Source organism: Halomonas sp. DQ26W, assembly GCF_003339685.1.
GTDB lineage: Bacteria > Pseudomonadota > Gammaproteobacteria > Pseudomonadales > Halomonadaceae > Halomonas.
In genome coordinates this window covers 1-56,700 of record NZ_QPKI01000028.1, presented here as the reverse complement: position 1 = coordinate 56,700, position 56,700 = coordinate 1, and the positions used below count along the sequence as shown (strand labels likewise).

49 protein-coding genes, 1 tRNA gene and 1 pseudogene are annotated in these 56,700 nt (G+C 63.2%); 19 read left to right on the top strand and 32 right to left on the bottom strand.

Features of this window, described 5'->3' with window-relative positions; translation table 11 throughout:
* Positions 1-194 precede the first annotated feature (194 nt).
* Both DU490_RS14045 and DU490_RS14040 read left to right on the top strand, forming a co-directional pair.
* A complete protein-coding gene (locus DU490_RS14045; protein ID WP_114574906.1) occupies positions 195-977 on the top strand; it encodes a 3-hydroxybutyrate dehydrogenase in 783 nt (260 codons plus the stop codon).
* Between the two features lie 146 nt (positions 978-1,123).
* Positions 1,124-1,858, top strand: coding sequence for a phosphatase PAP2 family protein (locus DU490_RS14040; protein ID WP_258801671.1), 735 nt, complete (start codon positions 1,124-1,126; stop codon positions 1,856-1,858).
* A 49-nt stretch (positions 1,859-1,907) separates the two neighbouring features.
* On the opposite strand, the gene DU490_RS14035 is transcribed toward DU490_RS14040, so the two are convergent.
* The 3 genes from DU490_RS14035 to DU490_RS14025 all read right to left on the bottom strand — a co-directional run bounded on the left by DU490_RS14035 (position 1,908) and on the right by DU490_RS14025 (position 3,525).
* Positions 1,908-2,369 (bottom strand): META domain-containing protein, encoded by a 462-nt coding sequence (locus DU490_RS14035; RefSeq protein ID WP_114574904.1) that lies wholly within the window; start codon positions 2,367-2,369, stop codon positions 1,908-1,910.
* Between the two features lie 184 nt (positions 2,370-2,553).
* Entirely contained in the window at positions 2,554-2,994 is a 441-nt protein-coding gene (locus DU490_RS14030) for a VOC family protein (RefSeq protein ID WP_114574903.1), read from the bottom strand.
* Between the two features lie 36 nt (positions 2,995-3,030).
* On the bottom strand, positions 3,031-3,525 hold the full coding sequence (locus DU490_RS14025) for a DUF411 domain-containing protein (RefSeq protein ID WP_114574902.1): 495 nt from the start codon (positions 3,523-3,525) through the stop codon (positions 3,031-3,033).
* A gap of 91 nt (positions 3,526-3,616) precedes the next feature.
* On the opposite strand from DU490_RS14025, the gene DU490_RS14020 reads away from it, so the two are divergent.
* Positions 3,617-4,153 (top strand): DNA-3-methyladenine glycosylase I, encoded by a 537-nt coding sequence (locus DU490_RS14020; RefSeq protein WP_114574901.1) that lies wholly within the window; start codon positions 3,617-3,619, stop codon positions 4,151-4,153.
* 10 nt (positions 4,154-4,163) lie between these two features.
* Here DU490_RS14020 and DU490_RS14015 read toward each other — a convergent pair whose 3' ends face one another.
* Positions 4,164-4,775 carry an FMN-dependent NADH-azoreductase gene (locus tag DU490_RS14015; RefSeq protein ID WP_114574900.1) on the bottom strand — a complete coding sequence of 204 codons (612 nt, stop codon included), beginning with the start codon at positions 4,773-4,775 and terminating at the stop codon, positions 4,164-4,166.
* A 227-nt stretch (positions 4,776-5,002) separates the two neighbouring features.
* On the bottom strand, positions 5,003-5,581 hold the full coding sequence (locus tag DU490_RS14010; RefSeq protein ID WP_114574908.1) for a superoxide dismutase: 579 nt from the start codon (positions 5,579-5,581) through the stop codon (positions 5,003-5,005).
* 110 nt (positions 5,582-5,691) lie between these two features.
* On the opposite strand from DU490_RS14010, the gene DU490_RS14005 reads away from it, so the two are divergent.
* Positions 5,692-6,342 (top strand): metalloregulator ArsR/SmtB family transcription factor, encoded by a 651-nt coding sequence (locus tag DU490_RS14005; protein ID WP_114574899.1) that lies wholly within the window; start codon positions 5,692-5,694, stop codon positions 6,340-6,342.
* A 13-nt stretch (positions 6,343-6,355) separates the two neighbouring features.
* Here DU490_RS14005 and DU490_RS14000 read toward each other — a convergent pair whose 3' ends face one another.
* On the bottom strand, positions 6,356-7,084 hold the full coding sequence (locus DU490_RS14000; protein ID WP_114574898.1) for an MliC family protein: 729 nt from the start codon (positions 7,082-7,084) through the stop codon (positions 6,356-6,358).
* A gap of 103 nt (positions 7,085-7,187) precedes the next feature.
* Positions 7,188-7,373: a hypothetical protein gene (locus DU490_RS17020; protein ID WP_147270468.1), complete on the bottom strand. Its 186-nt coding sequence runs from the start codon at positions 7,371-7,373 to the stop codon at positions 7,188-7,190.
* Positions 7,374-7,470: 97 nt separating this feature from the next.
* Between DU490_RS17020 and DU490_RS13995 the strand changes: the two genes are divergently transcribed.
* Complete coding sequence (locus tag DU490_RS13995) at positions 7,471-8,385, top strand: LysR family transcriptional regulator (RefSeq protein WP_114574897.1); 915 nt, start codon at positions 7,471-7,473, stop codon at positions 8,383-8,385.
* Here DU490_RS13995 and DU490_RS13990 read toward each other — a convergent pair.
* Both DU490_RS13990 and DU490_RS13985 read right to left on the bottom strand, forming a co-directional pair.
* Positions 8,372-10,006, bottom strand: coding sequence for an ATP-binding protein (locus tag DU490_RS13990; protein WP_114574896.1), 1,635 nt, complete (start codon positions 10,004-10,006; stop codon positions 8,372-8,374). The genes DU490_RS13995 and DU490_RS13990 overlap by 14 nt on opposite strands.
* Before the next feature lie 3 nt (positions 10,007-10,009).
* Positions 10,010-10,723: a response regulator gene (locus tag DU490_RS13985; RefSeq protein ID WP_114574895.1), complete on the bottom strand. Its 714-nt coding sequence runs from the start codon at positions 10,721-10,723 to the stop codon at positions 10,010-10,012.
* A 487-nt stretch (positions 10,724-11,210) separates the two neighbouring features.
* On the opposite strand from DU490_RS13985, the gene DU490_RS13980 reads away from it, so the two are divergent.
* From DU490_RS13980 to DU490_RS13965, 4 genes are all read left to right on the top strand, one after another.
* Complete coding sequence (locus DU490_RS13980; RefSeq protein ID WP_114574894.1) at positions 11,211-14,117, top strand: ribonucleoside-diphosphate reductase subunit alpha; 2,907 nt, start codon at positions 11,211-11,213, stop codon at positions 14,115-14,117.
* A 248-nt stretch (positions 14,118-14,365) separates the two neighbouring features.
* Entirely contained in the window at positions 14,366-15,616 is a 1,251-nt protein-coding gene (locus DU490_RS13975; protein ID WP_114574893.1) for a ribonucleotide-diphosphate reductase subunit beta, read from the top strand.
* A 191-nt stretch (positions 15,617-15,807) separates the two neighbouring features.
* Positions 15,808-16,116: a hypothetical protein gene (locus DU490_RS13970; RefSeq protein WP_114574892.1), complete on the top strand. Its 309-nt coding sequence runs from the start codon at positions 15,808-15,810 to the stop codon at positions 16,114-16,116.
* A 209-nt stretch (positions 16,117-16,325) separates the two neighbouring features.
* The gene (locus DU490_RS13965; protein ID WP_114574891.1) at positions 16,326-17,972 is read left to right on the top strand and encodes an alpha/beta-hydrolase family protein; all 1,647 of its coding nucleotides are present in this window, start codon (positions 16,326-16,328) and stop codon (positions 17,970-17,972) included.
* Between the two features lie 150 nt (positions 17,973-18,122).
* Here the strand turns inward: DU490_RS13965 and DU490_RS13960 are convergent, their stop codons facing one another.
* From DU490_RS13960 to rplU, 16 genes are all read right to left on the bottom strand, one after another.
* Complete coding sequence (locus tag DU490_RS13960) at positions 18,123-19,250, bottom strand: PilX N-terminal domain-containing pilus assembly protein (protein WP_114574890.1); 1,128 nt, start codon at positions 19,248-19,250, stop codon at positions 18,123-18,125.
* 30 nt (positions 19,251-19,280) lie between these two features.
* Positions 19,281-19,856: a PilW family protein gene (locus DU490_RS13955; protein WP_114574889.1), complete on the bottom strand. Its 576-nt coding sequence runs from the start codon at positions 19,854-19,856 to the stop codon at positions 19,281-19,283.
* Positions 19,853-20,257 (bottom strand): type IV pilus modification protein PilV, encoded by a 405-nt coding sequence (gene pilV / locus DU490_RS13950; RefSeq protein WP_114574888.1) that lies wholly within the window; start codon positions 20,255-20,257, stop codon positions 19,853-19,855. Before pilV ends, DU490_RS13955 begins: the two co-directional genes overlap by 4 nt.
* A gap of 8 nt (positions 20,258-20,265) precedes the next feature.
* Positions 20,266-20,703 (bottom strand): GspH/FimT family pseudopilin, encoded by a 438-nt coding sequence (locus DU490_RS13945; RefSeq protein ID WP_114574887.1) that lies wholly within the window; start codon positions 20,701-20,703, stop codon positions 20,266-20,268.
* 2 nt (positions 20,704-20,705) lie between these two features.
* The gene (locus DU490_RS13940; protein WP_309485745.1) at positions 20,706-21,170 is read right to left on the bottom strand and encodes a type IV pilin protein; all 465 of its coding nucleotides are present in this window, start codon (positions 21,168-21,170) and stop codon (positions 20,706-20,708) included.
* Positions 21,171-21,288: 118 nt separating this feature from the next.
* Complete coding sequence (gene ispH, locus DU490_RS13935) at positions 21,289-22,263, bottom strand: 4-hydroxy-3-methylbut-2-enyl diphosphate reductase (RefSeq protein ID WP_114574885.1); 975 nt, start codon at positions 22,261-22,263, stop codon at positions 21,289-21,291.
* A gap of 269 nt (positions 22,264-22,532) precedes the next feature.
* Positions 22,533-22,979, bottom strand: coding sequence for an FKBP-type peptidyl-prolyl cis-trans isomerase (gene fkpB, locus DU490_RS13930; protein ID WP_114574884.1), 447 nt, complete (start codon positions 22,977-22,979; stop codon positions 22,533-22,535).
* A gap of 43 nt (positions 22,980-23,022) precedes the next feature.
* Positions 23,023-23,511, bottom strand: coding sequence for a signal peptidase II (gene lspA, locus DU490_RS13925; protein WP_114574883.1), 489 nt, complete (start codon positions 23,509-23,511; stop codon positions 23,023-23,025).
* A 19-nt stretch (positions 23,512-23,530) separates the two neighbouring features.
* A complete protein-coding gene (ileS, locus tag DU490_RS13920) occupies positions 23,531-26,365 on the bottom strand; it encodes an isoleucine--tRNA ligase (RefSeq protein ID WP_114574882.1) in 2,835 nt (944 codons plus the stop codon).
* 10 nt (positions 26,366-26,375) lie between these two features.
* On the bottom strand, positions 26,376-27,434 hold the full coding sequence (gene ribF, locus DU490_RS13915) for a bifunctional riboflavin kinase/FAD synthetase (RefSeq protein WP_114574881.1): 1,059 nt from the start codon (positions 27,432-27,434) through the stop codon (positions 26,376-26,378).
* A gap of 240 nt (positions 27,435-27,674) precedes the next feature.
* Complete coding sequence (gene murJ / locus DU490_RS13910) at positions 27,675-29,198, bottom strand: murein biosynthesis integral membrane protein MurJ (protein ID WP_114574907.1); 1,524 nt, start codon at positions 29,196-29,198, stop codon at positions 27,675-27,677.
* A gap of 263 nt (positions 29,199-29,461) precedes the next feature.
* The gene (gene rpsT / locus DU490_RS13905) at positions 29,462-29,728 is read right to left on the bottom strand and encodes a 30S ribosomal protein S20 (protein WP_114574880.1); all 267 of its coding nucleotides are present in this window, start codon (positions 29,726-29,728) and stop codon (positions 29,462-29,464) included.
* A 206-nt stretch (positions 29,729-29,934) separates the two neighbouring features.
* Positions 29,935-31,071 (bottom strand): glutamate 5-kinase, encoded by a 1,137-nt coding sequence (gene proB / locus DU490_RS13900; RefSeq protein WP_114574879.1) that lies wholly within the window; start codon positions 31,069-31,071, stop codon positions 29,935-29,937.
* A gap of 347 nt (positions 31,072-31,418) precedes the next feature.
* A complete protein-coding gene (cgtA, locus tag DU490_RS13895; RefSeq protein WP_114574878.1) occupies positions 31,419-32,606 on the bottom strand; it encodes an Obg family GTPase CgtA in 1,188 nt (395 codons plus the stop codon).
* A gap of 84 nt (positions 32,607-32,690) precedes the next feature.
* Entirely contained in the window at positions 32,691-32,948 is a 258-nt protein-coding gene (gene rpmA / locus DU490_RS13890) for a 50S ribosomal protein L27 (RefSeq protein ID WP_114574877.1), read from the bottom strand.
* A gap of 33 nt (positions 32,949-32,981) precedes the next feature.
* Positions 32,982-33,293 carry a 50S ribosomal protein L21 gene (gene rplU / locus DU490_RS13885; RefSeq protein ID WP_066443749.1) on the bottom strand — a complete coding sequence of 104 codons (312 nt, stop codon included), beginning with the start codon at positions 33,291-33,293 and terminating at the stop codon, positions 32,982-32,984.
* A 284-nt stretch (positions 33,294-33,577) separates the two neighbouring features.
* On the opposite strand from rplU, the gene ispB reads away from it, so the two are divergent.
* Both ispB and DU490_RS13875 read left to right on the top strand, forming a co-directional pair.
* The gene (gene ispB, locus DU490_RS13880; protein WP_114574876.1) at positions 33,578-34,585 is read left to right on the top strand and encodes an octaprenyl diphosphate synthase; all 1,008 of its coding nucleotides are present in this window, start codon (positions 33,578-33,580) and stop codon (positions 34,583-34,585) included.
* Positions 34,586-34,687: 102 nt separating this feature from the next.
* Positions 34,688-34,764, top strand: a tRNA-Pro gene (locus DU490_RS13875).
* A 2,669-nt stretch (positions 34,765-37,433) separates the two neighbouring features.
* Here the strand turns inward: DU490_RS13875 and DU490_RS13865 are convergent.
* Positions 37,434-37,673, bottom strand: coding sequence for a hypothetical protein (locus DU490_RS13865; protein ID WP_114574874.1), 240 nt, complete (start codon positions 37,671-37,673; stop codon positions 37,434-37,436).
* 133 nt (positions 37,674-37,806) lie between these two features.
* Between DU490_RS13865 and DU490_RS13860 the strand changes: the two genes are divergently transcribed.
* The gene (locus DU490_RS13860) at positions 37,807-38,607 is read left to right on the top strand and encodes a TlpA disulfide reductase family protein (RefSeq protein WP_114574873.1); all 801 of its coding nucleotides are present in this window, start codon (positions 37,807-37,809) and stop codon (positions 38,605-38,607) included.
* Positions 38,608-38,752: 145 nt separating this feature from the next.
* Complete coding sequence (gene rapA / locus DU490_RS13855; protein WP_114574872.1) at positions 38,753-41,713, top strand: RNA polymerase-associated protein RapA; 2,961 nt, start codon at positions 38,753-38,755, stop codon at positions 41,711-41,713.
* Between the two features lie 16 nt (positions 41,714-41,729).
* Here rapA and DU490_RS13850 read toward each other — a convergent pair whose 3' ends face one another.
* Entirely contained in the window at positions 41,730-42,641 is a 912-nt protein-coding gene (locus tag DU490_RS13850; protein WP_114574871.1) for a TIGR01777 family oxidoreductase, read from the bottom strand.
* A 146-nt stretch (positions 42,642-42,787) separates the two neighbouring features.
* Between DU490_RS13850 and DU490_RS13845 the strand changes: the two are divergent.
* From DU490_RS13845 to DU490_RS13835, 3 genes and pseudogenes are all read left to right on the top strand, one after another.
* Positions 42,788-42,964, top strand: a pseudogene (locus DU490_RS13845) (amine oxidase); the annotation flags it as partial.
* Positions 42,965-43,203: 239 nt separating this feature from the next.
* Positions 43,204-44,118 carry a MerR family transcriptional regulator gene (locus DU490_RS13840; protein WP_114574869.1) on the top strand — a complete coding sequence of 305 codons (915 nt, stop codon included), beginning with the start codon at positions 43,204-43,206 and terminating at the stop codon, positions 44,116-44,118.
* Between the two features lie 23 nt (positions 44,119-44,141).
* Positions 44,142-45,557 (top strand): deoxyribodipyrimidine photo-lyase, encoded by a 1,416-nt coding sequence (locus DU490_RS13835; RefSeq protein WP_114574868.1) that lies wholly within the window; start codon positions 44,142-44,144, stop codon positions 45,555-45,557.
* An 83-nt stretch (positions 45,558-45,640) separates the two neighbouring features.
* Here the strand turns inward: DU490_RS13835 and DU490_RS13830 are convergent, their stop codons facing one another.
* Positions 45,641-47,503: a bifunctional diguanylate cyclase/phosphodiesterase gene (locus DU490_RS13830; protein ID WP_114574867.1), complete on the bottom strand. Its 1,863-nt coding sequence runs from the start codon at positions 47,501-47,503 to the stop codon at positions 45,641-45,643.
* A gap of 253 nt (positions 47,504-47,756) precedes the next feature.
* On the opposite strand from DU490_RS13830, the gene fabA reads away from it, so the two are divergent.
* Both fabA and fabB read left to right on the top strand, forming a co-directional pair.
* Entirely contained in the window at positions 47,757-48,272 is a 516-nt protein-coding gene (fabA, locus tag DU490_RS13825; RefSeq protein ID WP_114574866.1) for a 3-hydroxyacyl-[acyl-carrier-protein] dehydratase FabA, read from the top strand.
* 13 nt (positions 48,273-48,285) lie between these two features.
* Entirely contained in the window at positions 48,286-49,503 is a 1,218-nt protein-coding gene (fabB, locus tag DU490_RS13820; RefSeq protein WP_114574865.1) for a beta-ketoacyl-ACP synthase I, read from the top strand.
* A gap of 112 nt (positions 49,504-49,615) precedes the next feature.
* Here fabB and DU490_RS13815 read toward each other — a convergent pair whose 3' ends face one another.
* The 4 genes from DU490_RS13815 to DU490_RS13800 form a co-directional block, all read right to left on the bottom strand.
* Entirely contained in the window at positions 49,616-50,377 is a 762-nt protein-coding gene (locus DU490_RS13815) for a 1-acyl-sn-glycerol-3-phosphate acyltransferase (protein ID WP_114574864.1), read from the bottom strand.
* Positions 50,374-51,258 (bottom strand): sugar nucleotide-binding protein, encoded by an 885-nt coding sequence (locus DU490_RS13810; protein ID WP_114574863.1) that lies wholly within the window; start codon positions 51,256-51,258, stop codon positions 50,374-50,376. Before DU490_RS13810 ends, DU490_RS13815 begins: the two co-directional genes overlap by 4 nt.
* Before the next feature lie 31 nt (positions 51,259-51,289).
* Positions 51,290-51,916 carry a single-stranded DNA-binding protein gene (locus DU490_RS13805; protein ID WP_114574862.1) on the bottom strand — a complete coding sequence of 209 codons (627 nt, stop codon included), beginning with the start codon at positions 51,914-51,916 and terminating at the stop codon, positions 51,290-51,292.
* 78 nt (positions 51,917-51,994) lie between these two features.
* Positions 51,995-53,386 carry an MFS transporter gene (locus tag DU490_RS13800; protein ID WP_114574861.1) on the bottom strand — a complete coding sequence of 464 codons (1,392 nt, stop codon included), beginning with the start codon at positions 53,384-53,386 and terminating at the stop codon, positions 51,995-51,997.
* A 162-nt stretch (positions 53,387-53,548) separates the two neighbouring features.
* Between DU490_RS13800 and uvrA the strand changes: the two genes are divergently transcribed.
* Complete coding sequence (uvrA, locus tag DU490_RS13795) at positions 53,549-56,410, top strand: excinuclease ABC subunit UvrA (RefSeq protein ID WP_114574860.1); 2,862 nt, start codon at positions 53,549-53,551, stop codon at positions 56,408-56,410.
* Positions 56,411-56,700 lie beyond the last annotated feature (290 nt).

The following is a 56,700-nucleotide window of genomic DNA, read 5'->3' as shown; positions in this document are numbered from 1 at the left end:
TGGGCTTCGCACTGTTCTACATCAAGGGGGTCTGTCCGCCGGGCATCACCACCGTCGACATCTACAAGGGCGTGGCGCCTTTCGTGGCCATACAGCTACTGGGGCTGGCGCTGGTGTTCTTTTTTGAGCCCCTGGCCACCTGGCTGCCCGCACAGGTGTATAGCGGTAACTGACCCTGAACTGGAGATACGACCATGCAACTGACTGACAAGACAGCTCTAATCACCGGCGCCGCCGGTGGTATTGGACGCGCCATCGCCGAACGCTACGCCCGCGAGGGCGCCCGGGTCGCGATTGCCGACCTGAACCGCGAAGCCGCCGATGCCGTGGTACACGCCATTCACGAGCAGGGCGGCGTGGCCATGGCCGTGACCATGGATGTAACCGACGAAGCCGCCGTGGAGGCCGGTGTAACGCAGGTCGTACAGGAGTGGGGCCGCCTGGACATCGCCATCGCCAATGCCGGGATTCAGCATATCGAACCGCTGCATACCTTGAGCTTCGCCGACTGGCGCAAGGTGGTCTCGGTGCACCTGGACGGTGCCTTCCTGCTGACGAGTGCCGCCCTGCGCCAAATGTACCGACAGGAGAGTGGCGGCTGCCTGCTTTACATGGGCTCGGTGCACAGCAAGCTCGCTTCGCCGCTCAAGGCGCCCTATGTAGCGGCCAAGCATGCCTTGCTCGGGCTATGCCGCACAGTGGCCAAGGAGGGCGCGGCGCACCGGGTGCGCACCAATGTCATCTGTCCCGGCTTCGTGCGTACGCCGCTGGTCGACAAGCAGATTCCCGAACAGGCGGCCGCACTGGGAATCTCCGAGGAGGCAGTGATACGCGATGTCATGCTCAAAGACACCGTGGACCGGGAGTTCACCACCCTGGACGATATCGCCGAGGTGGCACTTCACCTCGCCGCCTTCCCTACGGCAGCGCTCACCGGCCAGTCGATCGTGGCCAGCCACGGCTGGCACATGCAGTAGCGCGACCTCGCCAGGCATCCATCTGCAAGGCTGCCTGGCAATATTAACCGTCGGTACCAGGCTGCCATGGCATTAAGGAACACTGTTCCGCTACCGAGGTTTCGCCTAGAATGGGCGGACACTTCCTACGACTCGTGCCGCCGCCCATGCCCCAGATAAAAACCAACTTCGCGCTTGGACGTATTCTGCTTTTCAATCTCCTGGGTGCCATCCTGGTGTGGTCCTGGATGTCCCCGGGGCAGATGTTCTGGACGCAGATCGATGATGCCGTCTTCTTTGCTACCAATGCCTGGCTCAGCGAAGAGAACGAAGCCTGGGTGCTGTTCGTGGCGGCAACCAACAACCGCCTGTTCGATGTCTTCAGCTTATTGATCCTGCTGGCGATCTATCTCTGGGCCATCGGTCGCGATGCCAACCCGCATCACCGAATGCTTCGCTGGGGCGGCATCGGTATCACCATGCTGCTCTCGGCCGTTTTCATCGCCCAGGGAGTTCGTCTGGTGGTGCCCTATACCCACCCCAGCCCCACCCTGGTCTACGACAACATCAACCTGATCACCGAGATGGTCGACTTCTCGACCAAGGACAGCTCCGGCAGCAGCTTTCCCGGCGACCACGGCGTGAACCTGGTGCTATTCACCGCCTTCATGTGGCGCTTTGCAGGGCTCAAGGTGATGCTGACCAGCGCCCTGTTCGCCGTACTGCTCAGCGCACCGCGCATCCTCAGCGGCGCCCACTGGTTCAGCGACGTCTACTTCGCGGCCATCGCCATCAACCTGGTCGTCGCCCCCTGGATCCTGCTTACGCCGCTGGCACCGGCACTGTCGCGAGCCCTTACCGCCGGGATGATTTGGGTACGCAACGCCCTGCCGGGCCGTTAGGGAAATCGGATGTTGAAAAGCGCGGCCATGGCCGCGCTTTTTGCTTGCTTCAGTTGGCCTTGCGCCAGCCTCCTAACACCCGTTGATCCGGGCCGAAGAACACCAGCCGGTCATGATCGATAAGGTAGCGGTAGGCCGTTTCCATCATGCCGGTGACACGACGGGCATCGTCGAGCTGCGGGCAGCCCATTCGCGTGCTGGTTAACTCGCCGAACTGGATGCGATTGCCGTCGTCCAGCTGCACCCTGCCATTGATCGCATTGCAGCCGTCGTGACCGGTGACGCGGCCATTCGGTACAATCACGAAATGCGGCGTGGTGGGCATGGAGAGGCGCTGGTCGGTACCGACCAGCAGCAGATTCCAGCGCTGTCCTACCACCGGCCCATCCAGCTTGCCCCCTGACGATTCGACACCTCGCCTGTCGATATCAGAGGGTTTGCTGCTGCAGGCCGCCAGCGTCAGCGCCAGGAGCCCCATCAGCAGGCTCCGGCTCAGGAAACTCCGTTTCATTATTGGTTAATCCTTAATTCGTGCATTCTTAGGGGGGTGAGTAGAAATATCACGTGCGACGGCCAGGCAAGGCGAAATAAGCCGAAAAAGTGGAGTTTACGAGGTTGTAAGTGAGCATTTTGATCGGACTCGCGCACGAGGCTGATTTCAACGACGCATGGCCTAGGAGCCTGTAGACACCCTCTTACCAGGTGCCGGTGTTTTCCATGGAAGCCCAGGGCTCGCTGGGCGGCAGGGCCTCGCCCCGCTGCAGCAGCTCGACGGAGATGCCGTCGGGACTGCGCACAAAGGCCATATGGCCGTCGCGCGGAGGCCGATTGATGGTCACGCCATTCTCCTGCAAGCGCTCGCACAGGACATAGATGTCATCGACCCGGTAGGCCAGGTGGCCGAAGTTGCGCCCACCGGTATACTCTTCGGGATCCCAGTTCCAGGTCAGCTCCAGCTCGGGCGCCTTGAGCTCCGCCGAACGCGCCTCGCCCTCGGGCGCGGCCAGGAATATCAGAGTAAAGCGTCCCTTCTCGTTTTCCATGCGGCGCACCTCCTTCAACCCCAGCAGGTCGCAATAGAAACGCAGCGACGCGTCCAGGTCGCTGACGCGCACCATGGTGTGTAGAAATTGCATGGGCCACCTCCATCTCAGTTGGTTCAGGGAAGACTCTCAATCATGAATGTACTCGCTGAAGATGGCCGGCGTCCGGCCCCCGTGACGCCAGGTCAGCACGGCATAATCGTCATAGCGACCGGTTTCCATGCCCGGCGAACCGTGGGGCATCCCCGGCACCGTCAGCCCGACCACATTGGGTTTCTCCTCAAGCAGCCGCTTTATGTCGGCGGCGGGCACATGGCCTTCGATGACGTAGCCATCGACCAGCGCCGTGTGGCAGGACGAGAGTTCCTGTGTAACGCCGTGCTCTACCTTTACCGAGCGCATGTCGCTGGTTTTGTGCTGACGAACCTCGAAGCCCGCTTCCTTGAGGTGGTCCGCCCAGTCGGTGCAGCAACCGCAGTTGGGATCCTGGTACATCTCGACCACCGGCCCAGCATGGGTGCTGGTACCAGGGGCCAGGGCAAGGTAAAGCGCCAAGGCACCTCCGGTCAGCAGGGATAGCGCTGCCACCTTTCCGGTCTTGCGGTTTGCAGTTAGGATTTTCATGCTGGGACTCCTGAAGCATTGATGACAGATAATGGAATCCTGACAAGCTGATGACGGCTTGCCAATAGTAAAAGACAGCGGAGACGGCAAAATGTCGCATTATTGTGATCTGGCACCGGGCCATCCGTTTCACGGCCCCTACCATGACGCAGAATATGGTTTTCCCGTCGATGACGACCGGACGCTTTTCGAGCGACTGGTGCTGGAAATCAACCAGGCGGGACTCTCGTGGTTGACCGTGCTGAAGAAGCGCGATGCCTTTCGCCTCGCCTTCGATGACTTCGACATCGACCGTATCGCGGCGTACGGAGTAGACGAACGGCAACGACTGCTGAGCGATGCCAGCATCATTCGCAACCGGCTCAAGGTGGATGCCGTGATCCACAACGCCGGCGTCGTCCAGGCGCTTTGCCGAGAACATGGCAGCTTCAAGGCCTGGCTGGACCACCACCACCCACAGCCCCATGCTGACTGGGTAACACTGTTTCGCAAGACCTTACGCTTCACCGGGCCCGAAATTGTCGGCGAATTCCTGATGAGTACCGGCTACCTGCCCGGTGCCCATCGCGACGAATGCCCGGTCCTTGTCCGCATCCTCAACGCAGGCCCCGCCTGGCAGGCAGCCTGACCGTTTTAAGTCATGAGAGAGTGGCAACCAGCCCATCGATAGCCTGCCGGGCCTCCTTGAGCGAGGCATCGCGATGCCCCTCCCCCATGGCCAACCCCTCGGCGAACACTACCGTCACATCGGTGATGCCGATCAGACCCAGCATGGCCTTGAGGTGCGGTGTCTGGCTGTCCAGCTCACTGCCGGCGTACTGCCCGCCGCGGGCCGCCAGGATGACGGCCTGCTTGCCCTCCACCAGGCCCTGGGGGCCTTTTTCGCTGTAGCGGAAGGTTTCACCGGCACGCAGCACCCGGTCGAACCATGCCTTGAGCTGAGAGGGAATGCCCAGGTTGTACAGGGGCACCGCCAGCACCAGGACATCGTGCGCTTTCAGCTCATCGATCAACCCATCCGAGCGCTCCGCCAGGGTACGCTGCTCGGGCGTGCGCTCCGCCGCCGGCACCTGCCAGCTGGAAAGCTCGTCGACACAGAGGTGCGGCAGCTCATCGGCCACCAGATCGCGGCGGGTGATCGCGAACGCCTCCCGCTCTTTGCCACGAGTGGTGAAGTGATCGGCCAGGGCAATGGACTGGCCCTGAGCGCCGAGGATGGACGAAGTGATGACGAGTGCACGGGTAGTCATGGCAGTTCTCCTGAAAAATAGAGGAAGATGGCCATTACTCTATCGATCTAAATTATCGTATAAAAGCGCAACAATTCACCTGAATATATTAATTAAATCGAAAGATTACGTCTCCTGGCGTACGCCAGCTACACACCCTCGACACGTGCTCATCCGACACACAAAGGCCCTGTCGCTTGCGACAGGGCCTTTGTCAGTTTCTCATGGCGCCGATTCGGCGCCCGAAATTAACTGAAGTTCTGGGCGACGAAATCCCAGTTGATCAGGTTCCACACGCTATCCAGGTACTTGGGACGGGCGTTGCGGTAGTCGATGTAGTAGGCGTGCTCCCACACGTCGATGGTCAGTACCGGGGTCTGGCCATAGGCGATGGGAGTATCAGCGTTGCTGGTATTGACGATATCCACGCCGCCATCGTCGGTCTTGATCAGCCAGGTCCAGCCGGAACCGAAGTTGCCGGCGGCATTGGCGTTGAAGGTCTCCTTGAACTTGTCGAAGGAGCCGAACTTGGCATTAATCGCTTCAGCCAGCGCACCGCTCGGCTCACCGCCACCGTTGGGAGACAGGCAGTGCCAGTAGAAAGTGTGGTTCCACACCTGAGCCGCCTGGTTGAACAGACCGCCTGAGGCGCTCTTGATGATCTCTTCCAGCGACTTGTTGGCGTTGTCGGTGCCTTCGACCAGCTCGTTGAGCTTGGTGACATAGGCCTGGTGGTGCTTACCGTAGTGGTATTCGAGCGTCTCGGCGGAGATATGCGGCTCGAGCGCGTTCTTTTCGTAGGGCAGTGCGGGCAATTCAAATGCCATCAGGTCATGCTCCTTGCTTTCACGGTGGGAATCGAGGCGATCCGGACTTGCCTCCTGGCCGCCTCGTCGGTATTTTCCAAGCATACACTAGATTAATTCCAACGGGCACCATGTCAAGCGACCCTAATGAAAAACCGGCTGATACCGCCGCGCAGCGACTGCTGCACCTGCTGAAGTCCCGAGGGCCCCACTCCGCTGCGGAGTTGGGCGAGATGCTCGGTACCACCGGCGAAAACGCCCGCCAACAGCTGAGCAAGCTTGCTCGCCGGGGGCTGGTGGCACAGCGTTCGCGACCGGGTGGTGTCGGCCGCCCTGTCGTCGAATGGCGCCTCACCGAGGCCGGGCACGGCCGCTTTCCCGACACCCACGCCGAACTCGCCTCGCGACTGATTATCAGCGTACGCAACACCCTGGGCGTAGCGGCGCTGGATCGCCTGGTGGAGGCGCGTGGTGCCGAGATCCTGGCACACTATCGCCGCGAGTTGGCCGATGCCGAAACCCTGGCGGCGCGGGTCGCGCAACTGGCCGAGATCCGCAGCCGCGAAGGCTATATGGCCGAATGGCAGCAAAACGCCGATGGCAGCCTGCTGCTGGTCGAGAACCACTGTCCGATCTGCAGCGCCGCCCGCACCTGTCCCGCCTTCTGTCACTCCGAGCTGCAGGTGTTTCGCGCCGTACTGGGCACGGACGTCAGCGTGGAGCGCGTCGAACACGTGCTGGAAGGAGCGCGACGTTGCGCCTATCGTCTTCAAACCAATTGAGTTCAGCTGTGGCCTAAGGAGAGATTCCTTGCCCACAGCCCCTCAACGCCTGCCCGTCGATGGTCAGGGTGACACGGGCGGGAAATGGCTCACCGCTCATGTCGTCGAAGCAGCCCCTCGCCTCCAGTTGCAGCTCGAAGGGCTGGTCGGCCAGGCCGCTGGCCAGGGTCACGCGACCCTCGGCATTGTCCATCTCGGTGACACGGTAGGGCAGCGTCAGCTTGCGCGCACCGTAGTCCAGCGCCAGCGTCAGTTCAGGGGTGTCGTGGGCCAGATTGACGTGCCAGCCCGGCTCGTTACCACGGCCGTGGAACATCACGCCGGGGCGCTGCTCGCGAGTCAAGGGAGAGCGTGCCATGGCGGCGCTGCAGTCGAGCCGTCCGTTGGCGCTCTCCACCACGGCGTCTGCCCCTTTGTTCCAGAAGCTGAGATCGCCTTGCTGGTAGCGAGCACCGCTGGCCACCACGGCCGGCTGCAGCCGATAGGCACCGTGTGCCGACCACAGCCGCAGCTCACGCTCGCCAAAGGCGGTAACCAGATCCTGCTGCGGCGTGCAGCGCCAGGCCTCGAAACGCTCGGCGCCACCGGCAAAGAGCAACGAGGGCAGCAGCGGCGCGGTGCTGGTAACCTGACTGGCACCGGGACGCGGCCCGTCGACAGGCGCGGCGGCGCAGCCGACCAACAACAGCGAAGCGGCAGCCAGCAGCGCTGGCCGAAGGGTAAACGGTAAACGAAGCGTCATGACAATTCCTTGAGCGTGTCGAACCACCACAGCATAACAGGCACCGAGATCCCGCGGCCTGATACCCGTTTCACGCGCCACGAATGCAGCGCACCGAACCTCTTCAAGCGTAGCGCCAGCGCAGCTTCCGGGCCGCCTCGGCCATGTTGGACAGGGCCGGGCAGCACCGCCTTGACAGGGTGACTGGCATCACGGGCCTCGGCCACTCGTCGAACAGCCGGCTGCTGGCGTGCTTCAACTCGCTGCCACCACCAATCCACGGATAGCCAGATGTATGAGCTAATGTCATGATGCGGACTCTTCTGCATGAATGAATGCAGAGCAGTGTCGTCGCCTCTGGTGGATAAAACTAACCATATTAATCATAACCATGAAACGGGTTCATCATGCTAGAACTACGCCATCTGCGAACCCTGATTGCCCTGCGTGACGCGGGTTCACTGGTGGAAGCAGCGGAGCGGGTCCATCTCACCCAGTCGGCACTCTCGCACCAGATCAAGGATCTCGAGGAGCGTTTGGGAAGCCAGCTATTCGTGCGCAAGTCCCGCCCCGTGGAGTTCACCCGCGCGGGCCAGCGGCTGCTGGCGCTGGCCGAACAGGTTCTGCCGCTGGTGCGCATGGCCGAGCGGGACCTGGCGAGACTCATCGGCCATGCACCCGGGCGGCTGCACATGGCCATCGAGTGCCACAGCTGCTTTCAATGGCTGATGCCGACCATCGATAACTTCCGCGATCACTGGCCGGAGGTTGAGATCGATATTCCCGGCGGCCACCACTTCGAGCCGCTGCCGGCGCTGGCGCGGGAGCAGCTCGACCTGGTGATCACCGCCGACCCGCAGGCACTACCCGGGGTCTACTATGAGCCACTGTTCCGCTATCAGGGCCTACTCGCGGTGGCCCGCCAGCACCCGCTGGCCGATCGTGCCTTCATTGCGCCCCAGGATCTCGCCGGGGAGACACTGATCACCTACCCGGTGGAGCACAGCCGCCTGGATGTGTTTACCCAGTTTCTCGACCCCGCCGGGGTCAGGCCGCGAGAACTTCGCACGGCCGAGTTGACCATCATGATGATGCAGTTGGTTGCCAGCGGACGCGGCGTCTGTGCGCTACCCAACTGGGCGTTGACCGAATACTTGGAACGGGACTATGTGAAGGCGGTGGCTCTGGGCGAAAAGGGGATGTGGAGCACGCTGTTTGCCGCCATTCGGGAAGATAGCCGCGACCAGCCCTGGATGGAGGACTTCCTGAACACCGCGCGGGAGACGTCGTTCGCGGTACTGGAAGGCATCAGGCCGGCTTGACGGGCAACAGCACCGCCTCTTTCGGTATAGGCAGCAACAGCGAGAAGCGTGCGCCCCCCAGCTGTTGGCTGTCGTCCACCACCACGCTGCCGCCGTGCCAGGTCATGACTTTCTGGACGATGGAAAGCCCCAGCCCATAGCCGCCCGAGCGACGCGTGCGGCTGTCATCCAGACGGGCGAAGGGCTTGAAGATGGTCTGACGCTCGCTCTCCGGGATCCCGGGGCCGTCATCCTCGATATCAAGCCGCACCAGCCGTGGCTCCACCGTGAGGCGTATCAGTACGTGGGAACGGGCATGTCGGCAGGCGTTGGCCACCAGATTCTGCAGCGCCCGCTGCAGGTAGCGTGAATCGGCAAGGGCTTCCACCTCGGGTCCGGGTGCCAGTTCCAGGCGAAGGTGAGCGTGCAGAGGTGCCAGGGTATCGAGTACCTGCCTGGCCATGCCACGGCAGTCGACAACGACACGCTGCAGTTCGGTCCCGTTGACGATGCCGCTGTCGAGGCGTGCATAGGTGAGAATTTCGTCGATGAGGTGGTCGAGCTCCTCGATATCGCCGTCGATGCCATGCAGCTGGCGATGGACGGCCGGATCATCGGTCATGTCCTCGACCATCTGCATGGCGAAGCGAATCCGGGCGACGGGGGTGCGCAGTTCGTGGGATACGGCGCGAATCATCTCCTGCTGGGAGCGCAGCAGCGACTGCACCTGCGCCGCCATGGCATTGAATGCCATGGCCACCCGGCCGATGAAGCCACCACCGTCGACTTTGACCCGGGTATCGAGCCGGCCACTGGCAATGCGGCCGGCGGCCAGTTCCAGACGTGCCAAGCGAGCTTCGACACCACGTACGATGAGGTAAATGATCACCGCCAGCACGGCCAGCATGATCACCAATACCAGCAACAACAAGGAGATGGGCGTCGGCTCCAGGGCCGATACCGGGCCGATCGATAGCCATTGTCGGCCGCCATCCCGCGCAGGTACGGCAAGATAAACCGTCAGCGCCCAATGGCCCGGCAGCAGGCGTATTACCAGTTCCCCCTCGCGCAGCCGCGAGAGCTGGTGGCTGTCGAGCCCCTCCGGGGCCAGGTCGCTGAGCTGAACCGGCAGAGCGTCGGTAGTCACGTGGGCCAGCCGTTGCTGCCGGGCGTCACCTTCCTCCTCGGCCAGCCAGTCTCCCAGCATCTGGGCCAGGCCACGCAATTGGCGCTCATTGAGCCCGGACAGGCGCGCTTCGAGCACCCGGTACTCACCGGCTATGCGGCGGTAAAGGCGCCAGTTCTCGCCATCTTCCGGCTTGACCAGGACGCTGCCACGCTCCAGGCGCCTGCGCTCGAACCAGCCCAGGCCGGCATCGTCGGGGCTACGCAAGGAAAGCCGCATGTCCAGCCGGTCGGATTGCTGGGTCAGCCAGTCACCGCGCTCGTTCGCCGGCAGGGTGGCGACCTTTAGGGTCAACAGCTGCAACGGCGCTTCGGCCAGCTGTTCGCGGAACTGTTCAATACGCACCCGGTCGACCAGGGCCAGGCCCATCAGCGCCAGGCCGAAAGTCACCAGCAACGCCAACGCCAGAGCCAGGTAGACGCGCAGGAATGTGCCATCGGCCAGGAACCGCTGCATCGCTCAGGCGTCCTTGACGAAGAGGTAACCCTTGCTGCGCACGGTCTTGATACGGTGCGGATGATTGGGGTCGTCGCCGATCTTCGGACGAATACGAGAAACCCGCACGTCGATGGAACGATCCTGGCCGTCGTACTTGATGCCACGCAGGTCGCTGAAGATCTCCTCACGGGTGAGTACACGCCCGGCATTGCTCGCCAATAGCCACAGCAGGTCGAACTCGGCGCTGGTCAGGTCGATGCGATCGCCCTCCAGCCAGGCTTCGCGGGTGGCGCTGTCGATATCCAGGTTGCCAAACGAGAGGCGCACGTCGCCGCCCTGTTCGGTGCTGTCCGTCCGTCGCAGCAGCGCCCGCATGCGTGCCAGCAGCACCCGGGGCTGAACCGGCTTGGGAACGTAGTCGTCGGCACCCATCTCCAGCCCCAGCACCTGATCCATATCGTCGGTGCGGGCGGTCAACATGAGAATCGGTCCGCTGTAGTCAGGCCGGGCCCGTCGACAGATCGACAGACCATCTTCACCCGGCAGCATCAAATCGAGGATCACCAGATCCGGCTGCAGGGTCTGGATCTGCTCAACGCCTCGCGAGCCCTCGGACTCCACGGTCACCTGAAAGCCATTGGCCTCCAGGTAGTCCCGCGTGAGTTCGGCCAGGCGCACGTCATCCTCGATAATCAGCACGTGCTCCATGTCGCTGTTTTCCAGGTTGTATTCCATCCTCGTTATCCCCGTGCCGGGCAATTCATTTGCATTTCCGGGACACCCTGTCCCGCCATCTACATCAAGGATACCCGAAATATGCCATTTCGCATGCCTGTGTTGATATTGCGTGCAAAGGAAACGCTGAACAAATTGCCGAGCGAGATGAAGCGCAAGGCGCACGGAGCACAGGAACCGGAGCATATGGGGTATATGTGAGGATTCCGCGCACCGCGCAACGCAGCGATTCGCTCGCGTAGGCATTTGTGCAGTGTTTCCCAAACGGCCTGGCCAGCGAAGCATAGCCCCGATGCTCGGCGATGCCACAGGAAGTCACCAGGACGCCCACAGGCTACCCACTTGATGACTGCCAAAAAGCACTCTATCTTGTGTCAATCGACAACAAAAACACAAGATGATGTGCAGCTAGTGGCAATTCAATCCCTTGCTTTCAATGCTCATCGATTCCCGACGACAAGCCCTGATAGGAAGCGAACAACCCACCATGGAACAGCCCCAGACCTCCGCTGCCGCCAGCCTGTCCATCACCGCACCGCAGACGCTGCGCGTCATCAAGCGAACCGGTGACGTGGCGGCCTTCGATGTCAGCAAGATCGCCGTGGCCATGTCCAAGGCCTTCATCGCTGTGGAGGGCGACAATGCGGCCTCCTCCTCCCGGGTGCGCGATTTCGTCGCCGTGGCCTCGCGCACCATTGCCGAAACCTTCCAGCGCCGCATGCCCGATGGCGGCACGGTACACATCGAGGACATCCAGGACCAGGTCGAACTGGCGCTGATGCGTGCCGGCGAACAAAAGGTCGCCCGCGCCTACGTCCTCTACCGTGAAGCCCACGCTCGGGCCCGGGCCGCTGCCGGCGATGACATCGAGAAACCCCACCCGACGCTCAACGTCACTGCCCTCGATGGCAGCCGCCGGCCGCTCGACCTGGGCCGTATCGAGACGCTGGTGTTCGACGCCTGCGCGGAGCTGGCCAATGTCGACCCCAACCACATCGTAGAAGAAGCACTGAAGAACCTCTACGACGGCGTCACCGTCGATGGCGTCTCCCAGGCGCTGATGATGACCGCCCGTACCCTGGTGGAGAAGGACCCCAACTACACCTACGTCACCGCCCGGCTGCTGCAGGACAACCTGCGCCGCGAGGCCCTGTCGTTCCTGGGTGTGGCCGAAGAAGCCACCTTCGGCGAAATGGCCGAACTCTACAAGCCGGCCTTCCACGCCTATGTGGCCCGCGGCATCGAGTTCGAGCAGCTCGACCCCAGGCTCGCCGAGTTCGACCTCGAGCGGCTGGGCGACGCGCTGGACCATTCCCGCGACAACGCCTTCACCTACCTGGGCCTGCAGACGCTCTACGACCGCTATTTCATCCACCGCGACGACGTGCGTTACGAGCTGCCCCAGGTAATGTTCATGCGCATCGCCATGGGTCTTTCGCTGAATGAAGACGACCGCGAAGCCCGCGCCATCGAATTCTACGAGCTGCTATCCAGCTTCGACTACATGGCCTCCACGCCGACGCTGTTCAACGCCGGCACCGTGCGCAGCCAGCTCTCCTCCTGCTACCTCACCACCGTGCCCGACAACCTGGACGGCATCTACAGCGCCATCCGCGACAACGCCCTGCTCTCAAAATGGGCCGGCGGCCTGGGCAACGATTGGACGCCGGTGCGTGCCCTGGGTTCCTACATCAAAGGCACCAACGGCAAGAGCCAGGGTGTGGTGCCCTTTCTCAAGGTGGTCAACGACACCGCGGTGGCGGTCAACCAGGGCGGCAAGCGCAAGGGCGCGGTCTGCGCCTATCTGGAGACCTGGCACCTGGATGTCGAGGAGTTCCTCGACCTGCGCAAGAACACCGGTGACGACCGCCGCCGCGCCCACGACATGAACACTGCCAACTGGGTGCCGGACCTGTTCATGAAGCGGGTCTTCGACGACAAGGAGTGGACGCTGTTCTCACCCTCCAACTGCCCGGACCTCCACGACCTCTACGGCGCCGCCTTCGAGAAGCGCTATGCAGAGTACGAGGCGATGACCTACAGCGGTCAGCTCAAGCTCTATAAGCGGGTCCGCGCCAAGGACCTGTGGCGCAAGATGCTCTCGATGCTGTTCGAGACGGGCCATCCGTGGATCACCTTCAAGGACCCCTGCAACCTGCGTAGCCCGCAGCAGCACGCCGGCGTGGTGCACTCCTCCAACCTGTGCACCGAGATCACGCTCAACACCAGCGTCGATGAGATTGCGGTGTGTAACCTGGGTTCGGTCAACCTGGCACAGCACGTGACCGACGGAAAGCTCGACAACGAGAAGCTGGGCAAGACGGTACGCACCGCGGTGCGCATGCTCGACAACGTCATCGACATCAATTACTACGCGGTGCCCCAGGGACGCAATTCCAACTTCAAGCACCGGCCGGTGGGGCTCGGCATCATGGGCTTCCAGGATGCGCTATACGCCCTGGGCGTCGCCTATGCCAGCGACGGAGCCATCGAGTTCGCCGACCGCTCCATGGAGCTGGTCAGCTACCACGCCATCGAGGCATCGAGCGACCTGGCCGCCGAACGCGGCCGCTACGAAAGCTTCGACGGTTCGCTCTGGAGCCAGGGCGTGCTGCCCATCGACTCTATCGAGAAGCTCAAGCTCGAGCGCGGCGAGCAGTACATCGAGATGGACACCTCGAGCACCCAGGACTGGGGACGCATCCGCAGCAAGGTTGCCAAGCAGGGCATGCGCAACTCCAACGTCATGGCCATCGCCCCCACGGCGACCATTTCCAATATCTGCGGCGTCACTCAGTCGATCGAGCCGACCTATCAGAACCTCTATGTGAAGTCGAATCTCTCCGGCGAGTTCACCGTGGTCAACGCCTTCATGGTCAACGACCTGAAGGAGCGAGGCCTGTGGGACGAGGTGATGATCAACGACCTCAAGTACTACGACGGCAGCGTGCAGCCCATCGACCGGGTGCCGGAGGACCTCAAGGCCAAGTACGCCTCCGCCTTCGAGGTGGAGCCCAAGTGGCTGGTGGAGGCCGCCTCCCGCCGCCAGAAGTGGATCGACCAGGCCCAGTCGCTGAACCTCTACATCAAGGGGGTTTCCGGCAAGAAACTCGACGTGACCTATCGCATGGCCTGGTTCCGCGGCCTGAAGACCACCTACTACCTGCGCGCTCTGGGCGCCACCTCGGTGGAGAAGTCCACCGTGGACCGCGGCACCCTGAATGCCGTGAGCAACGGCGGTGCACCGGCGGCGCAGCCGACCCCGACGCCCACCCCGCCTGCTGCTTCCGAGCCGCGGGGCATAGAGGACTTTCTGAGCGGCAAGGCGGGCAGCGGTTCACGTGCTCCCAGCGCCTCCGAAATCGATGACCTGGGCTGCGAAGCCTGCCAATAACGCCGAACGTTTCTGTTGGAGCGCTGCTTTGCATCGCGACCGGCGCCGTCAGGCGCCCCCGGCGGAGGCGGCAGTGCTTGAGGTAATTGCCGACGCCGGGCAACACCGCCGGGAGGCTGTCGCCTCCAGTCGCGAGCTGAAGCTGCTCCTACAGCCGCAATGCACCGGTTGGTGTTTTTTAAGCGCGGCTGGCGCCGGCAGGCGCCTTGGCGGAGCCTGCAACGAGTCATAACCCTGAGGGAAAGTGAATGCTGAACTGGGACGAATTCAACGAAGACGAGACCGCCGTCGCCGACAAGCCGGCACCGGCAACCCCGGCGCCCGCCGCCAAGGCGCAGCCGAGCGCCCCGGCTGACGCCGGCGAGATCCAAGAAGCCAGCGGGAACTACGTGATCGCCGAGGCCGACCGCATCGAGCGCGCCCGCAAGTCGCTGGAGGAGCTCGACGTTGCCGCCGGCCTGGAAGAGCTGGAGATGGGCGCGGCGCGCATTGAGGTCAGCGACAAGCAGATGATCAACGCCCGCGCCGACCTCAACCAGCTGGTGCCGTTCAAGTACGAGTGGGCCTGGCAGAAGTACCTGGACGGCAGCGCCAACCACTGGATGCCCCAGGAAGTGAACATGAACGCCGATATCGCCCTGTGGAAGAGCCAGGAAGGGCTCACCGCGGACGAGCGGCGCATCGTCGAGCGCAGCCTGGGCTACTTCTCCACGGCCGACTCGCTGGTGGCCAACAACCTGGTGCTGGCGCTCTACCGCCTGATCACCAACCCCGAATGCCGCCAGTACCTGCTGCGCCAGGCCTTCGAGGAAGCCATCCACACCCACGCCTACCAGTACTGTGTGGAGTCCCTGGGCATGGACGAGGGCGCGGTCTTCAACATGTACCGCGAAGTCCCCTCCGTGGCCGCCAAGTCGGCCTGGAGCCTCAAGCATACCCAGTCGCTGGCGCGTGCCGACTTCAACACCGGCACCCCGGAGACCGACCAGGAACTGCTGCGCAACCTGGTGGCCTTCTACTGCGTCACCGAAGGCATCTTCTTCTACTGCGGCTTCAGCCAGATCCTCTCCATGGGGCGGCGCAACAAGATGACCGGCGTGGCCGAGCAGTTCCAGTACATCCTGCGCGACGAGTCGATGCACCTCAACTTCGGCGTCGACATGATCAACCAGATCAAGATCGAGAACCCGCACCTGTGGACCGCCGAGTTCCAGGACGAGGTGACCCAGATGATCCTCGAGGGCACCGAGCTCGAGATCGCCTATGCCCGCGACACCATGCCCCGCGGCGTGCTGGGCATGAACGCGGCGATCATGGAGGAGTACCTGCACTTCATCTGCAACCGCCGCTTGGCCCAGATCGGCCTGAAGGAGCAGTACCCCGGTGCCCAGAACCCCTTCCCGTGGATGAGCGAGATCATCGACCTGCGCAAGGAGAAGAACTTCTTCGAGACCCGTGTCACCGAGTACCAGGTGGGCGGCGCGCTGAGCTGGGATTGACCGGGACTGGCAGGCGGGGGGGAACCCCGATAGTAGCAAGCTTAGGAGGAAGCACCATGACCGAATCGAGAAGTGTCATCAAACGCGTCTACGTGCCTACGCATGTCCGCGATCTTCCTACAACGCCCCACCCGGCAACGCCAACGACCGGGCGCTGCCTCTCTCCCGACGAACCAAGCGAGGACAATCCGATGCATGCAACACGATCTGCAGAAGCACGTCGCGATTCCCGGGCCTGGCAGACCGCCCTGGATCGGGCACTCGCCGCCCATGACAGCGAAGACGCCTTCGTCCACTACCCCCATGTGGCCTTCGCCTTCCCCTCGTCGTCTCCCAACCCCTACTCAGGGGACTATCCGCTACTCAACTACCGGGAGCTCAAGGAGTGGGCAACCTCGCGCGGCTGGCGTGTCCGCCCGGCACCGGAGCGGGCACCTGCGGGCGACAAGTACAGCCCACCGGTTCGCTTCACCCGCGGCAGAGCCCATCACTTGCCCTAGCCATCACTTGTACTAGCTATCACCTGGCTCAGACATTTCCGGGTAGCATCACTGGCCCAGGCAGGCACGACAATCGGGGCAGGTTGACCGGGCGCTCCCGGCCAACTTGCGCCCGAGTCACTTTCCCCAGGGGCATTAGCACCCTACCCCCTTGCCTTCCCGTTTACGTGCAGTAGACTTCGCAGCCAGCCATTCAGGTATAGTCCGTCATGTACTGGAAAGTCCGCACAGCGCTCAGCCACTTCTCGGCAACCGGCCTGTTGGTGGGCACGCTGTTATTCGCCTTCTCCCTTACTCCGAGCCTGTTGCCGCGCCCCATGTACTCCCAGGGCATCGTTTCGGGGCTCTCGCTTGCCGCCGGCTACGCACTGGGCTATGCCGGCCACTGGCTGTGGTATTACCTGCACCTTCCCAAGCCCAGTCTCCGGCTGGCACTCACCATCAAGCTCTCAGCGGCAGTGGCGTGTTCCGTGATCGCCGCCGCTTTCCTGTGGCAGGCCTCCGAGTGGCAGAACAGCATTCGCGATCTGATGGGCATGGAGGAGGTCAGCGGCATACGACCATTCTATATCGGTACGATTACCCTGCTGGTCTTCGGCGCCCTACTGCTGGTCGCCAGGCTGTTCCGGCGCACCTTTCGTTTCCTCTCGCGTCGACTGCAGCGCTATATTTCCCACCGAGTCTCGAACGTCATCGGCGTCCTGGTCGCGACCATGCTGTTCTGGTCGGTCATCGATGGGGTGATCTTCACCCTGGCCCTGCGCGCGGCCGACAACTCCTTCCAGCAGCTGGACGAGCTGATCCAGGACGACCTGGCGCCACCCGCCGACCCGATGCAGACCGGCAGCGCCAGTTCGTTGATCAGTTGGGAAAACCTGGGCAGTCGCGGGCGACGCTATATCTCCCGCACCCCCACCGCAGAGGAGCTGTCGGACTTTCTCGACGAGCCGGCACAGGCCCCGATACGGGTCTACGTTGGCCTGAGTGCCGCGGAGACACCGGAGGAGCGAGCCCAACTCGCCCTGGCAGAGCTGAAGCGTGTCCGCGCCTTCGAGCGCTCGGTGCTGGTGCTGGCCACCCCCACCGGCCGCGGCTGGGTCGACCCCGGTGCCCAGAATACCCTCGAGTACCTGCAGCGCGGCGACGTGGCCACGGCAACCGTTCAATACTCCTACCTGCCCAGCCACCTCTCGATCATTGCCGAAGGCGACTACGGGGTGGAGAACGCCCGAGCGCTGTTTGCGACGGTCTACGAATACTGGACCACCCTGCCAAAAGCCTCGCGGCCGAAGTTGTACCTACACGGCCTCAGCCTCGGGTCACTCAACTCCGATCTCTCCTTCGATTTCTACGACATCATCGACGACCCCTTCCACGGTGCCCTGTGGAGCGGCCCGCCCTACCGCAGCGAAACCTGGCAAGCGGTGACCCGCAGCCGCGAACTCGGCTCGCCTGCCTGGCTGCCGACCTTTCGCAACGGCTCGGTGGTACGTTTCATGAACCAGTATCAGGGGCTGGAGATGCCCTATGGCGAGTGGGGGGACTTTCGTATCGCCTACCTGCAATACGGCAGCGACCCGATCACCTTCTTCGAACCCTGGTCGTTCTTCCGGGAGCCGGAGTGGATGCGCGAGCCCCGCGCACCGGACGTCTCGCCGGAGCTACGCTGGTACCCGGTGGTGACCATGCTGCAGCTGCTGGCCGACCTGACCATCGGCGACGCCCCGCCCGGGTACGGCCACTCGTTCGCCGCCAGGCACTACCTGGACGCCTGGGCGGCACTGATAGAACCGGAAGACTGGACGGAGGCTGAGCTGGACCGGCTACGCAATCGACTCGCCGAGTCTTATCGCTGAATTCAACAACGGGCCGGAGGGCATTGATCGCCCGCACTGGCCTCTCCCGGTGACCTTCGGCCGCGTTTAAAACGTAACGCGACCTGCTGTCAGCACTGGCTGGGCATGAGGGCTGACTCCAAGGCTAAGTTGCTCTGCTGCAAGGGCTATCTAGTCGTTTTGCCACATGCTAATCGAAACAGAATCTCCGATAGACCCACCAGCAAACTTATCCAACGCCATAGAACTATAGTAAACACTTGGCGTACCGCTGCCCGTGTACTCCATGCTTTTACCGACAACAGCACCCACGATTGCAGTCGTTCCCTGGCCATCAATAGAAGGGGGAACTATAACCTGAGCATCGCTGCCGTCGATACCTTGCCTGGCAATAACTAAGCCAGCGAAACAAGTATTTCCCTGCTTGAACTCCAAAGTTCCGCCCTCTAAAATGATAATTCCGCCTGAGTCACTATTTATTTCAATAGTGTTATCAACACCCGCATAGGCTATATTACTGAGGCCAGACACTTGGCCAGGATTCATCGAAACTTTTCCACTACTCAGCAAATCATCAATAAATTTATCTAGCTCCGCTTCTGCCTCATCAACAGAAACGCCTCCAGTGTATGCCAAGTCTTCATAGCTAGATGTGCTCGACACGACAGGAGGGTCGCCATCAATATTATCCCCCGCACCGCCTTCGGAATATACGCCATCAAGAATTATCAACCCAGCTTTATCCTGGCCATTCGGATTCAACTCTGGCGTATTCTTTCCTTTTATGCTACAGCCCGCGTCACCTACAACATGATCATACCCATTAATTGAGCTGCTAGACTGACCTGAGCCGGTAGAAACAGAACAATTAGTCCCATAACAAGTGTATGCGCCATTAGCGTTTATTAAACTGGGAGGAACCCTGTTAAAAACAGCATCTATAAAGGCTCTGGCATCCTGACCTGCCAGCCCCTTAACCCTGACCCCTACAGAATCAGCAACAGAATCCCAATCAACTGGCTCGATTATTTCATATCTTATGCCTGCCGCTGCAAGCGCTGCGTGCCCATCCCAAGACTTTTTTTCACTACTAGTGGTTGGCCAGCCTTCACTTTGCAGCCATGCCATAAATTCAGATGCGCCTAATTCAGCATTCATCTGAGCTTCCGCCGAGGCCTTATAATTTCCCGCCAAACGTTCATCAATTAAAGATGCCTGCATCCCAGACAGCCCTAACATTAACGACATCGTCAGCATTGCCAGAACCACAACAAGCGCAGCTCCTCTTTGTTTTTTCATAACAACCTCCAGGCATAGAACCTAGTCAATCTAATTCACTGCGGCACTTCGGTTCACCGCATGAAATGTAAATTCGTCGAACTCTCCTTGCACACTCGACTGGAGGCGAAAAACCAACTGCCAGACGCCATCACCTAAGTCAATCGGCATAGGAAATCCATTGTCCGAAAACCCCCCGACTAAAGGCTCGGTAAACTCTGCTACCGTAGGGCAACTTGCTTTCAGCATGAGCGTGTGCTCGCCATCATACTCCTCAACCCAATACTCCTTTGTGACCTCATCTTCAGCATCACAAGAAGCAAGGTCGCCATTATTTGGCACTACTAAATTAAACACCGAGCCATTATCTATGGCACTAGCGCGGCGAATATCGCGAATCAGCGTCTCGGCGGCAAATGTAAGCGCCGCCTGCTTGTTGCCCATCAACTCGGTCTGACGGAATGTCTGGAAGCCCATCAGGAACAGCTGGCCGGCGCCAAGAATGATAATCAGGCCAATCACCAAGGCAACCATCAGTTCTATCAGGCTAAAACCCCGATGACGCCTAGGGGGCCTGCCGCCGCCGCTCGGGCTTGGAAAAACGCTTTGCACATGTCGTCGGTTCATAGCTCAGGCAGCCTGAAGAGATAAACAAATGGCTCAAGGTCCTCTTCATTCATGAAGCGCTCCTCCTGCCATGCAATAGTGACTATGTAATTGCAATCACTGGGTGAGTCTATGCTACTTCCTGCATCAGCCAAAATTTCGCCAAACCACTCCGCTTTCCAATTACCTTCAATATCGTTATCGCTTGGGCATGTTTTAGGATTCGATTTAGATAGTTTTTCCCAGGCCCTTTCCTGAGCGTCGATGGCCGCCAGGCTCACCACCGAGCGCTGGTAGCCCATATGGGCGCTCTGGAGGGCCTTGAGCTGCATGGCCGCCACGCCCAGCAGGCCGATGGAGAGCACCACCAAGGCGATCAACGCCTCGATTAGCGTAAAACCCGATTGAGCGTGACGGTACATGGCGTTCCTCAACTCGTTGGCTTGCCGATGCGGCCCGTTATGCTTACCTGAATTCTTTCACTTTTATCACCGCGAGAAATCGTTGTTATACAATTACTAGTTGTGCAGCTTTGGCGCCGGCCAAGAGAGTTAAAAACAACTATTACAGGATCTACAGTTACTTTATCGTCTCGTCCGCTTCTCAGAGCTAATTCATTTCCACCGACAAGAATCTCATAAGCCCATTCCCCGTTGGCCTGGGTAATCCGGAAAGTAACATTCTCTCGGCGCTTGATGGCTTCACTTCTTGCATGATTTAGACCAGAGAGGATCTCATTATAATCACTAGCAACCCGGTTGCTCGCCATCATGCCCTGAAAGCCCGGTACGGCAATGGTGGCCATGATGGCCGCCACCGCAATGGTCACCAACAGTTCGATAAGAGTGAACCCTCGAGCATTCATCATGTTCACCAACAGTTGCCGCCAGCAGGGCCGCGCTCGCCACGATGCGTGAGCGTCAAGGGGCCGGAGCAGCGGTCCGCCTGGGAGGTGGTCGCAGTCAGCGTGTAGCCGGAGTCCGTTTCGTTGAGAGAAATGGTAATGGTATAGATGCCATCCGGCGAGGTCGTGGTGATCGCACAACCGGCATAGGTGTTATCGACCGTATAGCAGCGCTCAAGCTGCTGGGCGGCTTGCATCAGCCCTGCATGTGCATCCGTCCGACGGCTGTTCTCCACATATCCCTGATAGCTCGGTATCGCAATCGCTGCCAGAATGCCGATCACGGCTACCGCTATCATCAGTTCGATGAGCGTGAAGCCGGCGGTGTGCCGGAGGATGCCTGTAGCGGCCCGGGAGCGGCCTCGGAAGGCTAGCCTCATCAAGCGACGCGTCTCCATGGTTGCGTTACGTTTGGTTTCAGTATGTATCATGACGTCGTCACCCGCTAGTGCGGCATCAAAAAGCCGGGCCTTTGCCCGGCTTCCCTGCCTATACGAACGAATGATTCTCTGTTAATACCAATACCAGTTTTCTCCTACTATGCCATCATCATAGCGAATCGCTGATGATTACGCGCTCACGCAGCTCGCGGGGCATCGAGAAGGTGATGGTTTCTTCCCGCCCGGCAAGCTCCTCCGGCGCCTCGGCGCCCAGGCCCTGAAGCCGTTCGACCACCCCCTTGACCAGCACTTCCGGTGCACTGGCCCCGGCGGTGATGCCGATGGTGGCGACGCCCTTCAGCCAGTCGGAATCGATCTGGTCGGCGTCGTCGATCAGGTAGGCCGGTGTGCCGCTCCGCTCGGCCAGCTCTCGCAGGCGATTGGAGTTGGAGCTGTTGGGGCTGCCCACCACCAGCAGCAGGTCGCTGCCGGCCGCCAGCTCGCGCACGGCGTCCTGGCGGTTCTGGGTGGCGTAGCAGATGTCGTCCTTGCGCGGCCCCTCGATCTCGGGAAACTTCTTGCGCAGGGCGTCGATCACTCGGGCGGTGTCATCCATGGAGAGGGTCGTCTGGGTGACGAAGGAGAGCCGCGACGGGTCCTTGACCTGGAGCCGTTCGACGTCGGCCTCATCCTCGACCAGGTAGATCTCGCCGCCATGGCCGGTGTCGTAGCGCCCCATGGTGCCTTCCACCTCGGGATGGCCGGCGTGGCCGATCAGGATGCACTCCTGGCCGCGCCTGGCGTATCGCAACACCTCCAGATGCACCTTGGTGACCAGCGGACAGGTGGCGTCGAATACCTTGAGGCCGCGGCGTTCGGCGTCCTCCTGCACGGCGCGGGAGACGCCGTGGGCGGAGAAGATGACGATGACGTCATCGGGCACCTCATGGAGCTCCTCGACGAAGACGGCTCCGCGCTCGCGCAGGGTGTCGACCACGAAGCGGTTGTGCACCACTTCATGACGCACGTAGATGGGCGGGCCGAAGACATCCAGCGCCCGGTTGACGATCTCGATGGCGCGGTCGACGCCGGCGCAGAAGCCGCGGGGATTGGCCAGCTTGATTTGTATGGGTTTGCGTTGCATGGCGCCTTGCCTTGATGCCTGGGCATCCGGTCGTAGATTCTCTGATGGACCGGGGCTGTTCCGGCGACAGATCTACGCAAAGGCGCTGTAAACCCTTCCCTGGGCGCTACTTTTGCCCTGCGGCGCTCTCGCATCCTGCTCCGCTTGCAGGGCCGGTGCTAGCCATCCATGGCTAGCCCGTTCGGAGCAGTGCTCCTCACCCCTGGCAAAAGACCTTTGCTCTGATCCGTCCCCGGCGCCCCTCACCTGAAAAACGTTCTCAGGCGTTCTTAATGAGTCTGTGCAGGCTTCACCGCGATGACTTCCACCTCGAAGGTCAGGGTACGCCCTGCCAGCGGATGATTGAAGTCCACCTCCACCTGCTTGTCCTCGACGCTGATGATGACACCGGGCAGCTCGCCCCCGGCTGCGTCGGCGAACGACATCACGGTGCCGACCTCGGGTTCGATGTCCTCGAAGTCGTCGCGACTGAGCAGCTGGACGTTCTGCGGGTTGTGCTGGCCGAAGGCGTGCTCGGGTGTGATCTCGAAACTGCCGCTCTCGCCGTCGCTCAGCCCCTTCAGAGGATATTCGAAGCCCGGCGGCAGGTTGCCGTCACCCATCTGGAAGGTGGCCGGCTCCTTGTCGCGAGTCGAGTCCACCACGGTGCCGTCTTCCAGCTTGAGGGTGAAGTGCAGGGTGACTTCCATCCCCTCGTCGATGCGATATTCGCTCATGGTTGCCCTCTGCTGTCTCTGTCGTGTCGCGGCATGAGCCCTGTCAGCCACGGCGGCGCGCCTGCTTGCGCCCCTCGAAAATGGATTCCCAGATCAGGCCGATGGCCCCCAGGGTGATACCGATGTCGGCCACGTTGAAGGCCGGGTAGTACCACCCAGCCACATGGAACGACAGGAAGTCCACAACGTAGCCGTGCACCAGGCGATCATAGAGGTTGCCCAGCGCCCCGCCGATGATCAGGGCCAGCGCCACCGCCAGCAGCGTCTCGTCGCGCTTGAGGCGAGTCAGCCAGTAGGTCAGGCCGACACTGGCGCCCACGGCAATGATGGCGAAGAACCAGCGCTGCCAACCGGGACTGTCGGCCAGGAAGCTGAAGGCCGCGCCGGTGTTGTGGAGCAGCGTCAAGTTGAAGAACGGCAGCACCTCCACCGGCTGACCGTAGCTCAGAAGACTCGTCGCCAATGCCTTGGTGCCAAGGTCCAGCACGATCCAGGCAGCCGCCAGCCACAGCCAGCGCAGCGGCTGGCGCATCGGTTCTCCGCCAGCAACATCAGGCATAGTGACGCACTTCCCCGGCGCCCTGGGGCAGGTTGCCGATACAGCGACCGCAGAGGTCCGGATGCTCGCTGTGCGAACCGACGTCCTCGCGGTGATGCCAGCAGCGTTCGCACTTCTGGTGCGGGCTGGCCGTCACGGCCACCTTGAGGCCGTCGAGCTCGGTGGCTTCGGCGTTCTTCCCCTCAGCCAGCGGCGCCAGGCGCACTTCGCTGGTCAGCATCACGAAGCGCAGCTCGTCGCCGAGCTTGGCCAGGGTCGCCTGCAGCTCGTCACTGACGTAGAGCGTGACCTCGGCAGCCAGGCTGCCCTTGATGGTCTTGGCGTTGCGGGCGTCCTCCAGGCACTTGTTCACCGCCTGCTTGACCTCGAGCACCTGCTCCCAGAAATCGCGGCCCAGGAGGGCGTCGTCGGCGAGGGTCGAGAGCCCTTCGTAGTAGGTCTCGAGCAGCACGCTGTCGCCTCGATGACCGGGGATATGCGCGTAGATCTCCTCGGCGGTGAACGAGAGGATCGGCGCCACCCAGCGGGAAAGGGCTTGTACCACCTGGTAGAGCGCGGTCTGACAGCTGCGCCGCGCCAGGGAGTCAGCCTGGGTGGTGTACTGGCGGTCCTTGATCACGTCCAGATAGAAGCCGCCCAGCTCCCGGGAGCAGAAGGTGTGTACCTGCTGGTAGACGTCGAGGAAGCGGTACTCCTCGTAGGCCGTCTCGATGCGCGCCTGGAGCTGGGCGGCGCGATCCACCACCCACTGGTCCAGCGCCAGCATGTCGTCGAAGGCCACCTGATCCCGGCTCGGCTCGAAGCCGTTGAGGTTCGAGAGCAGGAAGCGCGCGGTGTTGCGGATACGCCGGTAGACGTCGGCGGTGCGCTTGAGGATCTCGTCGGAGACCGCCATCTCGCCGGAATAGTCGGTGGAGGAGACCCACAGGCGCAGGATATCGGCGCCCAGCTTGTCCATCACTTCCTGGGGTGCGACGACGTTGCCCAACGACTTGGACTGCTTACGCCCCTGGGAGTCGACGGTAAAACCGTGCGTCAGCAGTTGCCGATACGGCGGATGGCCATCGATTGCCGAGCCTGTCAGCAGCGATGAGTGGAACCAGCCGCGGTGCTGGTCGGAACCCTCCAGGTACAGGTCGGCACGCGGCCCCGTCTCGTGGCCATGGGGGTGCGAGCCGCGCAGCACGTGGCGGTGGGTAGTGCCGGAGTCGAACCACACATCCAGGGTATCGGTGACCTTGTCGTACTCTGCGGCCTCCTCGCCCAGCAGCTCGACCGGGTCGAGACGGAACCAGGCATCGATGCCCTCCTTCTCCACGCGTTTGGCGGCTTCCTCCATCAGCTCGAGGGTGCGGGGATGCAGTTCACCACTGGCCTTGTGCAGGAAGAAGGGAATCGGCACGCCCCAGTTACGCTGGCGCGAAATGCACCAATCCGGACGGTTGGCGATCATGGAATGCAGTCGCGCCTTGCCCCAGGCGGGGGTGAAATGAGTCGCCTCGATGCCCTCGAGAGCCCGCTCACGCAGGGTGCGACCATCCTTGCCCTTGACGTCCATGCCCACGAACCACTGGGCGGTGGCACGGTAGATCACCGGCGTCTTGTGTCGCCAGCAGTGCATGTAGCTATGGGTAATGACCTTGTGGGCCATCAGGGCGTCGACCTCGCGCAGCTTGTCGACGATCTGCGGGTTGGCCTTCCAGATCATCTGGCCACCGAAGAACGGCAGGTCCTTGGCGTAGACGCCGTTGCCCTGCACCGGGCTCTTGATCTCCTCGAACGCCATGCCGTGGGCACGGCAGGTGACGAAGTCGTCGACGCCGTAGGCGGGGGCGGAGTGAACGATGCCGGTACTGCCCACCTCGGATTCGACGTAGTCGGCCAGATAGACCGGAGAGACGCGATCATAGAAAGGATGGCGGAACTCGATCAGGTCGAGCGCCTCACCCTTCGTCGTAGCGATCACTTCACCCTGGAGCTCATAGCGCTCCAGGCAGCTCTCCACCAGCTCCTCGGCCAGCAGCAGCAGGCGGCTGCCGGTGTCGACCAGGGCATAGGTGAACTCGGGATGCACGTTGAGCGCCTGGTTGGCCGGAATGGTCCAGGGCGTAGTAGTCCAGATCACGATGGCAGCGGGCTTGGGCAGCTCGGTCAGGCCGAAGGCGGCCGCCAGCTTGGCCTCGTCGATGGCCGGGAAGGCCACATCGATGGCGTCGGACTTCTTGTCCTGATACTCCACCTCGGCTTCGGCCAGCGCCGAGCCGCAGTCGAAGCACCAGTTGACCGGCTTGAGACCCTTGAACACATAGCCGGCCTCGACCATGTCCGCCAGCGCGCGGATCTCGCCGGCCTCGTTGGCGAAATCCATGGAGCGGTAGGGGTTGTCCCAATCGCCGATGATGCCCAGCCGCACGAAGTCGACGAGCTGGGTCTCGATCTGGGCGGTGGCGTACTCGCGGCAAAGCCCCCGGGCCTGCTCGGGCTCGAGATGCTTGCCGTGGGTGGTCTCCACCTTGTGCTCGATGGGCAGGCCGTGGCAGTCCCAGCCAGGCACGTAGGGGGCGTCGAAGCCGGCCAGGTTCTTTGACTTGACGATGATGTCCTTGAGGATCTTGTTGAGGGCGTGACCGATATGAATGCTGCCGTTGGCATAGGGAGGGCCATCGTGCAGCACGAACTGTTCGCGTCCGCGGCGCTCTTCACGCAGGCGCTGGTAGAGCTTCATGTCCTGCCACTGCGACACCTGACCGGGCTCACGCTTGGGCAGCATGCCGCGCATGGGGAAGTCGGTTTCGGGCAGATTCAGTGTGTGCTTGTAGTCGCTCATATCCTGGGGGTCAGCCGTCGTCGTGGTCGGCGGGACGTCCCGCCGAGAATTCGGAAGCCACGGCCTCGCGCGCCAGGGGCGCCGATGCCAGTGGGAGTGTGTCGTCTGTCAAGCCGATGCCAGCGGCCCCGCGGCCGTCGTCGAAGTAGCCCCGGGCTCGCACCTGGTCTGCGTCGATCTGTCGCTTGAGATCGGCGAAGTCGTCGAACTTCACCTCGCCACGCAGCTTGGCGCAGGGGAAGACCGCAAGCCGCTGGCCGTAGAGGTCACCTTCGAAGTCGAACAGGTGAACCTCGAGCACCGGTCGGCGGCTTCCCACCGTTGGGCGCCAGCCGATATTGGCTACGCCCGGCCAGCGGCTGCCATCGGGCAGCTCTGTCACCACCGCATAGACGCCGCGCAACGCCAGGGGCAGCGGCAGCAGCGGCAGATTGGCGGTGGGCACACCGATGGTACGGCCGAGCTTCTGATCGGCCACCACCCGCCCACTCAGGCGATAGGGCCGGCCCAGCATGCGTACCGCCTGGGAGAAATTGCCGCTGGCTAGCAGGGTCCGCACCCGGGTGCTCGAGACGCGTTCGTCGTCCAGGGTGAAGGTGCGGGTATGCTCGACGCTGAAGCCTGCGGGCCCGCGACGCTCGCCCTCTTCCGCCAGCAGGTTGAAGTCTCCGCTGCGGTCGCAGCCGAAACGGAAGTCGTCACCCACCACCAGATGGCGCACGCCCAGGCCTTCGACGAGCACCCTGTCGATGAATTCCACCGCAGTAAGGCTGCGCAGGGTATCGTTGAAGGGCAGGCAGAGCACAGTCTCCACCCCGGCCTCGCCCAGCAGACGCACCTTCTCGCGCAGGCGGGTCAGCCTCGGCGGGGCCTGGTCGCCGGCGAAGAACTCCCGGGGCTGCGGCTCGAACACCACCACCGTGACCGGCAGCTGCAGCTTCGAGGCCTGCTCGCGGCACTGGTCGAGAATCGCCTGATGGCCGCGGTGCACCCCATCGAAGTTGCCGATGGTGGCCACGCATCCGCGATGCTCCTCGCGCAGATTGTGCAGTCCTCGAATGACTTCCATTTAGTCGTCACTAAACCTTTTGGTTGAAACGTGTAAAGAGGTCGATTATAGCGAACCCAGCCCCCCTTGACAGCCGTTCGCCTATGTTCGAGACACCGAACGACCGGGGCTGATCCGGAGGCAGGCCGTCGCAGAGGCGCTGTAAATCCTTCCCTGGACGCTACATTTGCCATCCATGGCAAATGACCTCTTGCGCCGACCTGCCCCCGGCGCCCCTCGGGGCACTCAGCGTATCGTCACTCACCCTTTCATACGAAAGTGGCGCAGCCGCACCCCGAAGGCCATCAGCCAGGCGAAATAGACGACTGCACCGGCCACCACCAGCAGCGCCAGCCACTGCACCCTGGTCCAGACGTCCCAGCCGAGCCACTGCTGCCAGTCGGGAGAGAGCCACGCCAGGCCCAGCCCCATGACCGTGCAGCCGCCCAGCAGCTGCAACCCGAAACGCCCCCAGCCGGGCTGGAACACCAGCACCCGATCCTTCCACAGCAGCCAGCCCAGCAGGCCGGCATTGAGGAAGGCCGAGAGCGCCGTGGCCAGGGCCAGTCCGGCGTGGGCCAGCGGCCAGACGAGGATCAGATTGAAGACCATGTTGGCTGCCATGGCGATGATACCGATCTTCACCGGGGTCTTGGTGTTCTGGCGCGCGAAGAACCCCGGCGCCAGCACCTTGATCAGCATGAAGGCGATAAGCCCGAAGGCGTAGGCACGCAGGCTCATGGCCGCCATGGTGATGTCGTGCTCGGTCATGGCGCCATAGTGGAACAGCGAGATCAGCAGCGGCTCTGCCAGCACCGCCAGGGCCAGGGCCGCCGGCAGGCCCAGCAGCAGTACGGTCCGCACTGCCCAGTCGAGCATGGCGGCGAAATGCTCCCCGGACTGGGCCGCATGGCGCTTGGAGAGTGCCGGCAGGATCACCGTGCCGATGGCGATACCGAACACGCCCAGGGGCAGCTCCACCAGCCGGTCGGAGTAGTAGAGCCAGGAGACGCTGCCCGGCTCCAGCAGCGAAGCCAGCACGGTATCGAGCAGCAGATTGATCTGCGAGACCGAGACGCCGAACAGCGCCGGCACCATCAGCACCAGGATGCGCTTCACGCCGCTGTGGGCGAAGTTGGGCCAGGGGGTGGGCATCAGCCCCAGGCGAACCAGGAAGGGTACCTGGAAGGCCAACTGGGCGAACCCCGCGATCAGCACGCCCCAGGCCAGCGCCATGGCAGGCTCTTCCATCAGCGGCGTCAGCAGCAGCGCCGCACCGATCAACGACAGGTTCAGCAGTACCGGGGTGAAGGCCGGCACCGCGAAACGGTTCCAGGTATTGAGTACGCTGCCGGCGAAGGCCGTCAGCGAGACCAGCAACAGGTAGGGAAAGGTCAGCCGCAGCATGTCGGCGGTCAGCGCCATCTTGGCCGGGTCGCGGCCGAAACCGGGGGCGAAGAGCCACACCAGCCAGGGCGACGCCAGCATGGCCAGCGCCGTGATCAACGCCAGCACCGCCGTGAGACTGCCCGCCACCGCGTTGAGCAGTTCGCGCACCTCGCGCTTGCTGCCGCGGGTGGCGTACTCCGAAAGCACCGGCACGAAAGCCTGGTTGAAGGCACCCTCGGCAAACAGCCGGCGCATGAAGTTGGGGATCTTGAAAGCGACGAAGAAGGCATCGGCACCGCTGCCGGCACCAAACAGGGTGGCCACCACCACGTCGCGCACCAGCCCCATGACCCGCGACAGCATGGTCATGACGCTGACCACCAGGCCGGAGCGCATCAGCCCTCCGGCCTTCGGCGCCACGGCCCGGTCATCGTCGGCCACCGGCACCGGGGGCGAATCCCCTGGCGGCAGCGGCTTTGACTCGGGCGGCTGTTCGCTATCCGTCACGCTGTTCCTTCCTCGGCAGGCTGACTCAACGAAGACTTACTCAGGTAGAAACCAGACACAAAAAAACCGGCCTCAGCCGGTTTTTCGTGGGATATCTTCGAACGTGAGCGCATTGGCGCAGCAGCGTTCGGGACTCCTCAAAAGCGTCCGGCTTACGCAGCCAGCGCCTTAATTCGCTTGTTCAGGCGGCTCTTGATGCGCGCGGCCTTCTTCTTGGAGAGCACGTCCTTGTCGGCGATACGGTCGATGACCGGCTGCGCCTGCTTGAACTGGCTCATGGCCTCGGCGTGGTCACCGCCCTGAATGGCCTTGATGACGCGCTTGAGGTAAGTACGCACCATGGCACGCTGACTCGCCTTCAGAACACGGCGGCCTTCCGCCTGACGGGCACGCTTGCGGGCTTGCTTGCTGTTCGCCACTGACTATCTCCTGGAATACATTAACGCCGCCGGGCATCCCGACGGCATTGATAACATTTTGTCCGGACTGGAAAAATTGGCTTTTCCGCCGGCTTGGCCATCCGGCAACGCGATGGTTGTCGACGGGCCGTGTCTGAGAGGATGGCGCATCCTACCATAACAACCCGCTGCCTTGCCACAGCTGGATAACGTCGCGCGCCCCACTCTCAAAGCACTACCAGATTGTCGCGATGAATGAGCTCCGGGGCTTCCATGTAGCCCAGGATCGCTTCGATCTGATGGCTGGGCTTGCCAAGCAGTCGGCTTGCCTCGGCAGCATCGTAGTTGACCAGCCCCTTGGCTACCCTCTCGCCCTGTTCGTCGACACAGAGCACCATGTCGCCGCGCACGAAGTTGCCCGACAGCGCCTTGACCCCAACCGGCAGCAGGCTCGAGCCGCTGCCGCGCAGCACTTTCACCGCACCAGCATCCAGGACCAGGCTGCCGCGCACCTGCAGCTGGCCGGCAAGCCAGCGCTTGCGTGCCGCCATGGGCGCTTCTTCCGGCGACAGCAGGGTACCGAGCCGCTCTCCCTCGACCAGCCGGGTGAGCACGTCGGGCTGGCGCCCGCTGGCAATCGCCGTGACCGCGCCGGAGCGCGCCGCCAGGCGTGCCGCCTCCACCTTGGTGGCCATGCCACCGCGGCCCAGCGCACCGCCGCTGCCCGCTACGGCGGCCAGCGACGGATCGCCGGCACGCCCTTCATGAATCAGTTGGGCATCGGCGTTATACCGCGGGTCGGCATCGAACAGCCCTTCCTGGTCGGTGAGGATCACCAGGGCATCGGCTTCCAGCAGGTTGGCCACCAGCGCCCCCAGGGTGTCGTTGTCCCCGAAGCGGATCTCGTCGGTGACCACGGTATCGTTCTCGTTCACCACCGGCACCACCCGCAGATCGACCAGGGTCCGCAATGCCGAACGCGCATTGAGATAGCGCTTGCGGTTGGAAAGGTCGTCGTGGGTCAGCAGCACCTGGGCGGTGAGCAGGCTATGTCGAGCGAAGTGGTGCTCATAGCACTGGGTCAGGCCATTCTGGCCCACCGCAGCGGCGGCCTGCAGCTCATGCACCGCCGAAGGGCGCACCTGCCAGCCCAGCCGCACCATGCCAGCCGCCACGGCGCCGGAGGAGACCAGCACCACCTCGATGCCTTGCCGGTGCAATGCGGCGATCTGGTCCACCCAGCCGCCGATAGCAGGCTCATCGAGACCGCGCCCGTCATTGGTCAGCAGCGCGCTGCCGATCTTCACCACCACCCGACGAGCGCCACGCAGCGCATCGCGTCCCGGTACCCGCTCGTTGCTCACCTATTCACTCTCCAACAAGGCTGAAATTTAAAGATCTTCACACTTTGGCGTGAAATGGCAAGGGGAGTCATGGCCGCGCTGTAGGAGTAGCTTCAGATCACGACTGGAGGCCGAAGGACTCCCGGCGGCGTTACCGATGGTCGCGGTTATTGCCAGCGCGGCAGCCTCCGCCGGGCGCCTATCGGCGCCAGTCGCGATGGGAACCAGCGCTCCAACAAGGAGCGCCTGCGTCGCTGTCGTCGAGCCCCCTTCCGCAATGCAGCCTATGCAGAGCAGGTTCACGCCAAAATGCGATGAACCAAATTTAACAACCTCAAGACACTGCGCGAGCGCAGCCAGTTGTTACCTCAAGGAGCGTATTCAACCTCGACGTCATGATCATCGTCATCGAAGTCATCATCATCGTCATCCTTGCGCTTGCGGTGGCGCCCCAGGCGCGCTTCGGTGCGCGCCACGGACTCGGCCTCCATGCGCTCGCGCATCTGGCGCTCACGCTCCGCGGCTTCCTCATCTTCATGCTCGAGACGACGCCGTTCTGTCAGCCAGCGATGTGCCGCCTGTACCAGGGCATCAGTGCCCTCCCCGCTGATCGCCGAGATGCGATACACCGGACCCTCCCAGGCGAGCCCCTCGACGATGGCGGCCACCCGCGCCTCGCGCTCTTCCGCGGGCACCAGATCGAGCTTGTTGATCACCAGCCAGCGCGGCAACTCGGCGAGGGCCGGCGAGAACTGACCCAACTCGTGAATGATCGCTTCTGCGGCCTCCACCGGGTCGGATTCGTCGAAGGGCGCCATGTCGACCACGTGAAAGAGCAGCCGGGTGCGGGTCAGGTGCTTGAGGAAACGCAGCCCTAACCCGGCACCGTCGGAGGCCCCTTCGATCAGCCCCGGCACGTCGGCCATGACGAAGTGCTCGTGCATGCCGAGCTTCACCACGCCCAGATTGGGCACCAAGGTGGTAAAGGGATAGTCGGCCACCTTGGGCTTGGCCGCGGATACCGAGCGGATCAACGTCGACTTGCCGGCATTGGGCATGCCCAGCAGGCCCACGTCGGCCATCACCTTCATTTCCAGGCGCAGGTTGCGCCGTTCGCCCTCGGTGCCCAGCGTGGTCTTGCGCGGGGCTCGATTGGTGGACGACTTGAAGTGGATGTTGCCGAGCCCGCGACGACCGCCCTGGGCCACCAGCACCTGCTGGCCGATTTCGGTGATGTCGACGATCACTTCAAGCGTATCCTCGTCGATCACCGTAGTACCTACCGGCACCTTGACCACCAGGTCGTCTCCGGCGCGCCCGCTCATCTGACGCCCCTGGCCGGGCTGGCCGTTCTCGGCCTGGTAGAAGCGCTGGAACTTGAAGTCGATGAGGGTATTGAGGGAGTCGTCACCCACCAGGTAAACGCTACCGGCATGCCCGCCGTCACCGCCATCTGGGCCACCCTTGGGCACGTATTTCTCGCGGCGGAAGCTGAGGCAGCCACTGCCCCCCCTGCCTGCCTCCACGATGATCGAGGCTTCGTCGACGAACTGCATTGCTACTCTCCCGACGGCATCCACCGTCATGATACAAGAAGGCCCCGCCTTGGCGGGGCCCTCCTACTACCGGTTCGCGCGCTCTCAGGCAGAGACGACGCTAACGAACTTGCGGCTTTTCGGACCCTTGGTCTCGAACTTGACCACGCCGTCGCTCAGGGCGAACAGGGTATGGTCACGGCCGAGGCCGACACCGGTGCCTGCGTGGAACTTGGTGCCACGCTGACGGACGATGATGTTACCGGCGGTTACGACCTGGCCACCGAACAACTTGACGCCAAGGCGTTTGGATTCTGAATCGCGGCCGTTACGGGTAGAGCCGGCTGCCTTCTTATGAGCCATTGCAAAGTCCTCGCTCGTTCAGGGGGTTGCCGCTTACGCGGAGATCCCGGTGATCTTGACTTCAGTGAACCACTGACGGTGGCCCTGACGCTTCATGCTGTGCTTCCGGCGACGGAACTTGATGATGCGGATCTTTTCGCCACGGCCGTGGGAAACGATCTCGGCAGCCACCTTGGCACCGTCAACCAGCGGTGCACCAATGGTGACGTCATCACCATCGGCTACCAGGAGGACCTGGTCGAACTCGATGGTTTCGCCGGTCGGCACTTCCAGCTTCTCGAGCTTGAGAGTCTGGCCTTCCTGAACGCGGTACTGCTTGCCACCGCTCTTGATTACTGCGTACATGTGCGTGTCTCTCCAGAACTCATCGGGGTTGGCTCTTCGTCGGCCTGCTTCGAGTGGCGCCCCTTTTGGCAGCCATCTGACAGGGAGCGTGATGAGTGGGCCGCGTATTATAACGACACCCACCTGGCCGTTCAAGCCACATCTTGACTGCTTGCCGAACGCCATCATGTGCAGGCGTGACGCCGCTTGACGCCCATCGGGGGTCCCCATAGCATGACCCGCAACCCAAGGCCACGGGCAATGCCTTCGACTTGCCGGCCCCACTGCTTGATGACAACGAATCCATGCCAGCCAACGTCACTTCGAATTCATCTGCCGGTACCGCCCCTGGCTCTCCGCTTCATGCCGCGGTCGCCGATGATTTTGCCGCAGTCAACCGTACCATCATGTCCCAGCTGGCCTCGCGCGTTCCGCTGGTGGTGACCATCGGACAGTACATCATCGCCAGCGGCGGCAAGCGCCTGCGCCCGCTGCTGGTATTGCTGGCCGCTCGCTCGCTGGGCTACCAGGGCGACAAGCACATCTCGCTTGCCACGCTGATCGAGTTCATGCACACCTCGACGCTGCTGCATGACGACGTGGTGGATGACTCACACCTGCGACGCGGCCGCGCCACCGCCAACAATGCCTGGGGCAACGCACCCTCGGTGCTGGTCGGCGACTATCTCTACAGTCGTTCCTTCCAGATGATGGTTGAGATCGGCTCGCTGCGGATCATGGACGTGCTGTCGGGGGCTACCTGCGTCATCGCCGAGGGCGAGGTGCAGCAACTCACCAATGTGGGCAACCCCGACATCGACGAGGCCACCTACTTCGAGACTATCCTCGGCAAGACCGCCATGCTGTTCGAGGCAGCATCGCACAGCGGCGCAATTCTCGCCGAGGCGCCCCCGCAGCAAGAAATGGCGCTACAGCACTATGGCCGCTACCTCGGGCTCGCCTTCCAACTGATCGACGACCTGCTCGACTATCAGGGCGACGTCACTGCCATGGGCAAGAACGTAGGTGACGACCTGGCCGAAGGTAAGCCGACTCTGCCACTGATTCAGGCCATGGCCGCCGGCACCCCAGAACAGGCCAGGACGATTCGTCAGGCCATTCGTCAGGGCGGCCTCGACCACCTGGACGAAGTGCTGGCCATCGTGCGCGACACCGGAGCGCTGGACTATACCCGCGCCTGCGCCGAGGAAATGGTCGCCAAGGCCCTGGAACAGCTGGAGCTCCTGCCTGCCAGCCGCTATCGCGACAGCATGGCGGAGCTGGCCCGCATGGCGGTGGACCGAGAGGCCTGAGGCAGCGCCGCCTGAGGGCTTGCAAGCCCAAGGCAATTGCGTATAATGCCGATCTCGTCAGGCCCCCAGTCGCCTGACGGTACAGTGAAAACTGGCAAAAATCGGAGTATAGCTCAGCTTGGTAGAGCGCTGCCTTCGGGAGGCAGAGGTCGTAGGTTCGAATCCTGCTACTCCGACCAGAGAATATCAAGGGCTTGCGAGAAATCGCAGGCCCTTTTCTTTTGGTTCTTCACACTTTGGCGTGAATCTGCTCTGCACAGACTGCATTGTGGAAGGACGCCTCGGCGATAGCGACGCAGGCGCTCCTTGTTGGAGCGCTCGGTGCGCCCCGACTCCGCATCGCGACTGGCGCCGCCAGGCGCCGATAGGCGCCTTGGCGGAGGCCACGGCGTTGGCGATGGTCGCCGGCACTGGCAACACCGCCGGGAGGCCTGCGGCCTCCAGTCGTGAGCTGAAGCTACTCCGACAGCGGCGTGGCAACGTTGGTGGAGAAAGCCGCTGTTGGAGCGCTGGTTTCCATCGCGACTGGCGCCGTCAGGCGCCTTGGCGGAGGCCACGGCGTAGGCCACGGCGTAGGCGATGGTCGCCGGCACCGGCAACACCGCAGGGAGGCCTGCGGCCTCCAGTCGTGAGCTGAAGCTACTCCGACAGCGGCGTGGCAACGTTGGTGGAGAAAGCCGCTGTTGGAGCGATGGTTTCCATCGCGACTGGCGCCGTCAGGCGCCTTGGCGGAGGCCACGGCGTAGGCGAGGTCGCCGGCACTGGCAACCCCGCCGGGAGGCCTGTGGCCTCCAGTCGTGAGCTGAAGCTACTCCGACAGCGGCGTGGCAACGTTGGTGGAGAAAGCCGCTGTTGGAGCGCTGGTTTCCATCGCGACTGGCGCCGTCAGGCGCCTTGGCGGAGGCCACGGCGTAGGCGATGGTCGCCGGCACTGGCAACACCGCCGGGAGGCCTGCGGCCTCCAGTCGTGAGCTGAAGCTACTCCGACAGCGGCGTGGCAACGTTGGTGGAGAAAGCCGCTGTTGGAGCGCTGGTTTCCATCGCGACTGGCGCCGATAGGCGCCTTGGCGGAGGCCACGGCGTAGGCGAGGTCGCCGGCACTGGCAACACCGCCGGGAGGCCTGTGGCCTCCAGTCGTGAGCTGAAGCTACTTCGACAGCGGCGTGGCAACGTTGGTGGAGAAAGCCGCTGTTGGAGCGCTGGTTTCCATCGCGACTGGCGCCGCCAGGCGCCTCGGCGGAGGCCACGGCGTAGGCGATGGGCGCCGGCACTGGCAACCCCGCCGGGAGTCCTGCGGCCTCCAGTCGTGAGCTGAAGCTACTCCGACAGCGGCGTGGCAACGTTGGTGGAGAAAGCCGCTGTTGGAGCGCTGGTTTCCATCGCGACTGGCGCCTCGGCGGAGGCCACGGCGTAGGCGATGGTCGCCGGCACTGGCAACACCGCCGGGAGGCCTGCGGCCTCCAGTCGTAAGCTGAAGCTACTCCGACAGCGGCGTGGCAACGTTGGTGGAGAAAGCCGCTGTTGGAGCGCTGGTTCCCATCGCGACTGGCGCCGGTAGGCGCCTTGGCGGAGGCCACGGCGTAGGCGAGGTCGCCGGCACGGGCAACCCCGCCGGGAGTCCTGCGGCCTTCAGTCGTGAGCTGAAGCTACTCCGACAGCGGCGTGGCACCGTCGGTAGAAAGAATCATTGTTGGAGCGCTGCTCCGCATCGCGACTGGCGCCGCCAGGCGCCTTGGCGGAGGCCACGGCGTAGGCGATGGTCGCTGGCACTGGCAACCCCGCCGGGAGTCCTGCGGCCTCCAGTCGTGAGCTGAAGCTACTCCGACAGCGGCGTGGCACCGTCGGTAGAAAGAATCATTGTTGGAGCGCTGGTTTCCATCGCGACTGGCGCCGTCAGGCGCCCCGGCGGAGGCTGCCGACGCTGGCAATAACCGCGACCATGGCAACCCCGCCGGGAGGCCTGTGGCCTCCAGTCGTGAGCTGAAGCTACTCCGGCAGCGGCGTGGCACCGTCGGTAGAAAGAATCATTGTTGGAGCGCTGCTCCGCATCGCGACTGGCGCCGCCAGGCGCCTCGGCGGAGGCTGAAACGCCGGTGATGGCCGCGAACGTTGGCAACCCCGCCGGGAGTCCTGCGGCCTCCAGTCGTGAGCTGAAGCTACTCCGACAGCGGCGTGGCACCGTCGGTAGAAAGAATCATTGTTGGAGCGCTGGTTTCCATCGCGACTGGCGCCGCCAGGCGCCTCGGCGGAGGCTGAAACGCCGGTGATGGCCGCGCACGTTGGCAACCCCGCCGGGAGGCCTGCGGCCTCCAGTCGTGAGCTGAAGCTACTCCGACAGCGGCGTGGCACCGTCGGTAGAAAGAATCATTGTTGGAGCGCTGGTTCCCATCGCGACTGGCGCCGTCAGGCGCCTTGGCGGAGGCCACGCCGTAGGCGAGGTCGCCGGCACTGGCAACCCCGCTCTGCCCGTTCTGGAGAGGTCTCACCGCCGCTCACCACGAGTTTCTGGACCCTCAGACATTGCGGTTCCAGCTGGCGCCCGATGACCGGTTCCCACCTGTCTGTAGCGGCTGTGACCATGCCTGTTTCCTGGTGCATGACGTCCACCGCCGGCGGGTCCGGGAAGCGCCACTGCTGATCTACCGAGTCGAGTTGGAAGTACCGGTACGGTACCTGCGCTGCCCCGTCTGTGGTCCGACGCGAGAGCGCATCGATTGGCTGCCGGGGCGTTCGCCGGTCACCACCACGCTGCGCCAGTGGGTTCATCGGGGTAGCTTGCTTCACCATGGGTCACCTCGTAGCAGTGTACTGCGTTAACGGGGTGTCCACTGGTACTGGGTAGGATCACTCAGCTGTTGTCATCGTCATCGGCCAGACGCCGGTCCATGTCCTTACGTGCCTTGTTGTGTCGGTAGAGTCGTGCCAGGGCCAAAAACAGGGCACTGAGCACCATGACCGCCAGGGTCGTGCCCTGCCAGGGGCGGGCGGCATCGCCCATCAAAGTTTCCAGCGTGATGATCAGGATGAAGCCTAGTGCCTGGCTGGCGATGGCCAGGACTCTCAGAGTATCGAACGACGTCTTTGCCATGTGGGCTCCCGCCAGGTGACAGACCGATCCTTGCACAGTAGGCTTTGCTTAGCCTGCCGCTGTGGTGTAAGCAAGTGTGCGATTCTACCCGGTCCTGCCGCCAACGCCGACCCCGATCTCGGAGCTGAACCCAATGGATGCCTTTGCCCTGGGCCCCGTGTTGATTTCCCTACCCCGACTCTATGCGATCGGCTGCGCCCTGCTGCTGCTGCTGGCCGCCTGGCTACTCCTGGGGCTCTCCACTGACAAACGGGTCCGCTGGTTCAACGGCCTGGTACTGGCCTGGCTGGTGGGTGCTCGCCTTGGGCACGTGGCCGTGAACCTGGATGCCTACGCCGCCGCCCCACTGGATGTGCTGAAGCTATGGCAAGCCGGCTTCCACGGCATCTGGGGGCTGCTGGCGGCACTGATCTGGACCGGCTGGTCTCTTCGCGAACACCTGTTGTCGATGATCGGGGCCATGGCCCTTACCATCGGCACCTCGGCCCTGTGGCTGGTGCTGGTCACCCTGGCACCGCTGGGAGGCGATATGGCGGTGCGCGAACTGCCCGATATCAGCCTGGAGAACCTCGATGGTGAACCGGTCAACTTGCAGTCGCTGCGCGGCGAGCGGGTCGTGGTCAACCTGTGGGCCACTTGGTGCCCACCCTGCCTGCGCGAGATGCCGCTGCTGGCCGAGGCCGACGCCAGGGATGGCGTCACGGTGGTGGTGATCAATCAGGGTGAGGATCTGCTGCAGGTGTTGCGCTATCTCGACGAGCAGGCGCTGGACTTCCGCTACCCGCTGCTCGACCCTGGCCAGCAGATGATGCGAACAATGGAATCCCCAGGCCTTCCCACCACGGTGCTGTTCAATCCCCAAGGGCGTGCGGTGGAGCGCCATGTGGGCGAACTCTCCCGCGCCCAGCTCGACAACTGGTTGAGACGACACTGAGAGTGTTGGCACCCCTACCACTTCCTGTCGCATATCACCACTCTTAAGCCGTGGCGGTCTTTGCGTTAGAATCGCCCGCCCTGTTGCTGCCGAAGGCTTGAGCCATTGGCGGCGCATGCACCGTTTTCAGCATTCCCGAGGCATCATGAGCGACTTTTCACCCGGCCAACGCTGGATCAGTGACGGCGAGGCCGAACTGGGATTGGGCACCATCCTCAGTTGCGATCAGCGCAGTGTTACCGTGCTGTTCGGCGCCAGCCAGGAAACCCGTACCTACAGCAGTCGCCAGACCCCGCTCACTCGAGTGGCCTTCGGTAGCGGTGACCGCATCCTGTCCGCCGACGGCTGGCAGCTGCTGGTCGAGGACAGCAAGGAGGTCGACGGGCTGATCGTCTATATCGGCGAGGATGCCCAGGGCGAACTGCGAGAGCTGCCCGAAGCCAAGCTGGCCGATACCATGCAGTTCGATCAGGCCCGCGATCGCCTGCTGACCGGCCAGGTCGACCGCAACGACTGGTTCGACCTGCGCTTTCGCACGCTGCACCACTTCAACCGTATCGAGCAGAGTCCGGCGCTGGGCCTGTCCGGCCCCCGCATCGACCTTATACCGCACCAGCTCTATATCGCCGACGAGGTTTCCCGCCGCCACGCTCCCCGGGTGCTGCTCGCCGATGAGGTCGGCTTGGGCAAGACCATTGAGGCGGGGTTAATCCTGCACCGCCTGCTACTGACTGGCCGCGCCGAACGGGCACTGATTCTGGTACCGCCGAGCCTGACACACCAGTGGCTGGTGGAGCTGCTACGCCGCTTCGCCCTGCACGTGACCCTGCTCGATGAGCAGCAGAGCCTGGCCCAGGCCGAGACCAACCCTTTCGAGTCTGGTCAACTGGTGCTCGCCAGCCAGGAGTGGCTGTTCGCCAACCCACACCGCCAGGCCCAGGCCGAAGCCTCCAGTTGGGACCTGCTGATCGTCGACGAAGCGCACCACCTGGACTGGAGTGCCGATAAGGTCGGCCCCGGTTACGCCTGCATCGAGCGCCTAGCCGCTAACGTACCGGGTGTGCTACTGCTGACCGCGACCCCAGAGCAAATGGGATTGGAAAGCCACTTCGCCCGTCTGCGTCTGCTCGACCCGGACCGCTATCACAGCCTCGAGCGCTTCCGCGACGAGGAGCAGCACTACGTGGAAGTGGCCCAGGCCATTGATGCCCTGGAGCGTCTGCCGGCTGCCGACGACAGCGACACCGACGACCGCAAACGAGTCGCCGAGGTGATCGAGGAACCCGATAGCCTGGCCCTGCTGGCCACGCTGGCCAACCCCGAGAGTGGCGAGCCACAACAGCAGAGCGCCCGCAGCCAGCTACGCGACCAGTTGCTCGACCGCCATGGCACCGGCCGGGTGATGTTTCGTAACAGCCGCCGCCACGTCGGCGGCTTCCCCGAACGCCACCTGCACCTGGCCTACCTGACTCCGCCATCGCCCTACCGACGCGCATTCCGCAAGCTCGAACGCGATGAGGACTACCTCGACGAGTTGCTGATCGAGACCGGACTCGACCACCCGGATGTGCTGATCTACCCAGACGCCATGTATCGCGCCCTGGCTGAGGACCCGCTCAACGCCGAGCCCTGGTGGCAGTTTGACAACCGGGTGACCTGGCTGATGGAGCGACTGAGCGACGACGGCGAGCAGGGCTTCGCTGGCGACAAGGTGCTGGTGATCGCCCACGGCCGTGAAACGGCCCAGGAACTTGCCGAAGCGCTGCGTGTGCTGGGCGGCATTCACGCTCCAGTCTTCCACGAGGGCCTGAGCCTCGTGGAGCGGGACCGCGCCGCGGCGGACTTCGCCGACGAGGAGGAGGGCAGCCAGCTGCTGGTCTGTTCGGAGATCGGCTCGGAGGGACGCAACTTCCAGTTCTGCCGGCACCTGGTGATGTTCGACCTGCCCCAGCACCCCGACCAGCTTGAGCAGCGTATCGGTCGCCTGGACCGTATCGGCCAGCGCCACACCATCGAGATCCACGTACCGCTGTTCGAGGGCAGCCCCGCCGAACGTCTGCTGCGCTGGTACCGGGACGGCATGGATGCCTTCCTGGCACCCCACGGCGTGGGCAGCGAGCTCTTCGATGCTTTCGGCGACGCCCTTTCCGAGGCCCTGCTCGACGACGAGGCGCTGGAGGAGGTCATCTCCGAGACCCGAACCCTTTTCCTCAGTCGCCTGGCCGAGCGCGACGCCGGCCGCAACCGGCTGCTGGAACTCAACGCCTGCCGCCCGGCACACGCCGAGGCAGTAGCCAACGCTATCCGCGAGCTGGACGACGACGCGGCACTGCCTCGTTACCTGGATCAAGCGCTAGACGTCTTCGGGGTCGACAGCCAGGAGCTGGGCAACGGCCTGCTGCACCTGCAGCCGAGCCAACATATGCTAGATGGCCTGCCCGGCCTGGCCAAGGGCGAAGAGGGCTTTACCGCGACACTCTCGCGGTCACGGGCGCTGGCCCGCGACGACGTGCAGCGCCTCTCTTGGGAGCACCCGCTGCTGCGCGAAATGATGGGGCGGATCATCGACGGCACCATGGGCAACACCGCCCTGTCGCTGCTCAAGCATCCGGCGATCCCCGCCGGGCGACTGATGGCGGAACTGGTCTTTCGCACCCACTGCCCGGCGCCGAGGCGGCTGCATGTCAATCGCTTCCTGCCACCCACCGCCGTGAGGGTGCTGCTCGACGAATCCGGCGCCGTGCTCACCGACAAAGTCTCCTTTACCGGGCTGTCGAAGAACCTGCAGAAGGTCAAGAAGGCGATGGCGCGGGACCTGATACGCAACCGCCACGATCAACTGCGCGACCTGCTCACCCAAGGCGAGACGGAAGCCGAACGAGAATTACCGAGCATAATCGAGGCAGCACAGACCCGCATGCGTAGCGAGCTGGATACCGAACTCTCCCGCCTGGAAGCCCTGGCACGCCTCAACCCGGCGGTGCGTGAGGAGGAGCTCGATGCCATGCGTCGCGAACGCAGCGAGCTGGATGAAGCCATCGATGGCGCCCGGCTGCGGCTCGATGCCGTACGGGTGATCGTCACGGTGGATCAGGTGAGCCGCTGAGCCTCCTGGGGCGGGCTCATCGCCTGCCCAGGATCTCCGCCAGCGCCTCTTCCAGGGCCGGATAACGAAACTCGAAGCCCGCATCGAGCAGGCGCCGGGGGCGCATGTCGGCACCGGTCAGCAGCAGCCGGGCCATCTCGCCGAAAGCGGTTTCCAGGGCGATGGCAGGTACCGGCAATGCTGCGGGCCGGTGGAGTTGACCGGCCAGGGCACGCGTGAATTCCGCATTGGTAACCGGATGGGGAGCACTGCCATTGAAGGGTCCCTCCAGCTCGTCGTGCTCGAGCAGAAACAAGATGATGCGCACCAGATCCTCGCGATGAATCCAGGGCATGAACTGCTTGCCGTCGCCGAAGCGTCCTCCCAGCCCCAGCTTGAAGGGCGGCAGCATTTTCTCCAGGCTACCTCCGCCGAGGTCAAGCACCAGCCCGGTACGCAACAACGCGACCCGGGTACCGAAATCCGCCGCCTCCCTGGCGGTGTCTTCCCAGCGCTTGCAGAGGCGGTGGGCGAATTCATCGTGGGGGGACGTCTCTTCGGTGACCTCACGATCACCCTGATCGCCGTAGTAGCCCATGGCCGAGCCCGACACCATCACACGTGGAGCCTGCCCGCCCGACTGCTTGAGCTGTTCGCAGAGGATTACCAGATCTCGGGTGATATTGACTCGCGAGTCGATCAACCGCTTCTTCTGACTGTCGCTCCAGCGGCGCGCCGCTATCGGTTCGCCGGCCAGGTTGACGATGGCGTCTGGTGGCGAGTCGACAAAATCGAGAACGGAGCGACGAATATCGGTGCCCGCAGGAAGCTGTCCCTTGACGGCCGCAGGGTCCCGCGAAACCACCTGCAGGCGATGCCCCTCCTCCTTGAGACGATGGCAGAGGCGCTGTCCCACGAAACCACTGCCACCCGTAATCAGCACACGCATAGCACTCTCCTCCCCCTGGATTCATCGTAGCGCGCCGCCAGTTATACAACCATTGTACATCTCTGATAGTTTAACGCAAAAACCTACCACGCGCGGCCACCAGCTCCCCAACGGCATGTCCCACGGCCGCCAGCGCCGGTGTCGCTGGTCTGGCCTGTGCGAAGGTGCTTCAAGCCACAGGCTGGCAGGCAACCCTGTTCGAGAAGGCCCGCGGCCCTGGCAGCCGCATGACCAACCGAAGCCTGGTCACCGCCATGGTGGCTATCGACGCGCAGCTCTTCAGTGACAGAGACGAGGCCTTACGCCGCGAAACCGAAACCTGACTGAAGAGGGGCCTGGTGGCGCCCTGGCCTTGGCAGCTGTGGCCAGTCACGGAAGGCGATTGGCATTACCGTCATGATGGCAGAGATCGCTGCGCAGACAAGCCATTGATTTCGACAGCAGCGGTTGTACATCATGCGATTGGTGTACAATATTATTCAGCAAGGAGAGTCGCGCCTGGATACCTGGCACTCCATGGCGGCCTGGAACGGCAATGACAACAGCTAGAGGCGATGCGAGCATGACCGACAAGGCAACCCACCCGGCCGACACACCGCTTTACCCGATCCGCGAAGTGTCGCGCATAACCGGTGTCAATTCGGTCACCCTGCGCGCCTGGGAGCGGCGTTACGGGTTGATCTGCCCCCAGCGTACACCCAAGGGCCACCGCCTCTACGCACGCGAGGATATCGAACGCGTCGAGCAGATTCTGCAGTGGCTGAGCCGCGGCGTGCCCGTCAGCCAGGTAAAGGAGCTACTCGACCAGCCCGAGGTCGCCTCAATACCCGAGCCCGCCTCCGGCGACTGGCCCAGCCAGCGGCGTCAACTGGTGGCCGCCGTGGAGGCGCTGGACGTGGCACGGCTGGAAAGCCTGTTCAACCAGAGCCTGGCGCTCTATCCAGTAACCACAGGCCTTGCCGAGCTTTGGCAGCCCACCATTCGCGAGCTGGAAGAGCGCTGGGACGACCAGCTCGGTGCCAGGCTGCAACGGGTCAACCTGGAAACCTTCCTGCGCACGCGAATCGGCACCCGGCTCTACCATGCCAACCAGGTTGCCAAGGGGCCGGTCGTGCTGATGACCACACTTCCCGATGACCCAGGTCCGCTATGGCTGTTGCTGGCAGCCCTGGCCGCCAGCGATGCCGACTATCGTATCCAGTTGCTCGACGGGCTCCTGCCCTTCGGCGAACTGCCGCTGGCGGTGGAGCGTCTGAAAGCTTCGGCCCTCTTGCTCGTCAGTGGCCGCGCTGAACGCCCCGACTTGATCCGTCGCCAGCTGCCCCGCCTGGCCGAGCAGCTCGAGGTTCCTCTCGGTCTCTGCGGGCCGGTGGCGCGCATACGCGGCAACGACCTGGCCGATAGCCATGTGGAACTGCTCGGGGATGACCTTCCCCTGGCGCTGGCAAGGCTACGCTCGCTGCTGAAAGACACCTGACCTTCACTTACCCGGGAGCCACCATGTCCTGCATGATGATGTGGTTTCGCAGCGACCTGCGAGTCCAGGACAACACGGCGCTGGCTGCCGCAGCGCGCCAGGGTCCCGTGGTAGCGGTCTTCCTGCGCTGCCTGCCGCAGTGGCAAGGATACGGCCACGGCGCCAACAAGCTCGATTTCTGGGGTCGTGGCGTGGCGGCACTGCGCGATGACCTGGCCGGGCTGAACATTCCGCTGCTCCACCGGGATATCGAGTCTTACGACCAGGCCCCGTCGACACTGCTCGCCATCGCCCGGAAGACAGGCGCAAAGGAGCTGCATTTCAACCGCGAATACGCGCTGGACGAACAGCACCGCGACCAGGCCGTCGCGGCCAGCTTCGGTCGGGCCGGGCTCAATAGCGTGGCGCATCACGACGCCACGGCGTTCGCCCCCGGTGAACTGCTGACCGGAAAAGGGGACTATTTCCGCGTCTTCACGCCCTTTGCCAAGGCCTGGCACCGACAGCTCAGTGCCGAACGCCTGGCGCTTCGCGACACTCCCCGGCCCCAGTCACCTCCCGCCATCGCCGCCGACCCGTTGCCGCTGCCTCCCCGTGCCCAAGAGCAGTCCGTTTCGGCCCGCGACTGGCCAGCCGGCGCAGATCCGGCAGCCGATCGGCTTGAGCGTTTCCTGCGCTTTCGTGGCCATCACTATGCTCAGCAGCGTGACGTACCAGCCGTACACGGCACCAGCGAGCTCTCGCCCTACCTGGCACTGGGTATGATTTCCCATCGCCAGTGCCTGCAGGCGGTACTCGGCGAAAACCATGGCCGATTGGCCGAAGGCGATGTCGGACTCGTGGCCTGGGCGAACGAGCTGGTCTGGCGCGAGTTCTACCAGCACGTGGCGGCAGGCTTCCCGAGGGTGTGTCGACATCGCGCCTTTCAGCGGCACACCGAAGCCCTGGCATGGCGCCGCGACGATGTCGGCTTTCGTGCCTGGTGCGAGGGGCGGTCCGGCTACCCCATCGTTGATGCCGGCATGCGCCAGCTGGTGCAGACTGGCTGGATGCACAATCGCCTGCGCATGATCACCGCCATGTTTCTCAGCAAGCACCTCCTTATCGACTGGCGCCGCGGCGAGGCCTTTTTCCTGCAACACCTTGTCGACGGTGAATTCTGTGCCAATAACGGCGGCTGGCAGTGGGCGGCATCCACCGGCACCGATGCCGCGCCCTATTTCCGCATTTTCAATCCCACTGCCCAGTCGAGCCGCTTTGATCCCGATGGCGCTTTCATCACCGAATTCGTGCCGGAACTGGCCGACCTCCCCCCCAGGGCCAGGCTGGCGCCGTCCGCAGAACAGCGTGCCCAAACCGGCTACCCAGCCCCAATCGTCGATCACAAGACCGCCAGGCTGCGAGCACTGGAGGCTTTCAAGGCACTGACGCCCGACTGACCCCTAACCGCGGAAGAGCCAGCCCATGAGCCAGGAGCCGGCCCTGGAGGCCCCTTGGCAATCACCGTGATGCGGTACAGCGATCAGGTGGTGGGGGTAGTTCCCAGGAGAGAGGTCGACGACTGCCCGGCGAGGCTCTGCCAGTGCTCTTCCAGCGCCTCGACCGCCATCGGGCGGGCAAAATAGAACCCCTGAACCAGACGACAGCCTGCTTCACGCAGGAAATCGAGCTGCCCCTGGGTTTCCACTCCCTCGGCGATGATATCCAGCGACAGTCCACGAGCCATTGCCAGCACCGCGCTGACAATGGCGGCATCGGCCGGGTCGTCGGGCAGTGAGCGGATGAAGGCGCGGTCGAGCTTGATCTTGTCTAGCGGCAGGCGTTTGAGGTAGCTCAACGACGAGTAGCCGGTACCGAAATCGTCGATGGCGATGCGATGGCCGCGATCCCGCAGTGCCTTGAGGCGCGGCACGATATCGCCGGCGCGTTCGTCGAGCAGTACCGACTCGGTCAGCTCGAGGCCAAGCTGGCCGGCAGCGATGCCGTGGCGGGCCAGGCCGGACGAGAGCACCGACTCCAGCTCGCCCTGAAACATCTGGATCGCCGAGATATTGATCCATACCGGCAGCTTGGGCATTCCCCTCTCGCGCCAGCGCGCCATCTGACTCAGAGCTTCGTCGATGACCCAGTTGCCCAGCACGCCCATCAGGCCGTGACGCTCGGCAAGGGGAATGAAGTCACCCGGTGAGACGATGCCACGCTCGGGATGCCGCCAGCGTAGCAGAGCCTCCAGCCCCACCACGAGGCCGTCGCTGGTACGATGCTGGCTTTGGTAATGGAGCTCCAGTTGCCCCCCGCTGGCCAAGGCATCACGCAGGCTATAGACAAGCGCCATCTGCGGCGCGTCCTGGACGTCCAGTGCCGGCCGGAAGCGCTGGCTGACATTGCGACCGTGGCGCTTGGCCGAGTAGAGCGCTGACTCGAGCCGCTGGAAGAGCACCCCGGAGTCGCTGCCGTCTTCGGGCGCTCGGCAGCTGCCGATGGACAGCCCCAACCGCAGTGAATTATGGTCAATCTCGAATGGCTCACCCAGGTGCTCTCGCAGGCCGGCCACCCACTTGTCATGGTCGTCGAAAGTGGTGGTGCGAATCACCAGGAATTCGTCGCCACCCAGGCGCCCCACCACTCCGCCGGCTACATACCCGGCCAATCGCTTCCCGAAGCGCGCCAGCAGACGGTCAGCCTGGTCGACACCCAGGCTGTCGTTGACCGATTTGAAGCCGTCGATGTCGATTATCGCCATGTCCAGGCTCTCCCCGGCACGTAGGTGGCGCAGGCGCGATGTCATCAGGTCGTGGAGCCGTCGACGGTTGGGCAATCCGGTCAGCGGGTCTTCGAAGCCGATGCGCCTCAGGTCCTGCTCGCGGGCCTTGTGCACGGAGATGTCGGTGAAGATGCCGATGTAGTGGCTGATCCGCCCTTTCTTGTCCAGCACCGCCTTGACCCGCAGCCACTCGGGGTACTCTTCACCTTGCTTGCGACGGTTCCATATCTCACCCTCCCAGCGCCCCTTGACTTCCAGGGTCTGCCAGAAACGCTTGAAGAAGTTGGAATCGTACCGGGACGCCACCAGGTTGGCTGCGTTGACACCGCGCACCTCCTCCTCGGTGAAGCCGGTGATCCGGGTAAAAGCGGGATTGACCGCCAGGATACGGTTCTCCGCATCGGTGATCTGCACACCCTCCTCGGAGAGCATCAGTGCCTGCTGCATCAGATCGGCATTCTGCCGTTCACGTCGCAGCTGTCGCCAGGCATGGATCAGGCCGGCTGCCACCACGGCCACCGCCACCAGGCGCAGGCCCGCGCCGGGCAGCCAGATGCATGCCGGCAGCGCAGCCAGTGTGGCCCAGGTTAACGGGCGATTGATCGCATAGGATGACCACATGTCATATCCCGGTCTGACGAATGGAGGGAATATAATCGCGCCCGTGCTGCGCATCGAACCATGCATCGAACTATCGCCTAGAAAGCGCTATCACTTTAATCGCTCCCGCACCTCGCGTCATGCCCGACGTGCAATCACCGTCCTCGGCCAGTAGACTAGTCGGGGCCGCCCAGGGCGGGACGGCCCAAGAGCCAATGCCGCGTCCGCTAAACTCGCGGGAAGGCCCACAACAACTGCGACTCGGAACGACTCAGTGACCAAGCAACACTCTTTCGTACGCGAAGAACTGCTGGCGTGTAGCCGCGGTGAGCTTTTCGGCCCTGGCAATGCCCAGCTGCCGGCTCCCAATATGCTGATGCTTGACCGCATCACGCATATCCACGAGGCAGGAGGTCAGTTCAACAAGGGCGAGCTGACCGCCGAACTGGATATTCATCCCGGCCTCTGGTTCTTCGATTGCCACTTTCCCGGCGACCCGGTCATGCCCGGTTGCCTGGGACTGGATGCCATGTGGCAGCTGGTGGGCTTCTATCTGGGCTGGCTTGGCCATCCCGGCAGGGGGCGCGCCCTGGGCTGTGGTGAGGTAAAATTCACCGGCCAGATTCTGCCCGATGCCAGCAAGGTCACCTACCAGATCAACATCAAGCGCATCATTACCCGGCGCCTGATCCTGGGAATGGCCGATGGGACAGTGACTGTCGACGGCCGCGAAATCTATCAGGCGAATGACCTGCGTGTCGGCCTGTTCACTTCTACCGCGAATTTCTGATCAGGAGGCTTCCATGCGACGAGTGGTAGTCACTGGCCTGGGCATCGTATCTTGCCTGGGCAACGACCGGCAGGCGGTCGTCGAGGCGCTAAGGAATGGGCGCTCGGGCATTCGCTTCAAGGAAGAGTATGCCGAACGCGGCTTTCGCAGCCAGGTGGCTGGGGCCGTGGATATCGATCTCGATGCCCTCATCGACCGCAAACTGCGTCGGTTCATGGGCGATGCCGCGGCCTTTGCCTATGTGAGCATGGCCCAGGCCGTCGAGGACTCAGGGCTCACGTCGGATCAGGTCTCCCATGAGCGTACCGGCCTGATTGCCGGCTCCGGAGGAGCGTCCAGCGCCAACCAGGTCGAAGCCGCCGATGTCATGCGCGAGAAGGGACTGCGGAGGGTTGGCCCCTATCGGGTGACCCGCACCATGGGCAGCACCGTCTCCGCCTGCCTGGCCACACCCTTCCAGATCAAGGGGGTCAATTATTCGATCTCCTCAGCCTGTGCCACCTCGGCCCACTGCATCGGTAACGCCATGGAGCAGATCCAGCTGGGCAAGCAGGACATCGTCTTCGCCGGCGGCGGCGAGGAAGAGCACTGGACCCTCTCCTGCCTGTTCGATGCCATGGGCGCCCTGTCGACGCACTACAACGACACGCCCGGAAAGGCCTCTCGACCCTACGACAAGGCCCGCGACGGCTTCGTCATTGCCGGTGGTGGCGGCATGCTGGTGCTCGAGGAACTGGAACACGCCAAGGCCCGCGGCGCGAAAATCTACGCCGAACTGGTCGGCTATGGCGCCACATCCGACGGCCACGACATGGTGGCCCCGTCGGGTGAGGGCGCCACACGCTGCATGCGCCAGGCCCTCGCGACGGTGGAGGGCGATATCGACTATATCAACACCCACGGCACCTCGACCCCGGTGGGTGATGTCGCCGAGCTCAAGGCCATCCGTGCGGTGTTCGGTGACACTACACCGGCCATGAGCTCCACCAAGTCGCTGACCGGACACTCCTTGGGCGCCACCGGCGTACAGGAGACGATCTATTCGCTGCTGATGATGGAAAACGACTTCATTGCCGCGTCGGCCAATGTCGACGAACTCGACGACCAGGCCGCCGGCTTCGATATCGTCACCAGCCGTCGCGACGGTGCATCCATCGAGCGCGTGCTCTCCAACAGCTTCGGCTTCGGTGGCACCAACGCCTGCCTGGTGCTCCAGCGCTACCGCGACTGAAGAACTGTAACACTGTAATTTGTCGCACCGTGAAAGAAGGCGTCCGCTCCGCGGACGCCTTCTTTCGTTACCCGCCGATATTCCCTGCGCCGGTTTTTGCTGGCCATCAGGTTCATGACGCGGAGTGGACACTGCGCTCGCGGCGGGGCGCCTCGGGTCTTGACACCTCGGAAATCTCCGCCAGGCGCGCCTCGATCCAGGCCTCCACCTCGACCAGTACCTCTTCAGGCGTGCGGCCCTCGGTGGCAATGGGCTCACCCACCACCACGTTCAGCAGGCCCGGATTCTTGACCCAATGCCGGCCCGGCCAACGCTCACCGGCATTGTGTGCCACCGGTACCACCGGCACCCCGGCACGGCAGGCAATCACTGTACCGCTCTTGTTGTAGCGCCTGCGCTCACCGGGCGCCACCCGGGTGCCCTCGGGAAAAATCAGCACCGAGAGCCCTTCATTCAGGCGCTGCACGCCCTGTGTCAGAACCTGACGCATGGCCCGTGCCGGCTTCGAACGGTCTAGCGCAATGGGATGTAACAGCCGCAACCCCCAACCGAAAAACGGAATCCGCAGCAGCTCCTGCTTGAGCACGGTGCACACCGGCGGCTTGAGAACCTGCAGATAGATGGTTTCCCATTCACACTGGTGATTTGACAGGATCACGCAAGGCCCTTCGGGCAGGTGTTCCCTGCCACTAACCCGGAAACGCACCCCGCAGGTCCAGCGAAACCAGGCGGTAACGAAGTGGTTATAGAGGTTGAGCAACCGATAGCGGTTTGACAGCGGCAGAAGCGGCGCCACGGGCAGGAAGAGCCCCCCGCAGACCAGGATGGCAAGGAAATAGCCCAGGTAGAAAAGCAAGCTGCGAATCACATTCATGGGTGAGCGTCACTCTCCTCAAGCGGTCGCCGCGCCTGACACCAGTCGCCTAGCAGGCGCCCGACCTCCAGCCGCCAGGGCTTCTGGTGAACGCCGAAGGCTTCCAGCACACGCCGGCAGTTGAGCACGCGACGCAGCGGTTGATCATGATGGTGCTTGAGCGCCCTCACCTCTCCCAGCACCACCTGCTCGCCCAGCCCCTCGAGACGGGTTGACAGTTGAGTCCGAACCATGGTGGTGAAGGTATAGGCACTGACGGGTTCCGTGCCCGCCAGATGATAGGCCCCCCAGGCAGTGGAACCGCAGGCAAGCTGGTGCAGCATGCCGATCAGTGCCATGGCCACGGCATCCGCCGAGGTGGGGCAGAAGATCACATCCTGGGCGGCACGCACATCTTCCCCGCTCATCAGGCTGTCGATCACGCCACTCAGCCAGGCATGCCCCCCCTCCAGGGCGAACAGAGGCCCCAGCCGCACGATCAGGTGGCGGGGATGGCTGCTGCGAATCCGGTCTCCGATGGCGATCAGGCGCCGCAGGCTATCGTCTCGCGGCGCCGGGATCACGTGTTCGTCGATCGGGGTGTCAAAACCATCCTGATAGAGCTGGTCCGAGACGCACCAGATGAGCGGCGTATCAGTCTCACGACAAGCCGCCAGGCAGATATCCACCCCTTCGCCATGGTTTACCACTGCGGCAGGTGCGATCTCCATGGGTGCAGACAGTGGCGGAATGATCACCGCATCCGGCTGCAGCTCGCGCAGGTAGGCAGCATCGACGGCGATACCCGGCTCGATGACCAATTCGGTATCGCTCCTACGATGAGCCACCCGGGCCATCGCCAGGTTCAGGCAGTGACCGGCATCCAGTATCAGCAACTTCACTCAACGCCTCCGCCAATCATGACACGACCACTCAGAACGGGATCTCATCGTCGAAATCGTCGAAGCTACCCGGATCAGGGGCCCCATAGTTGCCCTGCTGTTGGCCACCCTGCTGTTGGCCACCCTGCTGTTGGCCACCCTGCTGTTTGCCGCCTTGCTGTTGATTACCCTGCTGCGGACCGGCTTGCTGCGGTACCGGGGCTGGCTGGGGCTGGCCACCGCCATAACCACTCGGCTGCTGCGCGGCATTGCCGTAACCACCTTGCTGGGGTGCCTGGGCCTGGCCCCCAAAGCCCGCACCCTGGCCCGAAGCATCACCGCCACGACTATCGAGCATCTGCATGTCGTTGACCACGATTTCGGTGGTATAGCGATCCTGCCCGTCCTGCCCCTGCCACTTGCGTGTCTGCAGGCGGCCCTCGAGATAGACCCGGGAGCCTTTCTTCAGGAATTGCTGGGCGATCTCAGCCAGTCGATTGAACAGCACCACCGAGTGCCACTCGGTGCGTTCCTGCTTCTGACCGCTCTGGCGGTCGGTCCACGTATCGGTAGTGGCGACTCGCAGGTTGGCGACGGGACTGCCGGAAGGCATGAAGCGGACCTCGGGATCCTGCCCCAGGTTACCGATGAGAATGACCTTGTTGACACCACGGGCCATGCTGGACTCCCTATTGGTTGAATACACTCGTTGTCATGAATTCCGGCGGCGCCCTGTCGGCACCCGCCGAACTGTCGGTCAGCCACCGCGATGGTGGTTCGAACGCACCAGGCGATCCAGCGCATCCCTGTCGAGACGCCGCCGGTCCACCTTAAGATAGGCCAGCCGCTCTTCGGGTACGACCAGCACGTCTTCAACGCCAGCCACCTCGGCAAAGCTCGCCATCAGGGTGTCCAACGTATCGTTCTGCTGATCTTCATCCAGTTCGAACACTTCGCTCGAGAGATGGGGAGGAGCCGGCATGCCCAGCATCAACAGCCACCATATGCCGGCCAACAGGGCGCTGCCAATGAAGACGGCAGACAATCCCCACTGCTGGGCCAGCAAGCCACCCAGCAGACCACCTAGGAAGGCACCCAGAAACTGGCTGGTGGAGTAGACACCCATGGCCGTACCCTTGGCTCCCGCCGGTGCCAGCTTGCTGAGCATCGACGGCAGCGTGGCTTCCAGCAGGTTGAATGCGGTGAAGAACAGCAGCAACCAGGCAAACAGTGCCCAGGCGCCGGTACCGATGCCGGCCAGCCCCGCCAGGCTGACGGCAATGGCACCAATTGCCAGCAGGCACATGCCCTTCATATGCTGGCGCTTCTCGGCCAGCACCACCAGCGGCACCATGCAGAGAAAGGCCAGCAGCATGATGCCAAGGTAGGTCAGGCCATGGCGATTTACATCGATCCCCGCCTCGAGCAGGCGAAAGGGTACCGCGACGAAGATCGCCATCAGCACCAGGTGCAGGGCGAAGATCGACAGATCGAGACGCCACAGATCGGCCCGGGTAAGTATCACTGCCAGCTGTTGGCGGTCGATGCCAACATCGCGATGGCGCATCCGGCGGGGCGCTGGTGGCACCAGCTTCCACAGAACCACCAAGCCAAGTGCGGCCAGCATGGCGGTAAACCAGAATACCGAGGATAGGCCGTACGCCGCCGCCAGCCAAGGGCCCAGCACCATGGCCACCGCGAAGGCCACTCCGATGGAGAGCCCGATGGTGGCCATGGCGGCCGTACGCACCTGCTCTCGTGTCTGATCCGCCAGCAGCGCCATGATTGCCGCGGCGACGGCACCGCTACCCTGGAGGCAGCGGCCGAGGATCACGCCGCCGATGGTATCAGCACCGGCGGCAACCACGCTGCCGATCAGGAACAGTAGCAGTCCACCGGCAATCACTGGCTTGCGACCGACACGGTCGGAAAGCAAGCCAAAGGGAATCTGCAGAATCGCCTGGGTCAGCCCATAGACCCCCAGGGCCAGCCCAATCAGCAATGGCGTGGCGCCGGCCAGCTCATCGGCATACAGCGCCAGCACCGGCAAGACCATGAACAGCCCCAGCATCCGCGTGGCATACAAGCTCGCCAGGCCGGTGATGGCCCGCCGTTCGGTGGCTAGCAGCAGTCCAGAGACCTTGCGCATAGAGTGACGAGAATCCGTGAGTAGGCGGGCTCGAAGCCCTTAGGTGAACCGCCTATTCTATCGGTTCCGGACCACGCAGGAAACGTCCCTGCCACAGCCGCTTTGCTGCACGGTGTATCGCGGACGTATAATCGAGGTTTTGCCGTGCGTCACGAGGTGGGAATGGACAGAATACTGGTCAGGGGTGCCCGTACTCACAACCTCAAGCAGATCGACGTCGACCTGCCCCGGGACAGCTTGATTGTGGTCACAGGGCTCTCCGGCTCCGGCAAATCATCGCTGGCGTTCGACACGCTCTATGCGGAGGGCCAGCGCCGCTACGTGGAGTCGCTCTCAACCTACGCCCGCCAGTTCTTGTCGATGATGGAAAAGCCGGACGTGGACCATATCGAAGGCCTGTCGCCGGCGATCTCCATCGAGCAGAAGTCCACCTCTCACAACCCGCGCTCAACCGTCGGCACTATTACAGAGATCTACGACTACCTGCGACTGCTGTTCGCCCGTGCCGGCACGCCGCGCTGCCCGGAGCACGGCGAGGAACTCGAAGCGAGCACCATCTCGCAGATGGTCGACCAGGTGCTCGAACTGCCAGAAGGCAGCAAATTGATGCTGCTGGCCCCGGTGGTCAAGGGTCGCAAGGGCGAGCATCTGCAGCTGATTGCCGAGCTCCGCGCCCAGGGCTTCGTGCGCGCACTGATCGACGGCCAGGTGCTCGAACTCGACGACATCGCCCCGCTGGACAAGCACAAGAAGCACAACATCAGTGTGGTGGTCGATCGCATCAAGGTTCGCGAGGGTCTTCAGCAGCGGCTGGCGGAATCCTTCGAGACGGCGCTCGGCCTTTCCGATGGCATTGTCATGGTCCACTTCATGGACGGCGAGGCCGACGACATCATCTTCTCGGCGCGCTTTGCCTGTCCGCTGTGTGGCTACGCCATCGCTGAGCTCGAGCCCAGGATGTTCTCGTTCAACAACCCGGCCGGAGCCTGCCCCACCTGCGACGGTCTGGGGGTGCAGCAGATTTTCGATCCCCACAAGCTGATCAGCCACCCAGAGCTGTCGTTGGCCGAGGGGGTGATAAAGGGCTGGGATCGTCGCAGCGTCTACTATTTCAGTCAGCTACAGGCCGTAGCCAGCCACTACCGCTTTGCCCTGGAGACCCCTTGGCAGGAGCTGGCACGCCATGAGCGCGAGGTCATCCTGCATGGTAGTGGCAGCGATGAGATTACTTTCAGCTATGTCAACGACCGTGGACGCAAGGTCTCCCGGGAACACTCCTTCGAAGGGGTGCTGCCCAACATGCAGCGTCGCTACCGCGAAACAGAATCGAGCATGGTCCGCGAGGAGCTGGCGCGATATATCGCCGACCAGCCCTGTCCCCGCTGTCACGGCTCACGTCTGCGCCTCGAATCGCGCCACGTCTTCATCGACGACCGCACCCTCCCCCAGATCGTCGAGTTGCCCATCGGCGAGGCCCTGGACTACTTCCGTGAGCTGACGTTACCCGGCCGCCGCGGCGAGATCGCCGAAAAGATCATCAACGAGATTCAAGCCCGACTGGAGTTCCTGGTCAACGTCGGCCTCGACTACCTCAATCTGGAGCGCAGCGCCGACACCCTCTCCGGCGGCGAAGCCCAGCGTATCCGCCTGGCGAGCCAGATCGGCGCTGGCCTGGTCGGTGTCATGTACATCCTCGACGAGCCTTCTATCGGCCTTCACCAGCGCGACAACGACCGCCTGCTCAAGACGTTGATTCACCTGCGCGACCTGGGCAATACCGTCATCGTGGTAGAGCACGACGAAGACGCCATCCGCGCCGCCGACCATGTACTCGATATCGGCCCCGGTGCCGGTGTGCACGGCGGGCAGATCGTTGCCCAGGGCACCCCCGAGGATGTCATGGCCAGCCCCGATTCACTGACCGGACAGTACCTTTCCGGTAGGCGCCGTATCGAGGTACCCCCCTGGCGCATTCCTGGCAATCCCGATAAGCAGCTACGCCTTACCGGCGCCAGCGGCAACAACCTGCACGACGTGACGCTGACCCTGCCGCTGGGCCTCTTCGTATGCATCACCGGCGTTTCCGGCTCGGGCAAGTCGACGCTGATCAACTCGACGCTGATGCCCATCGCCGCCCGGGAGCTCAATCGCGCCACCACGCTGACGCCTTCCGCCTATGAGTCGATAGAGGGACTTGACCGGCTCGACAAGGTGATCGATATAGACCAGAGTCCCATTGGCCGTACCCCCCGCTCCAACCCGGCCACCTACACGGGCATCTTCACGCCAATCCGCGAGCTCTTCGCCGGCACCCAGGAGTCTCGCTCACGGGGCTACAAGCCCGGGCGGTTCTCGTTCAACGTCAAGGGCGGCCGCTGCGAGGCGTGCCAGGGCGAGGGGATGATCAAGGTCGAGATGCACTTCCTGCCGGACATCTACGTCCCCTGCGACGTCTGCAAGGGCAAGCGCTACAACCGCGAGACCCTGGAGATCCACTACAAGAGCAAGAGCATCCACGAAGTGCTGGAAATGACCGTCGAAGAAGCGCTGGAATTCTTCAGCCCGGTGCCGGCCATCGCCCGTCGGCTGCAGACCCTGCTCGACGTGGGGCTTTCCTACATCCGCTTGGGGCAGAGCGCCACGACTCTCTCCGGCGGCGAGGCCCAGCGCGTCAAGCTGGCCCGGGAACTGGCCAAGCGCGACACAGGCAAGACGCTCTATATCCTCGACGAACCCACCACCGGCCTGCACTTCGAGGATATCCGCCAGTTGCTGACCGTACTCCACCGCCTGCGCGACCACGGCAACACCATCGTGGTCATCGAGCACAACCTCGACGTGATCAAGACCGCCGACTGGATCGTCGACCTTGGGCCCGAGGGCGGTTCCGGCGGCGGACGCATCATCGCCGAGGGCACCCCGGAGCAGGTGGCGAAGATGGAGGCCTCCCATACCGGGCGCTTCCTCAAGCCCATGCTGGAGCGGGCCAAGGCCAGCAAGGCGAAGCCGAAGACCACCGCCTAGCTCGTGCGCATAAAAAAGACTCCTCGCAAACTGGCGTGAAACGGCAAGGAATGTGATGGCCGCACTGTCGGAGCAGCTTTAGCTCGCGACTGGAGGCTGCAAGCCTCCCGGCAGTGTTGCCTATGCTGGCGACTATCGCTGGCGCTGCGGTCTCCGCCAAGGCGCCTGGCGGCGCCAGTCGCGATGGAAACCAGCGCTCCAACAAGGTCAGCAGTAACCGCGCTGTAGGAGTATCTTTAGATCACGACTGGAGGCCGCAGGCCTCCCGGCGGTGTTGGAAACGTTACGGT

What these genes read in the sequence shown, in the direction of transcription:
- DU490_RS14045 (WP_114574906.1), top strand. Translation starts at nt 195, where the DNA reads ATGCAACTGACTGACAAGACAGCTCTAATCACCGGCGCCGCCGGTGGT.
- DU490_RS14040 (WP_258801671.1), top strand. Translation starts at nt 1,124, where the DNA reads ATGCCCCAGATAAAAACCAACTTCGCGCTTGGACGTATTCTGCTTTTC.
- DU490_RS14035 (WP_114574904.1), bottom strand. Translation starts at nt 2,369, where the DNA reads ATGAAACGGAGTTTCCTGAGCCGGAGCCTGCTGATGGGGCTCCTGGCG.
- DU490_RS14030 (WP_114574903.1), bottom strand. Translation starts at nt 2,994, where the DNA reads ATGCAATTTCTACACACCATGGTGCGCGTCAGCGACCTGGACGCGTCG.
- DU490_RS14025 (WP_114574902.1), bottom strand. Translation starts at nt 3,525, where the DNA reads ATGAAAATCCTAACTGCAAACCGCAAGACCGGAAAGGTGGCAGCGCTA.
- DU490_RS14020 (WP_114574901.1), top strand. Translation starts at nt 3,617, where the DNA reads ATGTCGCATTATTGTGATCTGGCACCGGGCCATCCGTTTCACGGCCCC.
- DU490_RS14015 (WP_114574900.1), bottom strand. Translation starts at nt 4,775, where the DNA reads ATGACTACCCGTGCACTCGTCATCACTTCGTCCATCCTCGGCGCTCAG.
- DU490_RS14010 (WP_114574908.1), bottom strand. Translation starts at nt 5,581, where the DNA reads ATGGCATTTGAATTGCCCGCACTGCCCTACGAAAAGAACGCGCTCGAG.
- DU490_RS14005 (WP_114574899.1), top strand. Translation starts at nt 5,692, where the DNA reads ATGTCAAGCGACCCTAATGAAAAACCGGCTGATACCGCCGCGCAGCGA.
- DU490_RS14000 (WP_114574898.1), bottom strand. Translation starts at nt 7,084, where the DNA reads ATGACGCTTCGTTTACCGTTTACCCTTCGGCCAGCGCTGCTGGCTGCC.
- DU490_RS17020 (WP_147270468.1), bottom strand. Translation starts at nt 7,373, where the DNA reads ATGACATTAGCTCATACATCTGGCTATCCGTGGATTGGTGGTGGCAGC.
- DU490_RS13995 (WP_114574897.1), top strand. Translation starts at nt 7,471, where the DNA reads ATGCTAGAACTACGCCATCTGCGAACCCTGATTGCCCTGCGTGACGCG.
- DU490_RS13990 (WP_114574896.1), bottom strand. Translation starts at nt 10,006, where the DNA reads ATGCAGCGGTTCCTGGCCGATGGCACATTCCTGCGCGTCTACCTGGCT.
- DU490_RS13985 (WP_114574895.1), bottom strand. Translation starts at nt 10,723, where the DNA reads ATGGAATACAACCTGGAAAACAGCGACATGGAGCACGTGCTGATTATC.
- DU490_RS13980 (WP_114574894.1), top strand. Translation starts at nt 11,211, where the DNA reads ATGGAACAGCCCCAGACCTCCGCTGCCGCCAGCCTGTCCATCACCGCA.
- DU490_RS13975 (WP_114574893.1), top strand. Translation starts at nt 14,366, where the DNA reads ATGCTGAACTGGGACGAATTCAACGAAGACGAGACCGCCGTCGCCGAC.
- DU490_RS13970 (WP_114574892.1), top strand. Translation starts at nt 15,808, where the DNA reads ATGCATGCAACACGATCTGCAGAAGCACGTCGCGATTCCCGGGCCTGG.
- DU490_RS13965 (WP_114574891.1), top strand. Translation starts at nt 16,326, where the DNA reads ATGTACTGGAAAGTCCGCACAGCGCTCAGCCACTTCTCGGCAACCGGC.
- DU490_RS13960 (WP_114574890.1), bottom strand. Translation starts at nt 19,250, where the DNA reads ATGAAAAAACAAAGAGGAGCTGCGCTTGTTGTGGTTCTGGCAATGCTG.
- DU490_RS13955 (WP_114574889.1), bottom strand. Translation starts at nt 19,856, where the DNA reads ATGAACCGACGACATGTGCAAAGCGTTTTTCCAAGCCCGAGCGGCGGC.
- pilV (WP_114574888.1), bottom strand. Translation starts at nt 20,257, where the DNA reads ATGTACCGTCACGCTCAATCGGGTTTTACGCTAATCGAGGCGTTGATC.
- DU490_RS13945 (WP_114574887.1), bottom strand. Translation starts at nt 20,703, where the DNA reads ATGATGAATGCTCGAGGGTTCACTCTTATCGAACTGTTGGTGACCATT.
- DU490_RS13940 (WP_309485745.1), bottom strand. Translation starts at nt 21,170, where the DNA reads ATGATACATACTGAAACCAAACGTAACGCAACCATGGAGACGCGTCGC.
- ispH (WP_114574885.1), bottom strand. Translation starts at nt 22,263, where the DNA reads ATGCAACGCAAACCCATACAAATCAAGCTGGCCAATCCCCGCGGCTTC.
- fkpB (WP_114574884.1), bottom strand. Translation starts at nt 22,979, where the DNA reads ATGAGCGAATATCGCATCGACGAGGGGATGGAAGTCACCCTGCACTTC.
- lspA (WP_114574883.1), bottom strand. Translation starts at nt 23,511, where the DNA reads ATGCGCCAGCCGCTGCGCTGGCTGTGGCTGGCGGCTGCCTGGATCGTG.
- ileS (WP_114574882.1), bottom strand. Translation starts at nt 26,365, where the DNA reads ATGAGCGACTACAAGCACACACTGAATCTGCCCGAAACCGACTTCCCC.
- ribF (WP_114574881.1), bottom strand. Translation starts at nt 27,434, where the DNA reads ATGGAAGTCATTCGAGGACTGCACAATCTGCGCGAGGAGCATCGCGGA.
- murJ (WP_114574907.1), bottom strand. Translation starts at nt 29,198, where the DNA reads ATGCGCTCCGGCCTGGTGGTCAGCGTCATGACCATGCTGTCGCGGGTC.
- cgtA (WP_114574878.1), bottom strand. Translation starts at nt 32,606, where the DNA reads ATGCAGTTCGTCGACGAAGCCTCGATCATCGTGGAGGCAGGCAGGGGG.
- rpmA (WP_114574877.1), bottom strand. Translation starts at nt 32,948, where the DNA reads ATGGCTCATAAGAAGGCAGCCGGCTCTACCCGTAACGGCCGCGATTCA.
- rplU (WP_066443749.1), bottom strand. Translation starts at nt 33,293, where the DNA reads ATGTACGCAGTAATCAAGAGCGGTGGCAAGCAGTACCGCGTTCAGGAA.
- ispB (WP_114574876.1), top strand. Translation starts at nt 33,578, where the DNA reads ATGCCAGCCAACGTCACTTCGAATTCATCTGCCGGTACCGCCCCTGGC.
- DU490_RS13865 (WP_114574874.1), bottom strand. Translation starts at nt 37,673, where the DNA reads ATGGCAAAGACGTCGTTCGATACTCTGAGAGTCCTGGCCATCGCCAGC.
- DU490_RS13860 (WP_114574873.1), top strand. Translation starts at nt 37,807, where the DNA reads ATGGATGCCTTTGCCCTGGGCCCCGTGTTGATTTCCCTACCCCGACTC.
- rapA (WP_114574872.1), top strand. Translation starts at nt 38,753, where the DNA reads ATGAGCGACTTTTCACCCGGCCAACGCTGGATCAGTGACGGCGAGGCC.
- DU490_RS13850 (WP_114574871.1), bottom strand. Translation starts at nt 42,641, where the DNA reads ATGCGTGTGCTGATTACGGGTGGCAGTGGTTTCGTGGGACAGCGCCTC.
- DU490_RS13840 (WP_114574869.1), top strand. Translation starts at nt 43,204, where the DNA reads ATGACCGACAAGGCAACCCACCCGGCCGACACACCGCTTTACCCGATC.
- DU490_RS13835 (WP_114574868.1), top strand. Translation starts at nt 44,142, where the DNA reads ATGTCCTGCATGATGATGTGGTTTCGCAGCGACCTGCGAGTCCAGGAC.
- DU490_RS13830 (WP_114574867.1), bottom strand. Translation starts at nt 47,503, where the DNA reads ATGTGGTCATCCTATGCGATCAATCGCCCGTTAACCTGGGCCACACTG.
- fabB (WP_114574865.1), top strand. Translation starts at nt 48,286, where the DNA reads ATGCGACGAGTGGTAGTCACTGGCCTGGGCATCGTATCTTGCCTGGGC.
- DU490_RS13815 (WP_114574864.1), bottom strand. Translation starts at nt 50,377, where the DNA reads ATGAATGTGATTCGCAGCTTGCTTTTCTACCTGGGCTATTTCCTTGCC.
- DU490_RS13805 (WP_114574862.1), bottom strand. Translation starts at nt 51,916, where the DNA reads ATGGCCCGTGGTGTCAACAAGGTCATTCTCATCGGTAACCTGGGGCAG.
- DU490_RS13800 (WP_114574861.1), bottom strand. Translation starts at nt 53,386, where the DNA reads ATGCGCAAGGTCTCTGGACTGCTGCTAGCCACCGAACGGCGGGCCATC.
- uvrA (WP_114574860.1), top strand. Translation starts at nt 53,549, where the DNA reads ATGGACAGAATACTGGTCAGGGGTGCCCGTACTCACAACCTCAAGCAG.